The 57,671-nt window shown below is 39.5% G+C and carries 58 protein-coding genes (1 of these 58 running past the window's edge); 34 read left to right on the forward strand and 24 right to left on the reverse strand.

Annotated elements, in window-relative coordinates:
- Positions 1-70: 70 nt before the first annotated feature.
- The 3 genes from GO621_RS15630 to GO621_RS15640 form a co-directional block, all read right to left on the reverse strand.
- Positions 71-466 carry a plasmid mobilization protein gene (locus tag GO621_RS15630; protein ID WP_157568718.1) on the reverse strand — a complete coding sequence of 132 codons (396 nt, stop codon included), beginning with the start codon at positions 464-466 and terminating at the stop codon, positions 71-73.
- Between the two features lie 984 nt (positions 467-1,450).
- On the reverse strand, positions 1,451-2,407 hold the full coding sequence (locus GO621_RS15635; protein WP_198170279.1) for a helix-turn-helix transcriptional regulator: 957 nt from the start codon (positions 2,405-2,407) through the stop codon (positions 1,451-1,453).
- Positions 2,408-2,440: 33 nt separating this feature from the next.
- Positions 2,441-3,010, reverse strand: a complete 570-nt coding sequence (locus GO621_RS15640; RefSeq protein WP_157568722.1) for a GNAT family N-acetyltransferase — start codon at positions 3,008-3,010, stop codon at positions 2,441-2,443.
- A gap of 234 nt (positions 3,011-3,244) precedes the next feature.
- Here GO621_RS15640 and GO621_RS15645 point away from each other — a divergent pair, with 234 nt between their 5' ends.
- From GO621_RS15645 to GO621_RS15655, 3 genes are all read left to right on the forward strand, one after another.
- Entirely contained in the window at positions 3,245-3,658 is a 414-nt protein-coding gene (locus tag GO621_RS15645) for a helix-turn-helix transcriptional regulator (RefSeq protein ID WP_157568724.1), read from the forward strand.
- A 70-nt stretch (positions 3,659-3,728) separates the two neighbouring features.
- Complete coding sequence (locus GO621_RS15650) at positions 3,729-4,472, forward strand: ParA family protein (protein WP_157568726.1); 744 nt, start codon at positions 3,729-3,731, stop codon at positions 4,470-4,472.
- A 4-nt stretch (positions 4,473-4,476) separates the two neighbouring features.
- On the forward strand, positions 4,477-4,746 hold the full coding sequence (locus GO621_RS15655) for a hypothetical protein (protein WP_157568728.1): 270 nt from the start codon (positions 4,477-4,479) through the stop codon (positions 4,744-4,746).
- Positions 4,747-4,862: 116 nt separating this feature from the next.
- On the opposite strand, the gene GO621_RS15660 is transcribed toward GO621_RS15655, so the two are convergent.
- The gene (locus tag GO621_RS15660; RefSeq protein WP_198170280.1) at positions 4,863-5,507 is read right to left on the reverse strand and encodes a recombinase family protein; all 645 of its coding nucleotides are present in this window, start codon (positions 5,505-5,507) and stop codon (positions 4,863-4,865) included.
- 366 nt (positions 5,508-5,873) lie between these two features.
- Between GO621_RS15660 and GO621_RS15665 the strand changes: the two genes are divergently transcribed.
- From GO621_RS15665 to GO621_RS15685, 5 genes are all read left to right on the forward strand, one after another.
- Positions 5,874-7,067, forward strand: coding sequence for a PAS domain-containing sensor histidine kinase (locus GO621_RS15665; RefSeq protein ID WP_157568730.1), 1,194 nt, complete (start codon positions 5,874-5,876; stop codon positions 7,065-7,067).
- Positions 7,068-7,598: 531 nt separating this feature from the next.
- Positions 7,599-7,850 carry a response regulator gene (locus GO621_RS15670; protein WP_157568732.1) on the forward strand — a complete coding sequence of 84 codons (252 nt, stop codon included), beginning with the start codon at positions 7,599-7,601 and terminating at the stop codon, positions 7,848-7,850.
- Positions 7,851-7,992: 142 nt separating this feature from the next.
- Positions 7,993-8,793 carry an alpha/beta fold hydrolase gene (locus tag GO621_RS15675; protein WP_157568734.1) on the forward strand — a complete coding sequence of 267 codons (801 nt, stop codon included), beginning with the start codon at positions 7,993-7,995 and terminating at the stop codon, positions 8,791-8,793.
- An 18-nt stretch (positions 8,794-8,811) separates the two neighbouring features.
- Positions 8,812-10,281, forward strand: coding sequence for an ATP-binding protein (locus GO621_RS15680; RefSeq protein ID WP_157568736.1), 1,470 nt, complete (start codon positions 8,812-8,814; stop codon positions 10,279-10,281).
- Between the two features lie 371 nt (positions 10,282-10,652).
- Complete coding sequence (locus tag GO621_RS15685; protein WP_157568738.1) at positions 10,653-10,940, forward strand: hypothetical protein; 288 nt, start codon at positions 10,653-10,655, stop codon at positions 10,938-10,940.
- A 133-nt stretch (positions 10,941-11,073) separates the two neighbouring features.
- On the opposite strand, the gene GO621_RS15690 is transcribed toward GO621_RS15685, so the two are convergent.
- Positions 11,074-12,531 (reverse strand): capsule assembly Wzi family protein, encoded by a 1,458-nt coding sequence (locus tag GO621_RS15690; protein WP_198170281.1) that lies wholly within the window; start codon positions 12,529-12,531, stop codon positions 11,074-11,076.
- Positions 12,532-12,681: 150 nt separating this feature from the next.
- On the opposite strand from GO621_RS15690, the gene GO621_RS15695 reads away from it, so the two are divergent.
- A complete protein-coding gene (locus GO621_RS15695) occupies positions 12,682-13,062 on the forward strand; it encodes a nuclease A inhibitor family protein (RefSeq protein WP_157568742.1) in 381 nt (126 codons plus the stop codon).
- A 99-nt stretch (positions 13,063-13,161) separates the two neighbouring features.
- Here GO621_RS15695 and GO621_RS15700 read toward each other — a convergent pair whose 3' ends face one another.
- Complete coding sequence (locus GO621_RS15700; RefSeq protein ID WP_157568743.1) at positions 13,162-14,586, reverse strand: DNA/RNA non-specific endonuclease; 1,425 nt, start codon at positions 14,584-14,586, stop codon at positions 13,162-13,164.
- 244 nt (positions 14,587-14,830) lie between these two features.
- On the opposite strand from GO621_RS15700, the gene GO621_RS15705 reads away from it, so the two are divergent.
- On the forward strand, positions 14,831-15,154 hold the full coding sequence (locus GO621_RS15705) for a helix-turn-helix domain-containing protein (RefSeq protein WP_157568745.1): 324 nt from the start codon (positions 14,831-14,833) through the stop codon (positions 15,152-15,154).
- A gap of 118 nt (positions 15,155-15,272) precedes the next feature.
- A complete protein-coding gene (locus GO621_RS15710; RefSeq protein WP_157568747.1) occupies positions 15,273-15,530 on the forward strand; it encodes a hypothetical protein in 258 nt (85 codons plus the stop codon).
- Positions 15,531-15,780: 250 nt separating this feature from the next.
- Here GO621_RS15710 and GO621_RS15715 read toward each other — a convergent pair whose 3' ends face one another.
- From GO621_RS15715 to GO621_RS15725, 4 genes are all read right to left on the reverse strand, one after another.
- Positions 15,781-16,116: a single-stranded DNA-binding protein gene (locus GO621_RS15715; RefSeq protein ID WP_157568749.1), complete on the reverse strand. Its 336-nt coding sequence runs from the start codon at positions 16,114-16,116 to the stop codon at positions 15,781-15,783.
- A 35-nt stretch (positions 16,117-16,151) separates the two neighbouring features.
- Positions 16,152-16,370, reverse strand: a complete 219-nt coding sequence (locus tag GO621_RS15720) for a hypothetical protein (RefSeq protein WP_157568751.1) — start codon at positions 16,368-16,370, stop codon at positions 16,152-16,154.
- Positions 16,367-16,576, reverse strand: a complete 210-nt coding sequence (locus tag GO621_RS19430) for a DUF2748 family protein (RefSeq protein ID WP_394350188.1) — start codon at positions 16,574-16,576, stop codon at positions 16,367-16,369. The genes GO621_RS15720 and GO621_RS19430 overlap by 4 nt, the downstream gene beginning before the upstream one ends.
- Positions 16,577-16,879: 303 nt before the next feature.
- On the reverse strand, positions 16,880-17,209 hold the full coding sequence (locus tag GO621_RS15725; RefSeq protein ID WP_157568753.1) for a hypothetical protein: 330 nt from the start codon (positions 17,207-17,209) through the stop codon (positions 16,880-16,882).
- A 268-nt stretch (positions 17,210-17,477) separates the two neighbouring features.
- On the opposite strand from GO621_RS15725, the gene GO621_RS15730 reads away from it, so the two are divergent.
- The 3 genes from GO621_RS15730 (at position 17,478) to GO621_RS15740 (ending at position 20,423) form a co-directional block, all read left to right on the forward strand.
- On the forward strand, positions 17,478-18,632 hold the full coding sequence (locus GO621_RS15730; RefSeq protein WP_157568755.1) for a DUF3800 domain-containing protein: 1,155 nt from the start codon (positions 17,478-17,480) through the stop codon (positions 18,630-18,632).
- 223 nt (positions 18,633-18,855) lie between these two features.
- On the forward strand, positions 18,856-19,980 hold the full coding sequence (locus GO621_RS15735; protein ID WP_157568757.1) for a S1/P1 nuclease: 1,125 nt from the start codon (positions 18,856-18,858) through the stop codon (positions 19,978-19,980).
- 98 nt (positions 19,981-20,078) lie between these two features.
- Positions 20,079-20,423, forward strand: a complete 345-nt coding sequence (locus GO621_RS15740) for a helix-turn-helix domain-containing protein (RefSeq protein ID WP_157568759.1) — start codon at positions 20,079-20,081, stop codon at positions 20,421-20,423.
- A gap of 388 nt (positions 20,424-20,811) precedes the next feature.
- Here the strand turns inward: GO621_RS15740 and GO621_RS15745 are convergent, their stop codons facing one another.
- The 4 genes from GO621_RS15745 to GO621_RS15760 all read right to left on the reverse strand — a co-directional run bounded on the left by GO621_RS15745 (position 20,812) and on the right by GO621_RS15760 (position 24,518).
- Positions 20,812-21,084 carry a hypothetical protein gene (locus GO621_RS15745; RefSeq protein ID WP_157568761.1) on the reverse strand — a complete coding sequence of 91 codons (273 nt, stop codon included), beginning with the start codon at positions 21,082-21,084 and terminating at the stop codon, positions 20,812-20,814.
- Positions 21,085-21,196: 112 nt separating this feature from the next.
- Entirely contained in the window at positions 21,197-21,601 is a 405-nt protein-coding gene (locus GO621_RS15750) for a single-stranded DNA-binding protein (protein ID WP_157568763.1), read from the reverse strand.
- Between the two features lie 483 nt (positions 21,602-22,084).
- Positions 22,085-22,555 carry a JAB domain-containing protein gene (locus GO621_RS15755; RefSeq protein ID WP_157568765.1) on the reverse strand — a complete coding sequence of 157 codons (471 nt, stop codon included), beginning with the start codon at positions 22,553-22,555 and terminating at the stop codon, positions 22,085-22,087.
- 829 nt (positions 22,556-23,384) lie between these two features.
- Positions 23,385-24,518, reverse strand: a complete 1,134-nt coding sequence (locus GO621_RS15760) for a WYL domain-containing protein (RefSeq protein WP_198170283.1) — start codon at positions 24,516-24,518, stop codon at positions 23,385-23,387.
- 383 nt (positions 24,519-24,901) lie between these two features.
- On the opposite strand from GO621_RS15760, the gene GO621_RS15765 reads away from it, so the two are divergent.
- From GO621_RS15765 to GO621_RS15775, 3 genes are all read left to right on the forward strand, one after another.
- The gene (locus GO621_RS15765; protein WP_157568769.1) at positions 24,902-26,566 is read left to right on the forward strand and encodes a reverse transcriptase domain-containing protein; all 1,665 of its coding nucleotides are present in this window, start codon (positions 24,902-24,904) and stop codon (positions 26,564-26,566) included.
- 439 nt (positions 26,567-27,005) lie between these two features.
- On the forward strand, positions 27,006-27,761 hold the full coding sequence (locus GO621_RS15770) for a DUF6577 family protein (protein ID WP_157568771.1): 756 nt from the start codon (positions 27,006-27,008) through the stop codon (positions 27,759-27,761).
- The gene (locus GO621_RS15775) at positions 27,754-28,905 is read left to right on the forward strand and encodes a nucleotidyl transferase AbiEii/AbiGii toxin family protein (RefSeq protein WP_157568773.1); all 1,152 of its coding nucleotides are present in this window, start codon (positions 27,754-27,756) and stop codon (positions 28,903-28,905) included. The genes GO621_RS15770 and GO621_RS15775 overlap by 8 nt, the downstream gene beginning before the upstream one ends.
- A 288-nt stretch (positions 28,906-29,193) precedes the next feature.
- On the opposite strand, the gene GO621_RS15780 is transcribed toward GO621_RS15775, so the two are convergent.
- Together GO621_RS15780 and GO621_RS15785 are read right to left on the reverse strand one after the other, a co-directional pair.
- Complete coding sequence (locus GO621_RS15780; protein ID WP_157568775.1) at positions 29,194-29,925, reverse strand: hypothetical protein; 732 nt, start codon at positions 29,923-29,925, stop codon at positions 29,194-29,196.
- A complete protein-coding gene (locus GO621_RS15785; RefSeq protein WP_157568777.1) occupies positions 29,906-30,538 on the reverse strand; it encodes a hypothetical protein in 633 nt (210 codons plus the stop codon). Before GO621_RS15785 ends, GO621_RS15780 begins: the two co-directional genes overlap by 20 nt.
- A 130-nt stretch (positions 30,539-30,668) precedes the next feature.
- Between GO621_RS15785 and GO621_RS15790 the strand changes: the two genes are divergently transcribed.
- The 7 genes from GO621_RS15790 to GO621_RS15820 all read left to right on the forward strand — a co-directional run bounded on the left by GO621_RS15790 (position 30,669) and on the right by GO621_RS15820 (position 40,495).
- A complete protein-coding gene (locus GO621_RS15790; protein WP_157568779.1) occupies positions 30,669-31,625 on the forward strand; it encodes a nucleotidyltransferase family protein in 957 nt (318 codons plus the stop codon).
- The gene (locus tag GO621_RS15795; protein WP_157568781.1) at positions 31,626-33,266 is read left to right on the forward strand and encodes a ThiF family adenylyltransferase; all 1,641 of its coding nucleotides are present in this window, start codon (positions 31,626-31,628) and stop codon (positions 33,264-33,266) included.
- The gene (locus tag GO621_RS15800; protein WP_157568783.1) at positions 33,263-33,733 is read left to right on the forward strand and encodes a Mov34/MPN/PAD-1 family protein; all 471 of its coding nucleotides are present in this window, start codon (positions 33,263-33,265) and stop codon (positions 33,731-33,733) included. Before GO621_RS15795 ends, GO621_RS15800 begins: the two co-directional genes overlap by 4 nt.
- A complete protein-coding gene (locus GO621_RS15805; protein ID WP_157568785.1) occupies positions 33,720-34,502 on the forward strand; it encodes an NARF domain-containing protein in 783 nt (260 codons plus the stop codon). The genes GO621_RS15800 and GO621_RS15805 overlap by 14 nt, the downstream gene beginning before the upstream one ends.
- A 277-nt stretch (positions 34,503-34,779) precedes the next feature.
- A complete protein-coding gene (locus GO621_RS15810) occupies positions 34,780-36,360 on the forward strand; it encodes a type I restriction-modification system subunit M (RefSeq protein ID WP_157568787.1) in 1,581 nt (526 codons plus the stop codon).
- The gene (locus tag GO621_RS15815) at positions 36,357-37,595 is read left to right on the forward strand and encodes a restriction endonuclease subunit S (protein ID WP_157568789.1); all 1,239 of its coding nucleotides are present in this window, start codon (positions 36,357-36,359) and stop codon (positions 37,593-37,595) included. Before GO621_RS15810 ends, GO621_RS15815 begins: the two co-directional genes overlap by 4 nt.
- Positions 37,596-37,645: 50 nt before the next feature.
- Entirely contained in the window at positions 37,646-40,495 is a 2,850-nt protein-coding gene (locus GO621_RS15820; protein WP_157568791.1) for a type I restriction endonuclease subunit R, read from the forward strand.
- 125 nt (positions 40,496-40,620) lie between these two features.
- Here the strand turns inward: GO621_RS15820 and GO621_RS15825 are convergent, their stop codons facing one another.
- Complete coding sequence (locus tag GO621_RS15825; protein ID WP_232335679.1) at positions 40,621-41,205, reverse strand: GNAT family N-acetyltransferase; 585 nt, start codon at positions 41,203-41,205, stop codon at positions 40,621-40,623.
- Positions 41,206-41,572: 367 nt separating this feature from the next.
- Here GO621_RS15825 and GO621_RS15830 point away from each other — a divergent pair, with 367 nt between their 5' ends.
- The 10 genes from GO621_RS15830 (at position 41,573) to GO621_RS15875 (ending at position 47,910) form a co-directional block, all read left to right on the forward strand.
- Positions 41,573-42,148: a DoxX family protein gene (locus GO621_RS15830; RefSeq protein WP_198170284.1), complete on the forward strand. Its 576-nt coding sequence runs from the start codon at positions 41,573-41,575 to the stop codon at positions 42,146-42,148.
- Positions 42,149-42,261: 113 nt separating this feature from the next.
- Positions 42,262-42,609, forward strand: a complete 348-nt coding sequence (locus GO621_RS15835) for a hypothetical protein (protein ID WP_157568793.1) — start codon at positions 42,262-42,264, stop codon at positions 42,607-42,609.
- 141 nt (positions 42,610-42,750) lie between these two features.
- Entirely contained in the window at positions 42,751-43,350 is a 600-nt protein-coding gene (locus GO621_RS15840) for a DUF4142 domain-containing protein (protein ID WP_157568795.1), read from the forward strand.
- A 68-nt stretch (positions 43,351-43,418) separates the two neighbouring features.
- The gene (locus GO621_RS15845) at positions 43,419-44,222 is read left to right on the forward strand and encodes an alpha/beta hydrolase (protein ID WP_157568797.1); all 804 of its coding nucleotides are present in this window, start codon (positions 43,419-43,421) and stop codon (positions 44,220-44,222) included.
- A 333-nt stretch (positions 44,223-44,555) separates the two neighbouring features.
- Positions 44,556-44,759 carry a hypothetical protein gene (locus GO621_RS15850; RefSeq protein WP_157568799.1) on the forward strand — a complete coding sequence of 68 codons (204 nt, stop codon included), beginning with the start codon at positions 44,556-44,558 and terminating at the stop codon, positions 44,757-44,759.
- A gap of 35 nt (positions 44,760-44,794) precedes the next feature.
- Positions 44,795-46,258 (forward strand): exodeoxyribonuclease VII large subunit, encoded by a 1,464-nt coding sequence (gene xseA / locus GO621_RS15855; protein ID WP_157568801.1) that lies wholly within the window; start codon positions 44,795-44,797, stop codon positions 46,256-46,258.
- Complete coding sequence (xseB, locus tag GO621_RS15860; RefSeq protein ID WP_157568803.1) at positions 46,233-46,448, forward strand: exodeoxyribonuclease VII small subunit; 216 nt, start codon at positions 46,233-46,235, stop codon at positions 46,446-46,448. The genes xseA and xseB overlap by 26 nt, the downstream gene beginning before the upstream one ends.
- Before the next feature lie 167 nt (positions 46,449-46,615).
- Positions 46,616-46,840, forward strand: coding sequence for a hypothetical protein (locus GO621_RS15865; RefSeq protein ID WP_157568805.1), 225 nt, complete (start codon positions 46,616-46,618; stop codon positions 46,838-46,840).
- A 23-nt stretch (positions 46,841-46,863) separates the two neighbouring features.
- Entirely contained in the window at positions 46,864-47,097 is a 234-nt protein-coding gene (locus tag GO621_RS15870) for a hypothetical protein (protein ID WP_157568807.1), read from the forward strand.
- A gap of 3 nt (positions 47,098-47,100) precedes the next feature.
- Positions 47,101-47,910: an SOS response-associated peptidase gene (locus tag GO621_RS15875; protein ID WP_157568809.1), complete on the forward strand. Its 810-nt coding sequence runs from the start codon at positions 47,101-47,103 to the stop codon at positions 47,908-47,910.
- A gap of 14 nt (positions 47,911-47,924) precedes the next feature.
- Here the strand turns inward: GO621_RS15875 and GO621_RS15880 are convergent, their stop codons facing one another.
- The 7 genes from GO621_RS15880 to GO621_RS15910 form a co-directional block, all read right to left on the reverse strand.
- Positions 47,925-51,122, reverse strand: coding sequence for an error-prone DNA polymerase (locus GO621_RS15880; RefSeq protein ID WP_157568811.1), 3,198 nt, complete (start codon positions 51,120-51,122; stop codon positions 47,925-47,927).
- Between the two features lie 19 nt (positions 51,123-51,141).
- Positions 51,142-52,647, reverse strand: coding sequence for a Y-family DNA polymerase (locus GO621_RS15885; protein ID WP_157568813.1), 1,506 nt, complete (start codon positions 52,645-52,647; stop codon positions 51,142-51,144).
- A 1-nt stretch (position 52,648) separates the two neighbouring features.
- Positions 52,649-53,380, reverse strand: a complete 732-nt coding sequence (locus GO621_RS15890; RefSeq protein WP_157568815.1) for an ImuA family protein — start codon at positions 53,378-53,380, stop codon at positions 52,649-52,651.
- Positions 53,381-53,774: 394 nt separating this feature from the next.
- A complete protein-coding gene (locus tag GO621_RS15895) occupies positions 53,775-54,716 on the reverse strand; it encodes a CHC2 zinc finger domain-containing protein (RefSeq protein WP_157568817.1) in 942 nt (313 codons plus the stop codon).
- Between the two features lie 221 nt (positions 54,717-54,937).
- Positions 54,938-55,168 (reverse strand): hypothetical protein, encoded by a 231-nt coding sequence (locus tag GO621_RS15900; protein WP_157568819.1) that lies wholly within the window; start codon positions 55,166-55,168, stop codon positions 54,938-54,940.
- Positions 55,169-55,922: 754 nt separating this feature from the next.
- Positions 55,923-57,191 (reverse strand): hypothetical protein, encoded by a 1,269-nt coding sequence (locus GO621_RS15905; RefSeq protein ID WP_157568821.1) that lies wholly within the window; start codon positions 57,189-57,191, stop codon positions 55,923-55,925.
- 268 nt (positions 57,192-57,459) lie between these two features.
- Positions 57,460-57,671 carry the final stretch of a hypothetical protein gene (locus GO621_RS15910; RefSeq protein ID WP_157568824.1) on the reverse strand. It continues 1,273 nt past the right edge of the window, so 212 of the gene's 1,485 nt are visible here — the last part of the coding sequence; the start codon falls outside the window, past its right edge; its stop codon occupies positions 57,460-57,462.

Here is a 57,671-nt window from a genome sequence, read left to right on the forward strand (position 1 = left end):
CTCTGTTTTGTTGGTATTGTAGCTTACGCCGTTAAATGAACTTGAACTGTTTAGAATTTTCACTATCATGTTATTTTTTCATGACCCTGTACATGCTTTTGAATATTGCGTATATATTTGATTCAATTTGAAGGTGCTTTTCTAAAAGTTGCTCGAAATCCTGTATAACTTGCTGCGGTACCGGACCAGCTTTGAAAACTGTATTGGCGTGCCTGGCCAACTGATTAATATTGTTGCCTACCCTGCCCATTTCTGCACCGGCATTTGAAAGCTCTTGGATCACGTCTTTGGTAATCAGAAATTCTCTATTTTCTATCACACGCAAAACGAAAAGATTTGATCGTTTAATCCCTGTTTCTTTTTCCAGGAGAATAAGTTTTTCTTTCTCTTTCTCGGTTAATCGAACCACTACCCTTTCGGATTTCTTTGTTTCTTTTTTCGGCGCTCCTCCTTTGTTTCTACTCATATTAAACTGGTCTTATGTTGGTTTTTAAATGGCGAGTTGCAAGTCATTTTAGCTCCTATTTACCAAGTTTGAGAGTAGCGATGAAATTTGGAAATAGGTTTTTTAAGAGGTTTTGTGGCACACAAAAACACATCTTGCAGTACCCTAAACGACATTTGAATTTGTACTCATTAAGAATGCTGGTTGTAGTTAAAAAACAGGTATAGGTTCTGGGCTTGTTTTAATGCTAGAATTGACTGAATTGAGGGTTTGGTTTCTTCTTGGTTTGTTAATTAAACAGCAAAAGAAAAGAATATTACTAGTGGTACAGGCAGTGGATTTGACACCAAAAAGTTAACTCATTAACTCTGCCTGTATGTGGTTCGGGAATACTCACGTCGGTAATTACATACCTGCCAAAACTGGCTGCCTATGGTTCATTAAGGATAAACAATCTTCCATACGCGTATGGTTCAATGGTTATCTTAACTGCTCTTTAATTTTCAACCGTTAATTGAAAATGCTTCTTCCCCAGATGTCAAAGATCGTAACCTGTATTGTCAATAGTGATATATGTATATATACAGATATACAAATATACAGTTACGCTATAAAAAATAGTCGTTTTTTAATATTTTGCTATAATTTATAGATAAGCACCTGATATTTAAACTAATAAAATTATCAATTAATGCTTGTGTTTATGATTTAAAGGCCTTTTAGGAGTGTTTGCCGTTATGGATTTGCTTTTATAGAACGGATTTTCTTCCTTAAAAAGGAGGTTAAAAAAGTTTCTAAAAAGATTCGTTTTATTAACCTGTCCAAAGATGTGGTTTAAGAAAATCCGCTGAAATACTTAATAAGTAGTATTATGGTTGCGGCCTAAAGAGTATTTTGGGTAGTACGTATAAAGGAGTAGTGGCTTTGATTTTGGCATATATACAGATATTCATATAGTTATATATACGTATATCTGTATAAGCGTATAGAAGTATAGGTGTATATTTACATAGACGTATATCGCCTGAGTAAAACTTTGTCTGGTTCTTTATTAAGTTCTTTTATCAGCTCCGCTTTATTTTGTACTCCTGTTTTAAGAAAGATATTTTGCACATGTTTTGTAACTGTACTTTTTGCGATAAATAATTTTTGGGCAATGTCTTCATATCTTAATCCTTCGATGATAAGCAAAGCAACTTCTATTTCTCGTGGGCTTAATTTAAGGCGCTCAACGTTGTAGTCAAATCGGTTTGGGAATAGGGCTTCCATTTTCGGAAGCTGCTGTTCGGATTGCTTAATTAATGATTCCAGCCTCACGTTATCTTTTATAGATTCTTTGATCATTGTCCAGATGAATAAGCCGGATATAATTAAGAAGCCGCCGTTCATGACCAGAACCTCTATTAGCTGGCTTAAGTTGAAAAATGAAATTATTGGCATACTTACCCAGGGTACTACAGCGAAATAAGTTAAATACATTTCCGTACCCTGAGTGATATCTTCCTTGTACTTAATCCTTATTGAATTTAGTATGGCTGTAAGAGCAATGATGGCATAAAAGAACGGTATAATTACTCCATGCTCGACGGCCAAGTGAATGTTTCCTTCAATTAGATATTCTGCAACAATGAAGAGTAGAAACGGGGTAAATAAAAATAATAAAACGCCGTATGTCGCGTGGAACCTAAGCTTTGTTAAATCGAATGCTTTGTAAAAATAATATGGGAAGTAACAAGCCAGGACAAAGCCACTGCCGTAAGCAAGAATATTCTGTGTAACGATGGGGACTTTTAAACTTGGGTCTGGAAACAAACCTCCGCAGATATTATAAACGATGTAGAGCGTTAGTAGGATCACATAATAGTATCTCTTTTTGTCGTATGGTTTTTGTAAGTAAAAAAGGATTTGGTATAAGAGCATTACTATTTCCAGGATGATAAAGACAAATGTCTCTATGTCCATGTCTGTATTAAAGACTTTCATAAATTAGGAGAATTAACCTCGTTTTAACATATACAGCTTATAGCCAAAGGATAGTTCCTTATAGGTGTAAAAGCCGAACTTTTTATACCAGGGTAGGTTTTTTAAGGTGGATGTTTCTAAGTAGATCGCACGGTTTTTAGCAATGCTTTCCTGAATAATTTCTGTTAGTAGTTTAGTGCCAATCCCTTTATTTTGTTCGTCTGGTGAAACGCCAAGGAACCATAGGTAGTAAAACGGCTTTTGCGGGTAGTTACTCTTAATGGCCTTTTCTCTGCTCATTGCTTTGCTGGCGTTACTTAGGCCAATTGATTTTAGCAGCAGCTTTATATCAAGAATGGCTGATTGTAATGTAAATTTCTTTAGATCCGGATAAAGGACCAGCGCACATCCTTTTTTGTCATTCGAAAGGAAAACTTCACCGAACGTTAAGCAGATGTCGAATGAATAATCCATTAAAAACGTAATTCTATCTTTTCTTTTTTTGTCCTGCTTTACTATATAATTAACACTTTGATTCTCATTAAAAGAATCTGTAAGGATTTTGATCACAAGAGCTTTGTCTTCTTTTGTAGCTTTTAACATCGTAAAATTTTTATTTTTTAGTACTAGGCAATTACTTGGCAGCACATATGGGATGTACTTAGAGATGCTTTTTAAAATCCTATTGCCTTCTAAGGATTTAGCAGCGTTGTTATTCTTAAAGTAGTAGATGCCTGTTAGAACATTCTATTAAGATAATAACAAAAAAACTGCGTAAAAATTATAGTTTTGCTATATTAATAACCTAAAAAAATTAGAAACTGATTTAATATATTCATGGATCAAAGTGAAAATGAGCGCTTAAAGCTTATTAGAAAAACATTAGGTTATAATCAGGAGGATTTCGCACCAACGATAGGTTTAACCCAAGGCGGGTACTCTGATATAGAGCGGGGTAAAAACGGTTTGTCAGGCAAAGTAAAACTATTGCTTGTTAATGTTCATAAAGTGAACCTGAGCTATTTGGAAAAAAATCAAGGTGGAATGTTTTACATAGATACACCTCCGGATGAACCGGAAGTGGAAACATTAAACCTTGACCTGGGTGCTACACTAGACAAAAAAGACCGGACAATTGAGCTATTAAAAGCAGACATAAAACGGTTAAACGCCGAACGTCAACTTTATTTAGATCTACTAGCAACAAAGGATAAAGCTATTGCTGCACTTGAACGGAGCTTAAAGAAGTAGATTCCTTAGTTTATATGTTTATATATTTATATAAAAATATTTTTGTATAATTGTATAAATATATAGGGGCATGAAGATTATTTCTATTTTAAACCACAAAGGCGGTACAGGAAAAACGACTTCGGCTCTGAATATAGGTGCAGGACTTGCACGACTTCAAAAAAAAACCCTACTTGTTGACCTTGACCCACAAACAAATTTAACAGAAGGTTTAGGCATACATAAAACTAAAGTATCGATTTATAACAGTATAATGAATGGGAGCGATTTGCCCATACAGCATATATCTGAATATTTAGACCTTGTTCCTTCTTCAATCGATTTATTAGGTGCTGAGTTAGAATTAGTATCTAGATCAAACCGGGAAACTGTTTTAAAAGACATACTGGATAAAGTCAAAGATCAATATGAATATATTATTATTGATTGTCCACCAGCTTTAGGTATGCTGACAATGAATGCCCTCGTTTGCACTGATACACTACTGATACCTTTAGAAGCAGAGTTTTACTCATATCGAGGTATTGATCGTATGGTATTCTTTATTACAGAAGTAAGAACGCACTTCAATGAACACCTTACAATTGGTGGCGTATTTATTACAAGATATAATTCTAGACGACTTTTAACTGACCAGATAACTGGCAATGTTAAAAAGCACTTTAATGCGAAATTATTTGACACAAAGATCAGGGTAAATGTGTCATTGGCAGAAGCCCCGGCAAAAGGAAAAGACATTTTTGAATATGCACCTACTTCAAATGGTGCTATTGATTATGGGAATTTAGTAGATGAAATTTTAATTAAAATATAAGGTTATGGCAAAGAGGTTTGAAATGGAAGACAATAGTAGTCATCTTGAAGGAGTTGGGGCGTTATTTAAAGGTTCCGTTAAGAAAGATGAACAGCAAAAAGAAAAGAAAGAGGAAGCTTTGGCGGATCTGGATGACGATAAGGAATTAGTAAATTATTTGTTTTCAATGGAGAGGGGATTACAAAAAAAACTTAAAAATATGAGTACTAATTCTAGGAAATCAATTAAAGAAATTATTCTAATTGCTATAAAAAGTCATTATAAAATTGAATAGTCCTTTAGCTTAAATTCACTGTGATCGTGGTAGTGATCTATAGGTAGATCTGGCGTATATACACTCTCTACAACCACGGTCGAAATACTATAATGCTTTTGTTTAATCTATTTTGCCTATTTGCTTTTGTCAGTTCCCTTGTTGTTAGCAGCACCAGGTTTATAATTGATGTATTTGTAAACTGTTGCACTGCTGGCAATATCCAAAGTCTTTCTGATCTCCGAAATACTTATTCCGGAACCATAAAGCTTTTTAACGGCTTTCATCTTTCGCTCGCTTTCCTCCGTTAATCCCTTTGGCCTTCCGCCAACCCGGCCCCGTGCCCTGGCTGCCACAAGTCCTGCTCCGGATCTTTCCATCTGAACTGTCCTTTCGTTCTCCGCCATGATTGCATTCATGCTAAACCAAAGCTTTCCCATTGCTGTCGAAGTATCAATTCCTTCCGTAACCGATACAAAGCGTATTTTTCGTTCGCTCAGTTCTGCCATGAGTTTGATCAATTCCCAGGCAGTCCTCCCCAAACGGTCGATCCGCCAGACAATAACGGTGTCCCCGTCCCGGAGCTGCTCATAAAGCGCATTCCATTCTTCACGGTATTTTACCCCGCTTTCTTTTTCAAAAAACAGTTTATCACAATGCTGCTTTTTCATCGCATCTTCCTGCAGGTCGTAATTCTGAATTGTTTTTGATACCCGTATATAACCGAAAGTCATCCTATCTAAATTTCCTGTATTATTTCCTTTTGCAGTTTTGCTTTCCAAATATAGCCAACCGTTACATTTAAACCTCCAAGAAATTTGATTAGGTGTAATAAGATAGGTGTAATAGTTTAATGTAACGGTTTAGGAAGTTAAGAAAGACTTTTTAATGGATGAACCCTGATTACAGAAATACGTTCGTTTAAATGTAATAGCTAATTTAGCAGATACTAATAATTAGCCGAAATGATTAAGCAGATTCTCAAAAATGAATACTGCATTAGTAGATAGCTTTTATAGTCACTATACATTGGTAAACCGTACATAGAAAGCACGATCGTTTTCTAAATATAAGTTAAACAGGGTGTTAAAAGAAGGTAACTTTAAAGATTGAATTTCGTTATTTTGCCTGATATAGCCCCCAAATTAATGGAAAAGAAAAAACGACGTTTAAGCAATCCTATTGAAACTATTAATTGTCTTACAGGAGAAAATGCCGCATTAAAAGAGGAAATACGCAACCTTGTTTCGTCTGCAAATTCAGCACGTTTTAACCCGACAGAAGAACCCGATTGCAAGGAAAGTGAAAACCGTTTTCAAACTATATTTGAGTCTTCCAGGTTTGGCAATAAAATCATAACGGCTGACCTTAAAATTATACAAGTCAACCCGGCTTTAGTCGCGCTTTTAGGTTACAGTAATAAAGAAGATATCATCGGGACCAGGATATTAGATTATTCACCCGTTGATCAAAAGAAACACTGGCAAACACTTCAGGAAAAGTTGTGGAAAAAGGATAGTCCTTCTTTTAATTTAGAAACCGCTTTATTAAAAAAAGACGGTTCACTGGTTTGGTGCCATGTTACTTCAATTTTGTTTCAGGATAAGGGAGAAACTTTTGGCTATACAATTATAGAAGATATTACAGAACAGCGTGAACTGCGGGTGCAGAAGGAGGAATTTATTAATGTGGCAAGCCATGAGCTTAAAACCCCTCTAACCAGCTTAAAAGCAGGCTTACAATTACTAAACAGGAAGATTAAATCCGAAGCTGTAATAACAGCTTCACATATCCAATTAGCCCAAAGTGCAGAAAATAATACCACAAGGTTAAGCAACTTAGTAGTTGATCTTTTGAATTCGACCAAAATTGAACAAGGCCAATTAACTTTAAATAAAAGCAGGTTTAAGCTTTCAGATATATTAAATGAATGTTGTAACCATATTCTATTGGATAGAAAGTATTATTTAACAACTAAGGGGGACCTTTCTCTTGAAGTAATTGCCGATCAGCAGAAAATAGAGCAGGTACTGGTGAATTTGGTTAACAACGCAGCTAAATATGCACCAGATTCTGAAGAAATAGTAATCCAGGTAGAAGGGTTGGAAGACCGGGTTAAAGTATCTGTAACAGACCGGGGAAATGGCATTTCGGCTGAAAATAAATCCCATCTTTTTGACCGTTATTATCGCGTAAACAATGATGGAAACCTGAATTCGGGGTTGGGGTTAGGCCTTTATATCTCCTCAGAAATTATAAGAAGGCACGGCGGGGAAATAGGCGTAGAAAGCAAACTTGGGCAAGGTTCTACATTTTGGTTTACCATTCCTGTTAAAAATTAAACGACGATGCTAAACGCTACTTTTAGCAACAAAGCTTAAACTGTGTTGCAAGACCTATAGTGGCTTAAAAAGCAAGAGGTTCTGCTATCCCGGAAAATCGGAAAGGAAGGTGAAAGGTTGGTGATTGAAGTTAAGGAAGATCCCTCACTTGTCATTAAGGTTTATAATGATGCCTTGGAAAAGGATAAAGCGGATAAGTTATAACCTGTTCTAAGATAAGTCCCACTTTATAAGAAGTTTCAAGGACTTACGGCACTGAAGCCAGGGGGGAAGAAGCGGATGCCAGTCAGCCAAACCCGTGGCTGCACGTTTAGGTTACATTTATACAATTTTGGAAGACAGACGCCAGGTATATTTACTGGGGTTGGGCTAATTGAACTTTTACAAATAAAATAAACAGCCGGGCGTGAAATTAAAATAATACTACTGGCGAGTTTACTGCTGATTGTTGCCCTTAACGGAAAAGCGGAAAGTAATTCCTCGCTGAAAAAGACCATTGACAGCCTGTATCAATCGGATCAGACAGTACAATTGAAATTAAAGGCACTTCACGAAATGCCGGACGTTTTGTTGTTAGACTTGTGGATGCCGGTCCTGCCGGGAGACGAGTTGGCCATTGCCATCTGTGCCACACCGGAGCTTGCTCATCTGCTTATTATAATCTTTTCTGCGGCGGTGAATGTACGGGATCAAGCTATTCGGGCCGGTGCCGACTACTTTATCAGCAAGCCCTTTGATCCGGATGAACTGCTTCGAATAGTGGAGGCAGCGTTGGAAAAGTGAAAGGGTCACTTTGTACTACCTATAGTCTGATTGATCCGATACCTACTCCTAGCAGCAATGAGCGAGTAAGAGATAAAGTTTTTTAGACTGTTCAACACAAATAGTGTATATTTAATCCGTTTTTATCGCTCACGATCGTTTTATGGACCCGCTTGCTGTATTAAAAAGAAATAATGTAAAAACTATTGGCAAGGGTTCCAAAACACTCCTTTTTGCGCATGGTTTCGGCTGTGACCAGAACGTATGGCAGTTCGTACTTGGCGCATTTACAGACGAATATAGGATCGTGCTTTTTGATTATACCGGTTCAGGAAATTCTGAGAAGAGCCGGTACGATTCAGCTAAATACGCCTCGATTGACGGTTACGTACAAGACGTACTGGATATCTGCGAGGCACTTGAATTAAAAGAGACGATATTCATCGGGCACTCGGTAAGTAGCATGGTGGGCCTGCTTGCTGCAATCAAAAATCCCGAGTATTTTGAAAAGCTAATTTTTATCGGACCCTCACCGCGTTACCTGAACGCGGAAAATTATGAAGGCGGTTTTGAGAAAGAAGACCTGGATAGTTTGTTTGAATTCATGGACAGCAACTACCTGGGCTGGTCGAGCGCGATGGCACCAGCCATTATGGGTAATGCTGACCGGCCCGAGCTGGGAACGTTGTTAACAAGTAATTTCTGTGCCACTGATCCGCAAATAGCCCGGGACTTTGCACGTGTTACCTTCTTTTCTGATAACCGTACCGATTTGAAAAATTTGACAATCAAAAGCTTGACCCTGCAGTGCGCCCAGGATATTCTTGCTCCGCTCGAGGTTGGAAAATTCGTTCACGCCCACACGCCGGGAAACGAGATTGTGTTCTTAAAGGCAACAGGGCACTGCCCGCATATCTCTGCCCCGGATGAAACCATTAGGGCAATCAAAACATTTCTTAACTAATTTATAATAGATCAGCCTTTGCCTCAGCCCCCATATAAAGCAAGCCTCGACCCGCTTATTGACCTGGAGGCATTATATCAGCAGGCGCCCTGCGGCTACCTGTCCCTGTCTGCGGATGGAATCATTTTAAAAGTAAACCAAACGCTACAGCGCTGGCTTGGATTCAGCAATGACGGATTTATAGGGCAAAGTTTCATAACGCTTTTAACGAAAGGCGGTAAGATGCATTACGAGATGTTTTTCCGGCCTATCCTTTCGTTAAAAAGCGAAGTGAAGGAACTGAGCTACGAATTGCGGAAGCATAACGGGCAGGTTCTTCCTGTTCTGCTAAGTGCGATAGCCATTAGGAATCAACAGGGCGAGATCACTCTCATTAACGTTGTTTTACTGGACATTACCGAGAGAAAGGTTTATGAGCGAGAAATCTTCCTATCGAAAAAAAGGGCTGAGAATGAAAAAAGGCATTTTCAGTTCATGGCTGACCAAGTCCCGGAGATGATCTGGCGGGCCTCGACCCGGGGCGAGCCGGAATATGTTAATGCCCGGTTTTGCCATTACTTCGCCTGCGGGCAGAATCAGGCCAGTTTTGCTTTCTTTGTCTCCAAAGTCCACCCGGAAGAAAAACGAAATCTGCTCAGACAGGTAAGTAAAAGCTTCCGCTTGGGAAAAGAACTATCGATAGCGTTACGACTGCTGAATACTTCTGGCAGCTACGAGTGGCACCTGTTGAAAGGAACTCTTTTTTTAAAGGAGGAAAACGACGATCAGGGCTGGTTTGGGACATGCACCAACACCGATTCTCATGTATTGGCGTTGAAAGAAAAAGACGAATTTATCAATATTGCAAGTCATGAGTTAAAGACTCCTATTACAAGTCTGCTTGCGTCGATGCAGTTAATGGAGAAGCTTAAAGGTGATCCCCACTCGCCCATGCTACCCAGGTTAATTGGCCAGGTAGATAAAAACGTAAAACGGTTGAATGTTTTAGTGAGTGATCTGCTTAATGTTGGCCAGTTACGTGAAGGGCAGTTGGAACTCCATAAAGGCTTGTTTGATATTCGCAAACTGATCGAGGATTCTCTGGAACAGTTTCGCCTCAATGAAAAAGTCGAATTCATCGTACAGGGTGCCCAGGGGGCGTTAAAAGTGTTCGCCGACCCGGGGCGTACCGAGCAGGTCTTTGTGAATTTTGTCAATAATGCGCTCAAATATGCTTCCGGCAGTAAAACAATTATCATAAGTATAACGTACAGCTCAGCTGATGTCAAAGTTTCGGTATCAGATCATGGACCCGGTATCCCGGCTGATAAACTGGATCAGCTATTTGACCGTTATTACCGCGTCAACCAGCCGGGAAGCAAGTACAAAGGCCTCGGCCTTGGCCTTTATATCTGTTCAGAAATCATCAAAAGACATAAAGGGCAAATTGGCGTAGAAAGCGAACTGGGTAAAGGTAGCACGTTTTGGTTCAGCCTTCCTTTACGATAAAGACTGATCTCTCTATTATTAAGTACAGTATCATTTTGCTCATGCTACCTCTTATGAGATTGCGAAAAGATGCTCTAAATCTCCTACTTAACATAACCCTAATTATAAGGCTGGTAGAAATCACAGCACATTTTGAATTACATGAATTCCTTCGTTCTGATGCACGACTATATAATTTTTTAAAACGAATTACGCGAATAGGCACGGTGTCATGTAAAACAGAGTAGCTGTATATTGTCTAATTTGAGAAAAAAAGCACTAATAATATTAATGATTTATTCTTTTTGCTGTAACATCAATAGCAAACCTAAGTTATAATGTTTCCCTGTTTAACAATATTGCTGGATATATGTTGCTTTTGAGAAACATTCTTGCTTAAAGAAACATTATCGTTAAATGCACATTCTATTACAAAGGGGTTAATTAAAGTAAAAACTAAACGTATGAAAATGTCAGCTTTAAAGTTAATGATGATAGCAGGGGTAATGACGCTTGCTACCAGCTTCGCGGCAAACGCCATTCCCGTAAAAGCATTTCCTTTCCAGGAGAGCCGGGATACCTTGAGAAAAGGTAAAACGGACACCACTAAAAAAGGTAAAAGAATGAAAAGAGATACTACAGGTGAAAGAATAAAAACAGATACTGTAGCTAAAACCTAAGCTTTATTTGAAAATTGTAACCTTGTAAAATCAATTGTAAAAAGGCGAAAAGGTTTGAATTTAAACCGTTTGAATAGGTTTAGGCGTTTATAACAGCTGATAAAGAACGGTTTTTCAGGCACGCGCCCTGAATTTATCTTTTGTCCTTTTTAAACCTGTTGAACTGCCAATGCACGCTAAGTAACCCACCAACATTGTTTGTGAAATTACCTGCATCGAGCGCAAACCCGGCAGAAACATTCAAACTTTTAGAAACGCTATAATAGAGTTCTTGTAACGTATAATATTGCCCAAGAGACGGTCCGCTGTTTTGGAACTGGCCGTTTGTGTAAGTGAGCATGGTTTTGCCGGACAGCCTGTTTCCAAACCTGAGCAGAATGCCAATGTTTGCACCAACAATCTCATTATAAATGATATTGGAATTGCCGGGAAGGTTCGGACTGTTCCAGTTAAAGGGTTTAATCCCTCTTGCCTGGAAATACGGATAGAACTGCGCACGGTAGCGGTTGATAAATAGCGGCGTACCGATGATCCGGTTATCATATTCCCAGCCAGTTTTATAATAACCATTGTTATAATAAGCCTGCCTTGCTGAAGCAGGCGTGTAGTTCTCCGCCTGTTTGGTATAAATAAATTCAAGCAATACTTTCTTTAAAATAGCATTTGGATTTTTGGTAGCAATGCTGAAACCGGATAGGTTATCGATGTTTTTAATGTTTACGCCCCAGGTTCCATCGAATGGGGTTTGGTGATAGAAATGCAGCAGCAAGTTCTTTGTTTCCAGGTCAAAGCCCAGTTCAACCAGGCCGCGCTCGTCCCCGGCACGATAAGATGCGGTTTTTGCATTTGGGTCAATGCCAGAACCATCATCAGCATTGTTTGTGGCGAATAATACGTTCGTAAACCCTTTAAACGAGCGGTCGAGCTGGATGCCGTCCCGTCTGCCACCCCATTCGACGTAATGTTGCGCCCCGACAAAGAATTTGAACTTCCTTTTTCCCGCACGCAGGTAAAGGTTTTTCTCGTGATAATAGGAATCCAAATAACGGTCCCGGCCTAACCAACCGTGGCTCAATTCGCCTTTTACCTGTAACCATCCGTTCGTAAAAGGTACATCAACATAATCGGTAAGCGCAATACTGATTTGTGGGATCGGCAGGGCATTACCGCTTACACCCATTGACCCGGTAGATAAATCTTTATCAACTTCTCCTGGTATATCCTTGAAACGCCCGTACCTGATCTCCAGGTTTTTGTAACCCGCTTTAATATACCCTTCCTGAAATACGATATCCTGAAAATGGTTGTTGTTAATCAGGTTAAGCCCGTATTTTACGTAAAAAGGGGCAGGTTTCATCGAAGCCACCGAATCCGTAGAAGTTCTGCGCCTTTTTCCAATCCAATGAATATTCGTAAACCCTGCATAGGTAGAAGCATCATACTGCTGGTCAGTAACCGCACCCCATCGGTTTGATACCAGCCAAAGCGGTAGGTATCCTTGCTTCGCAGTTGTGCCGATAGAACCGGCGTTAAATTGTAGTGAGTCCAACAACTGACTGTAGCCAGGTATAGCAAAGAGGAACAGGATCAAAAAAAGTAGAAGTTTTCTCATATATCATTAAATAAAACCATCTTAAAAAATAACAGCATTCCCGGATTTTAGGAAGCACGGAAGCTTTAATCAATTCTTGCAACCAACAAATCCTGCTTTAAACGTTTAATAAAAAATCAACCATAAAAAATGAGCTTACAAAGTAATTTAGAACGAGCAGCAAACGGCCTTGTCATGATGAGCGAGTCGGAATACCCCTTTGATTACATTAGCAGTGAGGAAACGGCGCTCAGCCCTGCTTTGGCCTTAAAATTAACAGGTAAGCCCGAAGGGACGCTCATTACAACGACTACCCTGGATTACCTGCTGCGCAACCTGACTGATCCTTCCTCGGGTTCGGTATCATCCGCTGAAGCCGAACAATACCAGCAAATGGCAGCGGCGCTAAAAGACAGTTTAAAGGAGCTGACCGTTTACCGTGTAGGCGATGTACAAGTGGATGTACTGATCCTGGGACTTACTGCTGGAGGCAAAGTGGCTGGTATGCGTACTAAACTGATTGAAACATAAAAACTCATACACCTAATAAAAATCCTCCTGTTAAACCAGGAGGATTTTTTGTTTGAATAGGTGCAGGAAGAGTCCGCGGATAACCAAAGCTGAACGCTCTTAGTTGCCCGAATCTTTTTTGGTTTCAATCGCATCCTGTACCGCTTGTGGCAGTGCTGAGAGTAGATTGTAGCCTGTTGCCGTTTCGATGTCCCTTACAGTTACGATATACTGCTTCCAATCTGAATTTATGCTATTTATATTAGGGGTATTAACTGCAATAACACGCGTAGAAGATGTTACCCTTGATAAATCGCCGTTTCCAGTTGGCAAGATAACCGCCACTTTCCAAACATTGGACGGCACGTTTACCTTTCCGCCATTGATGGTTGTAACCACATTGCTACTTGCAGAACCGACACCACCAGAACCATAAGAACCCATAATGATATAGACCTCGTTACCGGACAGCACCTGTGTCCTGAGATAGCTTTCCAGGTTTTCCCAGGTCTGCTGGTTATTTTGAGGCGCCTGCGGGATCATATTGGTCATCAGGAAAGTTGCCGAATTGGCATCCGTTGAACTCGTCCGGTCGCCGGAAGGGCAATTATGGCCCCGGTCAAAGCCCGAACCAGTATAACTGTTGTTCTGCACTTGATACCAACCCGTAGGCAGGCCGTTAAAGGCAGCAAAGTTGTCCTGGCGGGTAACAGCACCCGTAAAGTTGCTTGCATCCAAGTGCCAGCTCACCCAGTTTGGTTCTGCCCTCGACATACTGTAGCTTTCGATATAATAATGCTGGTCGATGAGGTAATTCTCCGGCGTTACGACCGTAGCTTGTGCACCTGATGGGTTACCCATCAAAAGGTTACTGTTATCCCCGCTGACTGGAGGCGCATCAGCACCGGCAGTAGGTGTTCCCCTGCCTGGCGTTACACTGCCTGTACCGGTCGTATCTACCGGGTTGGTATCCGTCCCGCCGATAATGATGCCGGAATCCCCGGTCCCTTTAAACGTAATATCGTCCAGGTTGATCCGGGTAGTTCCGGTCTTTTTGATCTCGAAGCGGACTTTAGCCGTGGTGGTAACCTTAAAGGAATCGGTAACCAGTACCGTTCCTGTTTCGTTTATCGTTGAACCTAATTGCGTATAGGTTTTACCGCCATCCGTTGACATAAGCAGTTGCCAGGTAGAATTCGCATCGTTACCAAACTTGGCATGCTTGATATAAAGTGTATTGAGGTTCATGACATCGAAATCCATAGCCAGGTAGCCGGTACGCAAGCGTACTGATTTTGCGCCGTCTTTTGCATCTGTTGCCAGGTTACCAATCAGCGCGTCGTTAAACGTCCACTTACCAGTTGTCAGTTGTATGCTGTCAAGGGCATAAGCTGTTTTTGAACTGCTTTCAAAATCTTCAACAACAGAATAGGGCGTTGGGGGCGTTACTACCGGCGGGGGAGTAGGATCGGGAATGTCGTTTTGGATACACGAGGCAAGTGACAGGACAATTGCACTGTAAAAAAGTAAAAGTTTTGATTTCATAGAAAAAACCGGGGTAATGAACGTTTTTGCAAATAAAAGCATTATAGGTTAAGCCAGGGTTAACAAAGAAAGCCGGAGCGGAAAAATTTTCATACAAAAAGCAATCTATACAAAACATAGGCCTGTCTGCGATATTAAATCTAACCACAGATTCGTGAAATTACTTCGTATGAGTTAACAATATTTCTAAATAATTAAATATTGTTAATATATTTACTGCTCAAAAATAAGTTAGCGAGATAATATGGGCAATGTAAAGTTAAAGAAAAAGCTTAAAATGCTTCGCTATAACAATGGCTGGAGCCAGGAACAGGTCTCGACTGCCCTCGACATTTCAATACCGGCGTACTCTAAAATAGAAACAGGCATTACCGATATTAACCTTTCCCGATTAGAGCAGATCGCTGGGCTTTACAACCTGAACGTCGTGCAGTTACTGACTGAAGAAGACCCGCAAGACTTCAAAGAGGTTGTCAAACTCAAAAACCAGCTTCGTCAGCGGGACGAAGAAATCATGGCCTTACAGCGCGAACTGATCCGGTTTTATCGGTGGGAAAAGCAACTATAGCCAAAGTTGCTTTACAATAAAAACATTATCCGGTTATGAGAAAGGGTAGAAAACCTTTAATTAAACATAACTCTAATTATCAGACAAATTAATGAGGTAAATTAATGACAATTATCCAATGGAAAAAGAACCTGGAGAATTTACAAGTTCGCGATTTTTAAACGAGCCGGTTACACAACTACTTTTAAAGTACGATGTTAATTATACAACAATTATGTGTGTTAGGGCACAATCAGAAACACACAAAATAAGTATTGAAGAATATATAAAAACATATAAAGTTCGCGATATGCTTAAATGGAGGAATTTAGGCATGAAAAAAGTGTATGCAATAGCTGAGGCATTAGAAAAAGAAGGCTACTGTCTATTTTTTTAAATGCTTGATGGGCAACTTGTTTTCCTGCAAATTTCCGGTATTCACGATTTGATTATCATCGAGCCATTTTTCAAATAAAATAGGATCTGTAGGCGTATGATGTAATATTCTGCTATAATAAAGTAAAATAGTAAACAATGGCCGCCAGGACAGATCAAATAGGTAACCGCCGAAGGCGACAATTTTTGTTATATGCTAAAAATTTATTTTAAACAGGGTTAGCCATAATGGCTAACCCTGTTTAAATTGGTCAACTGTTTTCCGCCTTTTCTTTACCATCAGCCAAAACAACAAGCTTGTCGGCAACAATCTTATAATTGTAGCTTTTGGTCTCGGCTTTTTCATAGTTGTCATTTCTTAAACCGCCTTCGATTAAAACCAAACTGCCTTTTTTAATAAGGTTGCCTGCAATTGTGGCAAGGCCGTTCCAGGCCACAATGTTGTGCCAGTCTGTAACTTCTTTTTCCTTGCCCACTTTTTCAGTGGTTGCAATAGGGAAGTTGACTACCGAACCGTTGTCAAGTGCTTTAACTTCTAAATCCTGGCCTACACGGCCGATTAGGGTAACTTTGTTGTAAGATTTCATTTCTTTAAAAATTTAGCTATAAATAAACTGGTGGATTATGCGACTAATGACAGGGTAAGATTACCGGACTTTTTCTTGTTTAAGTGTGTGTTGTTTTTGTTTGAATAGCGTTCTACAAGATAAAAAACAGTAATATTTGAGTTTTGCACGATTGCCCATGCGGCCGTTAAAGCTTTGCGCCTGGTTATGTGTTTATCTTTTTGGATTTCATGGCTCAGTTTCATCAACCGGGTTTTGTTAGCTTGATTTTTCATGTTTTAAAGATTAAATGTTCCTTGTTTCTTTCGTTATGTAAATATACAAATTTGTATATTAATATACAAGTATGATTATCATTTATTTTGATATTTTTCATTTTATTTTTTAAAAAAAATTTGTCGGAAAAGGGGCATTCCCACCTAAGCAACTTCTTCATCGGGCGCAGCAGATAAGCAACGAATGAGCGGAGGGATGAAATAATGGATCAGTTAACGGGCTATATTACCTGTAGGCATTCTTTGATAAACAATGTTACTTCCAGGAAAAAGCAAGGGTTCAAACGTGCCAGGTTTAGCGGTAATTTATATCTTTTTTTTTGCTGTAACTATAGTTTAACTACAATCTTTTTTTAGCAAAGCAACTCCTAAGCAAGCAGAGCCGTCAAGGGAATATGAAATAAATAGGGACGGGGGAAACGATGGGGAATTTTTTTGTGAAAGCTTTTTACTGATGTAACAAAGCGGGGGAACATTGCTTTTAAAAAAGAATGCGATATGATCACATCTTAAAGGTGGCCAGGCAGGCCATTAGTAGGTTTTTCTGTGGAACTTTGTAATATTTTCCTCTTTTTATAGATTGAGTTTAGGAAAATATCAATAATCAGTTTTACATCGATGTCGAGCCATTCGGCCAGTTTAATTAATTCATCTAACTGAAAGGTCTCGGGATGATTGGATTTGGTGTTGCTAAACCGGGTTATGTTATGGCCTAAGCCACCGGCAATGGTTTTTTTTGATACACGGGAAAACAATTCAGTTAAGTCCTGAACTTCACCTTTTTCAATAATTGCTTTTATTTCCCCGGCACTTTTTACTTTAGGTAAATCCTCGTCCATTTTCTTTAATAAATTTAATATACAAATATGTATATTATTGGTCAAGATAGCAAGAGGCAGTGTCCCTGGATAAAGATAGTATTGGTTCACCTGCTAAACAGGCCTATAATTACAAGCTAATAAGATTATCGCTTTGTCCGATAATTGTTCTACCGGCCCGATTATAATTACTTAGTTCGGTTTTGTTCTAAGGACTATAGCTGCAAAAACATACTATTATTTCAGCTTAAATTAAAAAAGTACCCTATATTGGTTTTTAAAATAGCCAATGATTAAAGAACCTGCACTGATCCTGATAGACGAATTTGGTAATGCCCATACAGATCTTTCTAAAGAAGGGACTTTTTCTCATTTTATTTATTGCTCGCTCATTGTCCCCTTATCAAAAAAAGAGGAGGCCTATGCCATGAGGGAACAGCTAAGCAAGAACTACTTTTTCGGACAGGCATTAAAATCGAGAAACCTGGGGGCAAAATATTTTGAAAGAAGGCTTGCAGCTATCAAAGAACTTACCTCCGGCCTGGATTTTACCATAGACATTCTGGTTATTGACAAATCAAAAATTGAACATGCAGAAGGACTGAAATACAAAAGCGTTTTCTATAAGTATTTTCAGAGCCTGTTTGTAGGTAAATATAATCAGCGTTATCAATCTTTTGAAATTACCTGCGACGAGGTAGGAGAAAAGTTTCGTAATGAATTAGAACAGTACGTTCGTACGAACGGTATCCAGGCCGATCTGTTCAATCCCGACCGGACTTTTTACTTGAAAGAGGATGTCAAAGAAGAACCGCTCATTCAACTTGCTGATCTCGTATGCGGTTGTGCCGGTAAGATTTTTTGTTCCAGTCATGCAGATGTCAGGGCAAAAGAGCTGTTTAACGTATTACATGGCCGGATGTCCGTAAGTTACTTTCCCAACCACCTCAAAGGAATGTTCCTGCTTGCTGAAAAAGATAGTACAGTCGATGCTGAGATTGCAGAAGTTAATTTAAGCCTGATCCAAGACTTTTACCAGAATAATCATTTAAGGCATCAAAATGAATATTTAAGGCTGATTGATTACCTGGTGCTGTATAACCGGATCGACAATACTAAACTGATTTCTACCTACGAAATTGTGAACTACCTGCAACAGTTTTCACCAGATATGACGGAAGAAAAAGTAAGGTTACTGGTCAGAAATTTACGTTATGAAGGCCTGTTTATCGTTAGTCATTCCGGAAAAACCGGGTACAAGCTTGCAGTGAACTACCAGGACATTAAAGAGTATTTTAACCACTTTAGTAAATATGTGATCCCTATGCTTAGGAAAATCCAAATCTTCAATGAAACACTGTCTGCTAACACATTTAATAAAATCAATCCATTAGAAAAAGATTCTTCCCTTTTACAACTTAAAGAGTTGTTGAGTGCCTTATAGTTAAAATAGTGCGGTTTTATCGTGATTATCACCTGCAAAACTCTAATTACAGCAATGGACGAACTGATTTGTTCCTGTTATAAGCTGATTAAGGAGATCTAATCTTAAAATTGATTCGGGGAGTTTTTAAATAGGACAGACTTCCCGAAAAATATTTCAATGCGTACGTCTAATTTTATCCCGGTTAACAGCCTGTTAATTTTGGCCGCTTATCTTTGTTCCTATGATTAAAAAGAATTTCCTTGTTTTTCTAATTGGTGCATTTGCCCTTGCGCTTGTTTCCTGGGGCTATGTAGGGCACCAGACCGTTGCGCGAATTGCTGAAAACCACTTGTCGCCCCAGGCAAAGGTAGCAGTAAAAAGCTTACTTGGCAGCGAAGCGATCACGGACGTTGCCTCCTGGGCCGATGAAGTCAGGAACGACCCGGCGTATAAAAATACGGCCCCCTGGCATTTTCTGAACCTGCCTTTGGGTCTGGATTATGCAGCCTTTGAAAAAGCGGTCAAAGGACAAAGACAGGAAAACGTGTATAGCGCAATTTTGGCGCAGGAAAAAGTACTGAAAAACGAAAGCAGCACCAGGGAACAAAAAGTAATCTCCTTAAAGTTCCTGGTCCATTTTATAGGGGACGCCCATCAGCCCATGCACATTTCGCGGGCGGAAGACAAAGGCGGCAATACTATACAATTGCAATACGATAACAAGGGAACAAACCTGCATTCCCTTTGGGATTCAAGGCTCATAGACCAGGAAGGTTTGAGTTATCGTGAACTTGCTGGTAAGGTAGATCAGGCGACGCCTCAAATAGTGAAGCAAGCTGAAAATACAGACCCCATGGCCTGGGTTTGGGAAAGTTACCAGATCAGCTCCAAACTATATCCTGAAATAGAGAAAAACAATAAGCTGGGCGAAGATTATTATAAGGCGCATATCGAAATCGTAAACGAGCGGCTGGAACTGGCAGGGCTGCGCCTTGCTGCTGTATTGAATGCCTTATTTAAAAATGCGGTTATCCCAGCTGCTTCAACGGCTTCCGCGAGCACTATTGCAAAAGAAGAAACTGTTCCGGCAGTGGGAATCGACGCGAAAGATGCTGCCGGTTATACCGGGAAACTCGTTAAACTCACGAGCAAAGCTTATAGCCATAGCGATAAAGGCAGTTTTGTCCTGGTTAACCTGGGTGCGGAATTTCCCAATGCCCTGCTTACGCTTGTACTTCGCGGCCCCGCCAAAACGCTTGCCGAAAATATCGATGGAAAAATGGTCACCGTGACCGGAAAAGTGATAGACTATAAAGGACGTCCGGAAATTGAGGTCAGGGATACTGCCGGGATTAGCTTGAAGTAAAGAATGAGCATTCGTTTTCGAAATTGCTGCCTACTTCGCTGATCTGTCTTTTATTATTAATTTTAATTAATAATTAATAATATTATCTTTGGCGAGATATGCGAATTCAAGCCAAACTTAAACTGCTAAGGCACGACCGGGGCTACAACCAGGAGGATGTAGCCAGGCTCACAGGGATTTCCATCCCTGCTTATTCCAAAATAGAGACCGGCATTACCGACCTGAACTATTCACGGATCGAGCAGTTAGCAGCCTTGTACGAGTTGACGCCTGTGCAGTTACTCGACCCGGAGTATGACCCGCTCCAAAAAAACGATGCCTTGCTGCTGAAAATTCTTCAGGAACAGCTTGCTAAAAAAGAACAACAGGTGTCGGAAATGCAAAATAAAATGATTGCACTTTTTGAGCAGCTTAACGCGAATGTTATAAAGAAAACAGCCTGAAAAACTGCAGACCATCTTGCCGGGTATAAAATGAACAACAAAAAGAGAAAAATATCCCTGATCAGAAAGGCTGAAGTTTGATCATCAGTAATGTGAGGATGTTTAGTCTTACATCTTCCTTTCAAATTAAGACATACTGCGGCAGGCTATGGCCTGCCGCAGTCGCTATTTAACCGCTCCCACCTGCGCTGCTTTACAGCAGCAGCAGCTTTTCAAAAATGTCCTGCCAGTAGGCCTGCAGGTATTTGTCCCGGTTTTCATGCGCCGGGTCTTGGTGGCTTAACTGGCGGAAGTCATCCGCCTGGGTTATCGCCTTATTTAAATCAGTAATTTCTATCTGCTGTTTCTAATTTTTGTGTTTTGTTTCGGCGTGTTAATTCTGTCCCCGTTATTTTACCCTCCCGGCTTTCTTGCGGTAATAGTCCTGTAATATGCCCGCCTGCTCCCTGCTGCTCTGGGTATAAAGCATACATTGTTCTGCCATTTCCAGCAGCATCGCGTGCCAGATGATCTTGGCTAAGCGGTAGCCTTCCTCCGTGTCCCCTGCAATATCAAGTACCGGGCAGTCCAGGGCCTGCTCAAACAAAACAGTTATTTCGTTCAGCGGCTGGTTGTAAGCCATCAATTCTTTAAAACGCACTTTTAATTCTTCATTAGTCATAAGTTGGGGTTGGTTGATGTTTGAATAATTTTGCTCTGTAAGCAGGTGATTGATGTTTGTAAACCATCACCCGGTTGCTCTCCGGGTGATGATGGCTTTGTTTAAACGGGCTTTAGAACGGCAGGTCGTCGTCATCTACATTGCCCTGCTGAACTTCGATTTCTGTCTGCTTTAGGGCTTTAGGACTTGCTACATGTTCTTTGATGGGACTTGCAAGGATTTTCAGGTTAAAAACGGTGCAAGTAAGTGTGGCCACGGCCTTTCCTTCTTTGTTTGTCCAAGCACTTGCGCCTATCCTTCCGTTTAAGGTTACAACAGTCCCTTTTTTCAGGTATGGGGCTACTTTCTGGCTTCCCCAGTAACTGCACTGGTAAAAGGTGGAAAGCTGCACGCGCTCGTCCTGGCCTTTCGGGCGGTAGCTGTCATTAAGCACTACAGTAAATTCGGTTACTTTTTTTCCTGATTTGGTTTCTTTGGTTTTGGCCTCTCCGGTCAATCTTCCTGTGATGGTCTGCATGATGCTTTGTTTTTTTGGGGTGAACTTTTTGGTTTGTTTCCCTTTTTTTAGCCGTCTGCCCCGAAAAGCTAATTTTTAAAAGAAAAAACGGTAAAAAAGAAAGCCCTTAAAAGGTCGCCCGGTAACCGGTTGCCAAAAGGAAACGGAATAAGTGCCGCAGGCTGGAAAAGCTTGGAGGATACCAGCTTTTATCATTATGCCGTAGTCTTTTTGCTGCCGGTTTAGTCCCTTCCTCAAAAAGGGACTAAGGGTGCCACCTTCGCTGCCCTTTTTATCCGTTTCGTTAAAAAATTTGCGGCTGGTAATCATTCATGCCCTGGTACTCCTGCTCCCGAAGGAGAATTGTGGGGACACGCCACTGGGGGCATTATCCAAAATGAAATGCCTTGTTCCCGGTTCTGTTAATTCGGATATTTGGTTTCTTTGCAGTTCTTATGTACCAATCCGCAGGCAAATAAAAAACCCCGAAGGGTTTTTAAAGGGCTAAATAAGCCCTTCATCAGCAAACGACAGGTATGCTTCTTCCGTTAAGATTAGGTGGTCCAGTATTGCAATATCGAGTAGCAGCCCACCTTTTTTTAATTTCTCGGTCAGCTTTAAATCTGCATCACTTGGTTTTAAGTTTCCGGAAGGATGGTTGTGGGCTAGGATAATGGAACTGGCATTTGCTTTCAGTGCTGCCTGAAAAACCACTTTCGGATCGCATACGGTGCCTGCAAACCCGCCTACAGACACTAAGAAAATCCCGATAACTTTATTTCCCCTGTTTAGGAGCATGATCCGCATTTCCTCGCGGTGTTCGATGCTGCCTTCGTTCCAGTTATCGCGCATGATTTCGTAGGCATCCCGGCTGCTGGCAATTTTAGGTCTTTGTGAAGGTTTTACAATACTGGAATAACTGATGCTAATTTCTGCTACCTGCAATAAGGGTGTTGTTTGAATTGTGCTTTTCATGTTTTTAAGCTGTTTTTGAGGAAATGATTGATGAAAGCACTCATCACGCTATCCTCGGGCAATAAGGTCAAGGTGGAGGCACGGAAAAAATGCGGAGGCTCCCGTAACCAGAGTGGAGGGATACCCATTTTTTTCGGGTACTACCTTGCAGGGCGAACGCCACAGGAGGGTAAAGGCCACCGTTTGCCGGAGGATAGCGACCTTTGCTTGCCATCTGTCATGGCCTGCTCTCTCTGCTTTGTTTCTTTTTTTTGCAGGTTTTATTTCAAACAGTTTTCCCGAAATGGAAAACAAAAGATCAAAACGCGGAGATGGATCAGGGAAAACGATTAAAGTATTTTGGCCTATCGTTTCGCATTTTTATTTATGTATTTGCATGAATGATTTTACACCATCTATATATTTATATATTAATATATTTATATAAGATGATAGGCACTTGGTGTACGTTTATATCCACCTAAACATTGATGGCCTATACCGGCGTATCCCTAACTGGTTTGAGATAGACCTCTCAGGCGATAAGTAGGTATTGGGTAAGTCTCATAAACTTTAATTGTGGTTTAATAAGTTTGTATCACAAATACAAAGACAAAATCCTTTCTGAACCTAATTTTTGGACTACGTTTTTTAGAGGTATGATATCGTGAGGTTGAAAAACAGGTAAGCTCAAAAAGTTATGACTTAATGGACTATGCCTGTCACTCTTTGGGGCAACCCAGATTATTTTAATTTGATATTATATGTATTAAAAGAAATGGCCAAGTCTAATTAAATGACTTTGCTTTAGTTTTTAATTAGGAGGCACCAATTATTATGAATTCCGTTATTACCTATAAGTAAGAGCCAAACATTGTGCGTTTTGAATGCGATCAACACGAAAGTTTCTTTTGTCAGATCTCAATAAACAGAAACCAATCATATAAGCAACATCTTTAGCATCTTCCTTTATCGTTACCAATTGCATGTTTTTAATCGTTCTTTGAGTTAACTGGTTATTCTTGTTTAGATACTTGATCCTAATATAGGATTTTTGAGTAATTGCTTTATTAAGTAAAACTTGAATTTCATTCGTAATAAACTTCGATGTTGCAGCTTCTGGCTGCGTTAATATGTCGAATTTAGGTGCCTCTTCAGTAAACGGCGTAGTTACTGATCTGACACTGGTTGATGCTTTCAAATTATACTCTTCCATTCTATTTGTAAGATAATTGAAGCCTCTCAAGTAGTAGTAGCCACCTTTGTGTGAAATATTTTTTGGCTGAATTAGGGTCTTTTTAAGAGAATTTCCAACCATTAAATAACCTGACTTCTGAATTATTTTTTGAATTTCAACAAGTCTCTTATCTGGTATTTTTTCTATTAATTCAAGTACCTCTACTGGTAAAGGGTATTCTGAGATGCAGTTGTTAATAGTATCAAAATAATTGACCACTACAGCAGTTACTGGTATAAGTCGAATCACTTTACCCTTATCATTTAAAGGATGTTTTGATTTGTATGGCACATTTCCAACAAATTGAAGAACAGGTGGCAAAAAGGCAAGCAAAGTATTTATAGTAGTATTGGGCGCACCACCATTTACTGAATTATCATCATAGCTAAGTGTGGATTTCTTTTTTCCAAGTTCTAATGAAACTGTTTTAAAGTTAAGCCTTGCACCACGTTCTATACTTTTTGGATCAATCGCTAAAGCGGATTTTTTAATTAATTTTAACTGATCTTCATAAACATCAGCTGTCTCAAACTTGAAAGTTTTGGGAGAAAACCAGATACACTCATATCTGAAAGTATCAACCTTTTTTTCATCTGCCTTAAAGGTGGATTTAGATATTTCTGTAACGACCATCAGTGGAGGCAATGTTAAATGATCCCCACTAACGATAATAGAAGTGTTTTCGGAAACGTAAGGATGAGACTTTAATGTAACAATATCACCAATACTAAAAAATTTAGATTCCATGCCTAAACTTAGCATATTACTGCAACAACTTTTTTATATTTGTGAGCCTTGCAGCGAGAGGGGGATAAGACATTTAGTTAGGCCGTAAAGTTTTTCAAGAATAACTATTTTATCTGTGTTCTCGAAAGATTGACTGATTATCTATAGGATAACAGGTAAGCGATTGCCATGTACAGCGGCTATTTGAGCATTTATAGCCTTCACAGATTCAACGGCTCGTCCGAGCAATTGAATAAATGAGGTTACTATAAGGTGTTCTGTGGTGCTGATACAGCATATCACTAATATGTGAATAAAGATATTAATTATCAATAGCATTTCCATTGTTGTTGAATTATATGTCAGTTTATGTATAACATTGAATTAATAGTGTGACTCATTAGATGGGTACTGGCCTTATATCGCAAGAGAAGTTATGTTTATCAATCAACCCGTTACACCCGTTGCAAGGCTTTTTTATGATTCCGCCATTTGACAAACGTCCAGAATGGTTTAAAGGCCGCGGCTACCTACATATCACCCCTAAAATTGATATTCGAGAAAGGTATATTGAACTCTACGCTTTAATTAACAATCCTGATTTCGTAGCTAAGCACGCTTTCTTTCCACTTATTCATTCTATAATTAAAGAAAGAAAATACAAAAAGAAACCTGATGGAACCGGAAGGGCACATTCTTTTATTAAAGAAGGTAAGCTTACCCGAACTGAAAAAAAACGTCCACTCCACTATGCAACGCATATAGACGCTTTGATTTTTGGTTGCTATGCTACAAAATTATCCAAATTATATGAGGAAAACTTACAAGCTGATAAAGAACTAAACGACTGTGTCATTGCTTACCGGAAGATTCCTATTGAAGACCCTGATGGCGATAACAAAGAAGTCATAGGCAAAAGCACTATTCATTTTGCACGTGAAGCATTTAATGAAATTAAAGAAAGAGGGAAGGCAGGGTGTACAGTTTTAATGTTTGACATTAAAAGCTTTTTTAGTGAGCTTAATCATCAAAAATTGAAAGAAGCATGGTGTAGCTTACTAAACGTAGAAAGACTAGATCCTGCAAATTTTAATGTGTTTAAAGCTGCAACGGAATTCAGATATATTTTAAAGGACGATTTAAGATTAAACCCTAAAAAGCATGGTAAACGAAGCGGATTTGATGAGAGAAAACTTTCGGTTATTCGTAAGTATCACGGGATTGAATCTTTCTTTTCATCTATTGAAGAATTTAAAGAGGCAATTAAACACAAAAGAATTAGGGTGTACAAGCATCCATTTGTAAAAGATAAAAAAGCTGTTGGGATTCCACAAGGTCTTCCTGTTAGCGCAGTCCTTGCAAACCTATATCTATTAAGTTTTGATAAAAAGGTACTAGAAGTGGTGGTAGATGGGTACAAAGGATTTTATCGAAGGTACTCGGATGACATTATGATTATTTGCGAGCCGGAGCATACAAACGAAATAGAAAAGTTCATGCTTGCTGAAATACAGAAAAGCAAGGTAAAAATTAGCCCTGATAAGACTGAAAAGTATCTATTTCAGTATGAACAAATTAGCTCGCGCATAAACAGACTAACATCAACACTTATCAGTGGTGAGAAAAAAATTATAGGAAAACCATTGACTTATCTCGGTTTTGAGTTTTATGGTTATAAAACACTAATTAAGTCAGCGAATATTGCCAAATATTATCGTAGGATGATAAGTGCTGTTAGGAGGCATGCTCACCGGGCGGGTAACAATCACCATCTTATAGGTTCAAGACCCGCGATTTTTCCACGCCAGTTAAGAAAGCTTTATAATGATATCGATCTAAGTAGAGATAAAGAACGTCCAGAACGAAAAGTATTAATAAAAAACGATAAAGGTTATTTCCATTTTGTAAAAGTTAAGGCTACACCAAGGCCTAAAAGTAATTACTTTGCTTACTCCAGGCGATCTGGTGATATTATGAGCGAGCCTAAGGTCAAAGATCAATTAAATAAACATCGTAGTATATTTCATGCAGCAATGTCTCGACATCTAAAAAAAATCAAAAATCAATAATGTAACCGTTTGATGTAATCACTTTTTAAGGAAACATATTGATAAAAACACTATAGACAAAAATTGGCAATAACTTAATAGAAAAAATAACTACTTTCCTTTGATTTATTAATTATTTTCAATATTGTCCTATGCTCTTTTTGTTTAATTTAACTTATCCCGCATTTAATATTTTTAACATTAAATATATATTTTAGTGCAAAGTATATGTAGTCATACGTCCCGGAGTTTCAATCAACTGTCAATTTATTTCTAATAGTTTTTTCTTCGAAATCATCTAAATTTAAAAGAAATATTAATGATTTTGCAACCAGTTAGATTTTCAAACAAAGTCTACTAATTTGTCATTGCTGTCTTTTGTTGGATCACAAACAAAGTCCAATAGTTTGCGTTTGCTGTCTTTTGTTGGAAAGTGTACTTTTGTAAAAAACAAGAAAAAGTGGCTAAGGATTTAATTGTCGAACAGTTAAAGAGGAAATTTGAAGGAAAGGAAACTTTTTCCAGAAAGGAACTATTTGATTTTTATTTGCGCTTCGATCCTGATTTAAAGGAAACGACTTTCAGGTGGCGGATATATGATCTTCGTGAAAAAAAAATTATTAATCCGATCTCGAGAGAATTATTTTCATTTACTTACAAGCCCACTTTCAAACCAGAATTTAACGATTCCGAAAAAAAGATAATTACTAAAATAATTAAGCAATTTCCAGAAATGAAGTTATGTATCTGGTCAACGCGGATATTAAATGAATTCATGCTACATCAGGTGGTAAAATTCATTACCATTATAGAAGTGGAAAAAGATGCTCTTGTACCAGTATTTCATTTTCTAAAGGACATCAACGTAAGGGATGTTTATTTGCAACCTGAAGAAAAGGAGTTAGAATGGTACGTATATGAAGGTGGCTCAGCACTTATTATCGAATCCCTTGTTTCTAAAGCTCCTGTCCAAAAATTTAGAAACATACCGGTACCTACTATTGAAAAGATTATTGTAGACATTTTTACAGATCAGAGATTATTTAATACATATCAGGGAAGTGAGTTGGGTCAAATTATAAATACAGTTTATAGCAGGTATCAGCTTGATTTTACCAAACTATTTAGTTACGCAAAAAGGAGAAGAAAAGAAAGTGATTTGATGGAATACCTATCACATTATACTGATATACCTCAAACCATTTTATATGATTGACCTGAAGTCGTTATCACCAGAATGGATTGATGAGAAAAGGGAAAAATACAATAAAGATCCTGGGCTAATAGAAAACATGATCTATGCTTTGCATTTGCTGGAACACTTAAAACTATCAGGTTTAGATTTCATATTTAAAGGCGGTACGAGCCTAATATTAATGTTGGAAGAACCACAACGTTTTTCCGTAGATATCGATATTATTGTTCGACCCGATATGACAAGGGGCAAGTTAGAATCTCACATATCAAAAATTTTAGAATCAAGCAATTTTACCGGCATACGGCTGGATGAGCGTAGAAGCTACAAGGAGGGAGTACCCAAAGCACATTATGCCTTTTCGTTTCAATCGAATGTTTCAACTAAAAATCAGAAGGGCGAAGTAATAGCGAAGCCACAAAAAGAAATTTTGCTTGACATATTATTTGCAGATAGCCATTATGCAGTCATTATAGAAAAACCGGTAGAAACAGAGTGGTTAACGACAGAAGGTGAAATTGTTACAGTCAAAATGCCGGACATTTGCTCTATTGCAGGTGATAAATTAACCGCGTTTGCTCCAAATACAACAGGGGTGCCTTATCATAGGGAAGGTATCAACAACAAAGGTGAGACCATCAGGTCAGAAATGTTCATGGAAATAATGAAACAGGCATTTGACGTGGGTTGCTTGTTCAACCTTATCGAAGACTTGGACACGTTCAAACAGTCTTATAGAGCTACTGCAAGGGCTGAAATCGAATACCGGTCCGAACGCGGGATTATTTCGGTCGATGAAGTCGCTAAAGATACAATTGCTACGGCCTTAGTGTTAGCAAGGAACAATACACAAATCAATGCTGATGATAGAGTTATATATAGTTATCTCCAAAAAGGTATAGGGCAATTTGGTCATTATGTTTATGCAGCAAATTTTCGAATCGAACAGGCCCAGGTCGCCGTTGCAAAAGCAGCATATCTGGCGGCAATTGTATTAACTAACGCGGATGTTTTAGAAAGATTTGATAGTAAAATACCAGTAAAAGAATATATAATCAACCATCCAGACCACAATTTTTTAAATAAACAATTGAAGTTTGTAGCTAAAGGAGAAGCCCTTTTTTATTGGAAGCGAACAGTAGCATTGCTATTTGATGGTGAGTAAATGATGAAAAAATCTCTCAAAATGAGTCTTAAATAAATAATAGCAGCCTTTTTTTAAGCTGATTGAAATAATAAACGACATTGTATTGTAACCCTGCCTTAGTTTGAATATTTTATTTAATGGAAATGGGTATTTGGCTTTTGGAAGTTAGAATACAATTGTTTTTTTAATCTATCTTAAGTTTCATATGGTCTGTTGGATTTAAAGACTTTTCGCTTTTTAAGCAGGGCCGAATTTCGCGAGGGGTTATCAGTGGAAGAAAGAGGTAGTTGATACCGACTATTACAGTTAAATCAAGTTTGTATGCTTTATCAATCCATTTTTACGCAGCCATTCGAAGGAGTTCAGAATTTCTTGTTCAGAAAATTTCCGTTTGCTTTCCGCCCAGTTATAGAACAAGTCAATCATCGATGATTGATTTATGATCCTATTTTGATTCTTCAATTCGAGAAAACAAGCGAAAACAGTAGTCGCAAGTTCAGTAAATTCAGTTTTTTGCTTTCTAAATAACTCGATGATAAACTGTATTCTGTCATTAAGGTCTCCAAAATAACTATTATAATAACCTTTATAATTTTCATGTTTTTCAAGAGGCACAAATTTATAACGAGTATAATTATCCACCTTTGATTGTTCTATCGCAAACCATTTTTGTTTACGGAATTCTTTACCGATAGAATACATAAATTTGTTATCGAAGGGACCAGCAGCCTGTTTATCGTAACGGTTGGTAATTCGCATTTCTGCCATATGTTCACATATATAGACCAGTTTCTGAAATTTTACCCTGCCTAATGAAGGCTCATTGTGCAAACGTTCAACGATTTCAGCAGCTAAAACAACCCTTTTAAAATAGGTTTGGCGGTCCTTTTCTTTTAATGATTTTTCATATGCCTGCACGCTTGCAAGTTCCTGATATTCTTGTAGCGACGAGGGCGTAACAAGACCCGCTAGCATCAAGCCTTTTTCAAAATCTTCGAGGGAAAAATTTTTATTCATTTCAGTTGGCATTGAACTCATTGATAGCATTTTTTACCTTCTCTATCGCGCGTTCACGAATCTTACGTATAGTATCTTTCTTAACATTCAATTGCTCGCATAGTTGTTCAGTTATATCATCCGGTAAGTATTTTTGAAATCTTTTATGTTCAATATCCATCAGGATCACCGCCTGTTCCTTTTTATTCAATTTGTTAAATATAAAAATCGCAAAATCCTTCTTGTCTTTAAGGTTGATAACGCTAGTGTTTTTCCCTGCTGACTCAAGGATTTCATCAAAATAGGTCTTATGTGCAACGGATTTCTTTTTATTATTGTTATGATGATTGTTAAATAAGCTAAACGAAATGCGTTTAAGGTAAACCAGGACCGCTGTGTGCTGATCCGGTATCTTAATTTCATCGGTTTTAAATGATTTATACTGGCGAACCTTCGCACAGGTTTCGTGGGCGATTTGCTTTCCAATATGTGGGTCGAGATTTCTTTTTTTGCAAACATCAGTACAATGTGTTGTAAGCTCAGTGATAAACCGATTAACGAATTCCTTATAGAGTTCGCTGTCATCCTCAATTGAGCATAATTGCTCAAGCAGAGCCACATCAGTTAAGTGAATCAGTGTAGGTTTAAGGTTCAACAGCTCTATATTACTTACTATCAAGCGTGACAAATATTCTAAAAATATAATGTCACGCTTCGAAGTATATGGGTTAGCACTAACAGTGTAAATATATTATTTCGCTTTCATATTAAACAAAAATCATATCATGGCAACAGATAGAAATAAACATCTTAATGATGTGCTTACTTCCCACAAGGTAAGCAAAGAACAAGACCTGCTAGATAAACATAAACGTAAACGAGACGAGATATTTGACGCTTTAGTAGCAAAATATAGTGGCGATATTTACTCCCCTTTCAACTCGGGTTCATTTGCAAAAAATACGGCCGTTAACAAAAAATTTGATTTCGATTTAATGATTCCATTTAAAAGAAATTCTTTTAGCACACTGGAAGAGATGTTTACAGATTTGTATAATTACTTATTAGAGAAATACGGCAGCATTGCGCATGTCCGTAAACAAAAAGTGTCAATAGGAACTGAATTCTTTGCTGATGATAATGGGGATGTGGTGAAGATTGATGTGGTGCCCGGCAGGGAATTAAATCAAAATCAGTATAAAGAAGATGATAAACTGAATTTATATGTGTATTCGCAGTTTGGTAAACTGCAAGGTGGTAGCGACTATATCCGCAGTAATATAAAGGCACAGGTGCAAAATATTAGAGACAATGCAGATAAAGTTAATTTAAGGCAGAATGTAAGATTATTGAAAGTTTGGAAGATTTATAATAGCAAAACACCGAAATCTTTTTTTTTGGAACTAATAACTATTAAAGCATTTGATAAAGTAGAAATAACAGGCGGTATGTGGGATAGGCTGAAATCTGTTATGGAATATATACGTGATAATGTAAAAACTGTATCATTACCAGATCCGGGTAATAGCAATAACGAGGTTGCAGATTCTATGTCGGATTATGAAAAATCTGCACTAAGCGATGATATGAAAAACATGATAAACCGGATAGAAGAAAACAGCGATTATATTAAGGTATATTTTCCTCTTAATGAAAAATTTCCGATTGAGGATACGAGTAGCAATAAGTACGACGAGCGTAAATCTGGACCATCTATTCCACCACCAACACGCTTTGGTTAAATGAAAAGTAGAACAGATTATATTACCGATGCAATGGAGAAAGTTGAGTGCGTAAAAATTACTCAACCTTTTGTGCCGGATAATTTGATTGTGAAAGGTGCTATCGAGATAACTGTTAATTTGTTAACTCTGAATTTTGAGGTTGAGGTATATTCTCCGTACCCTTTTCAATATCACGATCTTGAGACTATACGATTTGTCAATAAAGCTTTGATCAAATATGATCATGTCAATGGAGATGGTTCTATCTGTGTTCACACATTACACAGCCCCGATCTTGCTACTAAAATTGCTCTTGATTTAAACTCGCTGAAACACTGGATCAATAAATACTTCATCAATAGACAGAAGGATGTTCATTATGAACACATCGTCGTTTCTCCTTCTGGAACAGGCAAGAGCCAGGCGCTTTGGTTTACCGACGTTAACTACCTGTTTAGTAAGGGTGAATTTGGCCAGTTTCATTTTTCAATGTTGAGTACGGGAAATGTCAACAATGAAGTAGTTCAAACTTTTATATTGCAGGAATTTAGGTTTAAAAATCAAGAGGTAAAATCTTTATGGAATAAAAACTATAAACAGTTAAATCAGTCCACTGGAATATTTCTATTTATAGGAAATCCACCGGTTACAAACCGTCGGTTTGCTGTTTCTAACTGGCAAGACCTTGAACCGTTTGTAGGGCAAGACTTCTTTAAATATCTACATCACTTTGAAGTAAACCTAAAGAAAAATTCTTCGAAAACTTCTGAACTAAAGTTAATTCTAGGTTACCACATCGAAAAAAACGAAATCCACTGGCAATGCATTAATCTCCCAGTGGGTAATTTTCCAAATTATGCCGAAAAAACAGGCCCTAAAACCTATCAAGGCCGTTTTAAGGACAAGTTGATCGATTGGATGCACACCAAGAACTGTTCGCCTAAGTATTTTTTTGGACGTGGAACATTATCAAAAAAGCTTACAGATAGCAGAATTTTAGTAATTGGTATAGGAGCAATTGGCAGTATGTTATGTACCACGCTCATCCGCGGTGGTTGTCTTAATTTATTTCTAAATGATCATGACGTTAAAGAAGCAGACAACGTTTGCCGATCAGAATATCAGTTTTCAAGCGGTATGGTTTCGAAGGTATATGAACTTCGAAATCAGCTTTTGCTCATTTCGCCATTTGCAGAAATCAACGGTAACGAAGAACTCACTGATATTATCAAAAGGTACAGCAAAGAGGACAACTGGCAGGCAGCCTTGCAGGAAGCACTTAATAATTTCGATTATATTTTTGACTGTACCACGGATAATGATCTGGCATATATATTTAGTCAATTAACTATCAAGCCGGAGGTTATAAATATTTCAATTACCAATCATGCAAAGGAATTGGTTTGTGTATTTAAACAAAATCAATATGACTGGTTAATGGAGATATTTAAAAGTCTTAATAACGATATTATGGACTTATATAATCCTACAGGTTGCTGGAGTCCGACTTTTAAAGCTAGCTATAACGATATTTCCGTATTGATACAGTTTGCACTTAAGCAAATAAACCAAGCGTTGACCAAAGAACGACCTTTAAAGAATTTTTACCTTTCTACGTCTGAAGAAGATGGCTTTGAAATTAAATTAAACCAGTTTTGAAACTAAAAAATGAAGAAATAGGGCTGTATCTGGAAATAACGGACGGCCTGCTTAACATCATTAAAGATTTAGGATTAAAACATTACCCCAAAGAATTTGGGGGAGTACTCGTAGGTTATTATTCAATAGACAAGAAAACAGTTAACATAATTGATACCCTATTGCCTGTTTCTTATAAATCTTCCAAGATTCATTTTGAAAGAGGATCTGAAGGATTGAAAGAACAACTGATAGAACTCTTTAATGCCGAGCAGCCTCTTATTTATCTTGGCGAATGGCACATTCATCCAGATGCACGACCCTTGCCAAGCGGGACCGACGTTGAAGGAATAACAGAAATTGCAAAACATAAGGATGTCAATATTACCAGTCCAATACTTTTGATAGTTGGTCTAACCACAACCGAGATGGAGCTAGGATTTTACGTTTATTTTAAAAATAAAATTTATAAATATGAAACCTACTAACAAAATATTTACCGTAGTCTTAATTATGCTTTTTCCTATTATTGGAATCAGTAAGCCAATTCAAAATCAAAAGTCCAAATCTGATGCACGTATTGAAACATTAGAAAAACGAGTTCAGCAACTGGAAAATTATAAGGGTAATATAGATAACTTATCAAAAATTCAGAGTGAGAATTTAAGAAAGTATGTCGATGACGAAATAAAGAAGGGCATGGGTAAGATCGACGATGCTAAAACTATGATCACATGGATACTTTGGTTCGGTTTACCTGTGACACTAATTTCAATAGCAGTAGGATATTTTTCAGCTATTAAAAAAGCTAAAAAATTTGTGCTTGATAAAATCGAAACAGTTGTGGAGGGAAATCGGGATGAAATAATCCGATTGATTGAGACTGAAGCTTTTGACACAAGATTGAGAAATACTAAACATTTATTGGTAGTTAGTGGTGATGAAGAGTCAGAGGAAAGTTTAAAAAAGTTTATGACAAAGCTTAACTTCAAAAATGTTAAATATAGGAGAGCAGAATCAGTTGACAATATTCCTGATCACGATCTAATGATTTTTAACACACCGAAAGGCAATCTTAGTCAAGAAACAATAGATCTATTTATGCAGAATACTGAAGATGAAGATATTTGCTATGTCGCATATACAACTATGCAACTTAATCGTGACCCAAGATTAAATTTTTCTAATTCTAGATTTACGTTATATCACAGTATATTATCAACTTTAAAATTTTCTGAAAGTGCACGGTTAAATTGAATGATAAAGCCTTGACATTCTTTGTAAATTTTATGAATTCATGCTCCCTAGAACGTTATTTTGTCTTATAATAAGATTTTGTATAGATAAATCTGTACACCATAAACAACTCTAAAACACCGGGTCGGTAGGCCACAAATGTCGGTAGGACTAATCTATTAGCTGATTAAGTAATTCTATGCCGGTAACGGAGGTTTTAGTCACTAAAAATATTTCAGGAAAGAACTATTTAATCTTACATTATCCGTCAATTATAAAATTACCCTTATACTGTTAAATGTCTGAAGATCAGAAAAAACAATTGGAGCAGCAACTCTGGAATGTAGCTAATACATTGCGCGGCAAGATGAATGCAGATGAATTTCGAGATTATATATTAGGATTCATCTTTTACAAATACCTCTCTGAGCGGATGGAAATCTACGCCAATGAAATTCTTGAAACTGATGGAATCAAATACAAAGAAATTAATGAAAACGCCGAAGATGGCAAAGCTTATTTAGAGGCGATAAAAGAAGCATCTGTAGAAAAATTGGGTTACTTTCTAAAGCCTTCCGAACTGTTTAGCGAGGTGGCCAAACGTGGTAATGGTGATAAAGACGAAGATGAAAGCAATTTCATTTTGGAAGACCTGCAAAAGATCCTGACCAACATTCAGCAAAGTACAATGGGCACGGAAAGTGAAGAGGATTTTGACCATTTGTTTGAAGATATGGATTTAAACAGCACTAAGCTGGGCAAAACGCCGGAAGCGAGGAATAGCATCATTGCGAAAGTGTTAGCCCACCTGGATAAGATCGATTTTAAACTAGAACAAAGCGAACTGGATGTGTTGGGTGATGCTTACGAATATCTGATCGGTCAGTTTGCCAGTGGCGCAGGAAAAAAAGCAGGTGAGTTCTACACACCACAACAAGTAAGTACGATTTTGGCAAAACTGGTAACTACCGGCAAGAAAAAACTAAAGTATGCTTATGACCCAACCTTTGGTTCTGGTTCGCTAATACTACGCGTGGCAAAAGAAGTAGAGGTAACACAGTTTTTTGGACAGGAGTTAAATCGTACCACTTATAACTTGGCGCGGATGAACATGATCTTACATGGTATCAATTATCGTCGGTTCAATATCAAGCAAGAAGACACGCTGGAGCATCCACAGCATTTGGGAATGGAATTTGAAGCTATTGTAGCCAATCCACCCTTTTCTGCCCAGTGGAGCGCAAACCCTTTATTTACGAGCGATGACCGATTTAGTCAATATGGTAAACTGGCACCAAGCAGCAAAGCTGATTTTGCTTTTGTACAGCACATGATTCATCATCTGGCAGAAAATGGAACAATGGCTATTGTACTTCCGCACGGCGCGCTGTTTCGTGGCGGTGCAGAGCAGCATATCCGCCGGTATCTCATCGAAAATCGGAATTACCTGGATGCAGTAATAGGTTTACCGGCTAACATTTTTTATGGTACCAGTATTCCTACCTGTATTATGGTGTTTAAAAAATGCCGGGAACAGCCGGACGATATTCTGTTTATTGATGCCAGCAAAGGTTACGAAAAAGTAAAAACGCAGAATGTTTTACGAACAGAACATATAGAAAAGATTGTAAATACTTACCGAAACCGGCAGGAAATACCGAAATTTAGTAAAAGAAGTACGCTAAAAGAAGTAGCGGAAAACGATTACAATCTGAATATTCCGCGCTATGTAGATACGTTTGAAGCAGACGACCAACTGGATATCAACGCCATTGCGCTGGAACTGCAAACTTTGGAGAAGGATATGAAAAATACGGATACTGAACTGGCTACTTTTTGTACAGCATTAGGTATTGAAACACCTTTTTCATTAATATGATGGTTACAGAAAATACAGATTTAGCACTTGAGCCGGTTTTGCGGTTTCCTGAATTTGAAGGAGAATGGGAGCAGAAGAAGTTGGGAGAAATTACACAATACGTAGATTATAGAGGAAAAACTCCTCAGAAAAGCGAACAAGGTGTATTTTTGGTTACGGCAAAAAATATAAAGCAAGGATACATTGATTATGAAGTTTCAAGAGAATTTATTCTTTTGAAAGATTATGAAAATGTCATGAGAAGAGGTAAGCCTCTTATTGGTGATGTTCTTATTACAACAGAAGCACCATTAGGTAATGTTGCATCTATTGACATTGAAGGAATTGCTTTAGCTCAACGAGTTATTAAGTTAAGAGGAAAAGAAAATATTTTACAAAATGGTTTCCTTAAATTTAGACTTATTAGTCCTCAATTTCAAAAACCTTTAGATGATAAATCAAGTGGAACAACAGCTAAAGGTATAAAAGGAAGTGAATTGCATAAAATGGCAATTTCTTTCCCCACACTTCCCGAACAAAAACGCATTGCATCTTTCTTCACTGTTTTAGATCAAAAGCTAAACCAACTCAAACAAAAGAAAAACCTGTTGGCGCAATATAAAAAAGGTGTTAGGCAGCAGCTCTTTTCGCAGAAATTGCGGTTTAAGGACGATGAAGGAAATGAGTTTCCGGATTGGGAGGAGAAAAAGTTGAATCAAATTACAGAAATTTTTGACGGAACACACCAAACGCCGACGTATTTACCAATTGGTATTCCTTTTTATAGTGTTGAACACGTTACTGCAAATAATTTTGAAAATACCAAATTCATATCTATTGATGTTTTTGAAAAAGAAAACAAAAGAGTAAAATTAGAAAAGGGCGATATTTTAATGACTCGTATTGGTGATATAGGTACAGCAAGACTTATTGATTGGGATGTTAAAGCTTCATTTTATGTTAGTTTAGCCTTAATCAAACAATCATCAGAATTTTATTCAGCCTACCTAAATCATTATATTTCTACCAAAGATTTTCAAAATGAATTATGGCAGAGAACCATTCACGTAGCATTTCCTAAGAAAATAAATTTAGGTGAAATTGGTAATTGTATTGTTATGCTTCCTGTAATTGCAGAACAAACCAAAATCGCCAACTTCCTTTCAGCAATTGATGAAAAAATAAATCAAACGCAAATCCAGATAAAAAAAACCGAACAATACAAAAAAGGGCTGATGCAAAAAATGTTCTGCTAAAAGAAGTATTCAAATTAAAGCCTTCATCATTCAAAGCTTCTACCAAACCAATGAGTAAACAGCCCGAACAAATACTGGAAGAACAACTGGTAGCACAATTGCAAAAGCTGGGTTACGCTTTTGTTCAACTGAAAGATGAACAGGATTTGTTAGCCAACTTAAAAGCACAGTTAGAGCAGCACAACAACATTCATTTTACAGAAAAAGAATTTGAACGGGTTCTTAATCTGCTAAGCAAAGGTTCTGTATTTGAGAAGGCCAAAATGCTGCGCGAAATGCAGCATCTGGTTAGAGATAATGGCGATAACCTGTATTTCGAGTTTCTACAAACCGAGCACTGGTGCCAGAACCGTTTCCAGGTAACCCAGCAGGTAAGCATGGAAGGCAAATACAAAAACCGATACGATGTTACGCTGCTAATAAATGGTTTGCCTTTGGTACAGATAGAACTGAAACGGCGCGGACTGGAACTGAAAGAAGCTTTTAACCAGATTAACCGTTACCAACGCCACTCGTTTGGTGCAGGTGCGGCACTGTTTCAATATGTGCAGGTATTTGTCATCAGCAACGGTGTAAATACCAAGTATTACGCCAACAACAAAACGCAGACCTTTAAGCAAACCTTTTACTGGACTGACCGGGAAAACCAGCGTTTAACCAATATCCTCAACGGTTTTACAACAGATTTTTTAGAGCCTTGCCATATCAGTAAAATGATATGTAAATATATCGTGCTAAACGAAGCATACAAGGTCTTAATGGTGTTGCGCCCGTACCAGTATTATGCGGTAGAAGCTTTAATAGACCGGGTTAAAAACAGCAACAAAAACGGTTACATCTGGCATACTACCGGTTCGGGCAAAACTTTGACTGCTTTTAAAGCCAGTCAGATTTTAACTGGCTTGCCGCAGATTAAAAAGGTAGTTTTTGTAGTTGACCGGAAAGATTTGGATTATCAAACCACTAAAGAGTTTAACAGCTTTAGCAAAGGCAGCATAGACGGAACAGACAATACAAAAGCATTGGTTAAACAGTTTACAGACGATACCAAACTGATTGTAACGACCATCCAAAAACTAAATACAGCTATCAGCAAAAAGCAGTATCTGGATCAGATGGAAAAGCTAAAGGATGAACGCATCGTTTTTATTTTTGACGAATGCCACCGCAGTCAGTTCGGCGAAACACATAACCGGATTAAAGCTTTTTTTAACAATATTCAGCTGTTCGGTTTTACCGGTACGCCCATTTTTGCTGATAATGCTGTAAAAAACGAACTGGGCAAAAGAACCACTAAAGAACTGTTTGGTGAATGCTTGCACAAATACGTGATCACGGACGCCATCAGGGACGAAAACGTATTGAAGTTTGCGGTTGAATATGTAGGCAGGTACAAACGGAAAGATACTGCGACCGAAGTAGATATTGAAGTAGAAGACATTGACACCAAAGAGTTAATGGATTCGCCATTGCGATTGGAAAAAATAGCAGATTATATTATTGCCAATCATCACCGTAAAACGCATAGTCAGGCATTTACGGCCATGTTCTGCATTAACAGCGTTGATACGCTGATTAAATATTACGACATCTTCCAGCGTAAAAAAGAAGCAGGCGAACACAGTTTAAAAGTTGCAACCATTTTTAGTTATGCAGCAAATGAAGACGATGCCGATGCGAATGGCTTTATTCCCGAAGAACTTTCGGTTGCAGAAGAACCAAAGGTTTTATACGGACTGAACGTACACACCCGCGAAAAGCTGGATGAGTTTATTACTCATTATAATCAGTTGTTTGACACCAAGTTTTCGACGAGAGATAGCGAAACTTTCTACAACTATTACAACGATATTTCCAAGAAGGTAAAGGAAAAGAAGATCGATATCCTGTTTGTGGTCAACATGTTTTTAACAGGCTTTGATAGCCCTGGTTTAAATACGCTTTATGTAGATAAGAACTTGCAGTACCATGGTTTGATTCAGGCCTATTCGCGCACCAATCGTATTCTGGATGAAAAGAAATCTCAGGGCAACATTGTGGTTTTTCGGAACTTGAAAGATGCTACGGATGAAGCGATCACTTTATTTTCTAATAAAGAAGCGATTGAAGAAATCATCATGGCTCCTTTTGAAGACTACGTAGAGAAATTCAATACTGCTTATAATGAACTGCTGAAAATAACACCTACCGTAAACAGTGTTAATGATTTGCAAAGCGAAGATGAGGAACTGGCCTTTGTTAAAGCATTCCGCGAATTGATGCGTATCAAAAATATTCTGTCTGCTTTTGCCGATTTTGACATGGATAGCGTGGAAATGCCCGAACAGCTTTTTGAGGACTACAAAAGCAAGTATTTGGATTTATACGACAAGGCAAAAAGCAATGACCAGAAAGAAAAGGTTTCTATTTTAGAAGATGTGGACTTTGAACTGGAGCTGATTCATCGTGATGAAATTAACGTTAATTACATTATCCAGCTGCTTATCAAGCTCAAAGCAAACTCCAAAAAAGATACAACCCAGGTTGAAAAGGAAATATTTAACTTGTTAAATACAGAAGCACCTTTAAGAAGCAAACGAGAACTGATCGAAAAGTTTATTCAGGATAATTTACCTGTTTTGCAAAACACCGACGATATACCGGAAGCATTTGAAAAGTTTTGGAACAAGGAACAACAAAAAGCTTTTGAGCAACTAGTAGAAGAAGAAAACCTTTCCGCAGATAGAACCGAAAAAATAATTGAAGATTATCTTTATGCAGAACGGGAACCTTTGCGTGATGAAGTGCTGGAGCTGCTGAAAGGAGATAAACCTTCAATTTTACTGCGCAAAAAAACCGGAGACCGGATTTTAGGAAAGGTCATAAGTTTCGTGGAAAAGTTTATTAATGGAATGAGATGAGATTATGAACACGGTATTATTATGCAATTTGTCACTTTTGAAAAAAGACGTCTAAATTTCTCCTACTTAACATAAGATAAATTATAAGGCAGGTAGAAAAAGGCATCAGTTGCCCTCTAAGCAATTCATTTTCCAAGTATCTTTAGACTTCTTTCTTGTCCATCGAGAATAGCTACGTTAGGAAGTGTTGCCCAATCTTCAAAGCCAAAATGTTTAAACAGCTTTAAACTTGGTTCGTTATGTGAAAAAATAGATCCAAGCAATGTTTTGATACCAAGCAGGGTTGAATTCTCAATACAATATCGAAGGATTTCTTTACCTAAGCCCCTGCCTCGCTCGGTTGCTTCCAGATAAATGCTTATTTCAACAGTTGAATCATATGCAGGTCTTCCGTAAAACGATTGAAAACTTACCCAACCTATAATTTGATTAAACGTGTTTTCCATAACCCAAAGAGGTCTTTTCTCGGAACTATGTTCGTCAAACCATTTTTGCCTGCTGCCAACAGTTACAGGTTCTGTGTCGGCCGTCACCATCCGTGATGGTATTGTTGAATTATAAATCTCAACAATCTTTATTAGTTCAGCCTGTGTAGCATTTCGATAATTCAACTTTGCCATCATTTTTTTACTGTTAAACGTCCTGAATTTACCGCCAACAAACAGATATTGAAGTCGGCCTGATAATACTATCTTATCAACCGATACCAAAGCTAAGTTAATGATGGATTGCTGATAATTATATTACTGCCCGATAATGTTCAATCACGCTGGAACTGAAGCTGAGTAGATTTACAACTGCTGATGCTGCGTGCTGTCTGCCCACTTGCAGCAATGCTTTTGTTGTAGGCTGTATTTCTAAAATTTGCAACGCTAAGCTTTTTTCATGTAGGCTCCTGTTGAAAAGTGAAAAGCTTTGAACAGCAGAACTTGAAAATAGTACCTTCCGGAAATAAGCAAGTATCCTTATCGTCTGATGTAAATAATTTACCTCTACTTAAAACCGAGAACAAGTTATACGCGTAACTCATGCATCTGTTTACATGCCCCTTGGCATATTACTTAAACCGCTACTGACGTGTCTATTGCAAAAAAGTTAAGTTTACTCGAACTGAGAATGGTTTCCTGGAAAGTCAGGAATGGGCTGACCATTCTGCGCATTGCCCTTGGCATCATTTTCTTCTGGTTCGGTATCCTGAAATTTTTTCACGGGTTAAGCCCAGCAGAAGAACTCGCGTCGCGGACGATTTATAAACTTACTTTCGGGCTTGTTCCCCCCGGTATTTCTGTTTATGTTCTGGCCACTTGGGAAACACTGATCGGCATCGGCCTGCTTACCGGCTGGCTGCTGGATACCACCCTGCTGCTGCTTTACTTCCAAATGGCAGGCACATTTTTACCCATGCTGTTCTTTCCTAATGAAATATTTGCGCATTCCGTTTTTATACCTACGATGGAAGGACAATACATTATCAAAAACCTGGTGCTGATCAGCGCAGGGATCGTGATTGGTTCTACCGTAAAAGGCGCAGGCATTATTGCAGGACCGGATGCGAGGAACCTGGCCGAAAAGTACAACTCAAGGTTTTTTACCAAACAGCAGCTTGCTGAATCTACGCCATTGGAACTTATACCGGAGAACGGATTAGAATGACTAGCAATATTGTTTTCTGTTATTTGTGTTGGCCCTGTTCTGACACGGGGATTAAAAAAACCAGAAACTTTCAATTAATATTTGTAACCGGGTGTTTTTGTTTCCGTATCCAGTTGATAGCCTATTTATCTGTCCCATTAGTGCGTACCGAAACTATTTCCCTATCTGACACCGAAATAATAAGCCTGCTGGAAGCGGATTCTATCGCCGGAACGATGGCGCTTTATGACCGGTACGTTGCCCCGCTGATACTTGCCATTTTCCGTATTGTTCGGGAAAAGGAACGGGCAGATGAAATACTGGTTAAAACGCTCGTCATTGTCAGTAAAACCTATAGCACGAACTTAAAGCAAAAAGAAAACCTTTTACCCTGGGTCATGGCTATTGCCCGAGAGCAGGCGAACCTTTTTAGGTTGGAAAAGACTGCGGCAATCATAGATGCAGCGGGCGTAGCTAGCTAACTGCTGGTTTTGATAAAAGGTCGAGCAAATTTGCATCAAATCTATAAATATGAATTTCAAGAGAGAAGATACTAATATTCCTTCTATCAAACATTCTCCCGGGAAACCTATTGTAACTATACAAATTATTAAACCGATAAAATGAACAAAAACTCAACTTCGTCTCAAAGACGTGATTTCGTCAAAAAATCCCTAACCGGTACCTTGGCCTTGACAGCAGGCCTGTCTGGTGTCACCAGCTTGTTATCTTCTTTTAGCACAGATAACGATAACGGACCAATGCTATTGACTGAGGTTCCTACAGCAGCAAATGAAAAGGAATTTCGGATGAAGGTGCTCGGCCCTGCTGAACTTTCACTCGCTACCAGCCAGATTGCAGTAAGTAAAGCTGCCCAGAAAAACGCCAAAGAATTTGCCGGATTTGAACTGACAGAAGCAATCGCTGTAACGGGTGTTTTAAAGGATTTGGGCACGCCGGTACCACCAATGGACGCCAAAGCAAAAGCCACACTCGCTAAAATTAAAGCAGCTCCGGCAGGGTCAGCTTTTGATAAAGCCTATATAGGCGCACAGCTGGAAAACCATGAATTTTTACGTGACCTTGCCCAGGATTACTTAGGTAAAGGGAAAATGGCAGGCGCAGCAGAGGCTCAGACAAGGCACCTGGCAACACTTGCATTAGCTGTTTTTAAAGAGCATGTGGCTATAACAACGAGGATCCTTCATGAGTTAGGAGCTTAACAAAAGCCAAGTTGAAAAATGATGTGCCTTAAAATACAATATTCTTAATTTTCCAAAAACTGATACCAATGAATAGCACAATTGTATTTATCCACGGTATGTTTCAGAATCCAAAAAGCTGGGCAAAATGGATCACTTATTTCGAAGCAAAGGAGTACAACTGCCTGGCACCGGCCTGGCCGTTGCACGAAGGAGAGCCAGCTGACCTGCGCGCCAACCCGCCGGCAGGACTGGGGGACCTGGAACTGAACGACATTATCGTAAAGATTGAAGAAATGATTTTGAAGCTGGACGACAAGCCAATCGTGGTAGGACATTCCGTTGGCGGACTAATCGTACAACTACTGGTGAACCGGAAAATGGTCAAAGCCGGTGTTGCGATCGATTCTGTTGCACCCAATGCGATGCTAGATTTTGACTGGGGCTTTTTTAAAAATAGTGCAGCTATTGCCAATCCTTTTAAAGGCAATGAGCCGTTTGAAATGGACGGGCAAACCTTTCAGGAAACCTTCTGCAATACCATGGACCCAGAAGAAACCAAATTGGCTTACCAGGAGTTTGCTACACATGACAGCAGGAATGTATTGCGCGATTGCATGGGAGAAGCGGGACAACTTGATGTAGAACTGGCGCATGCTCCATTGCTTCTGATCGCCGGAGAAAAGGACCAGATCATTCCGGCCTCACTGACAGAGAAAAATGCCAAGGCTTATACGGACGAGGGCAGCATAACCAGCTTCAAAGAATTTCCAAACCGAGGACACTATATCTGCGGAGAGCCTGGATGGGAGGAAGTCGCCGCGTACGCTTATAACTGGCTGGAAGATAACAAGACGGCTTTTCAAGAAGAACAAAAAGGGTTTTTTAAATAGTATTTTAAGAGAAATCTGAAACAGTAAAAAGGGAAAGCAATATGCTTTCCCTTTTTTATTTCTTAAATTTTATGTGGTAAAAAGGTGTAATCTTAGCTTTAACTAGAATATCAGCTTACTTAACATAAAGGTAATTATAAGTCTATTTGTCGTTTTGCTGTTTGATACTATTCTAAATATCCATTATACTTACCAGGTTACTTCAATTAAGAACTAAAATATAAAGGTTCGCATTCATGCTTTAGTCCTCAATTAATTTTTCGTTTCTACCTTCGTTGTATGATTTCAACCTTTGTCAAGGAAATAAACGGCGTAACGTTTACCTTTAATACCATGAACTCAGAAAGGCTTCAGCTTTACCAGGTATATGTAATGTATGAGGGGGTTAAAAAGCGTTTCCATATGCAGGTAAACGAGGAAAACAGATTCAAAATCATGGACAGAGCTGCCTGTCCTGAATTCTGCCTTCCTTTGGAAAATGCCCTGCATGATGCCATTCTTGAAAATCATAACCGGAGCCTTAATACAGCTGGTTAGCAGCAAAAAGAAAAATAAACAACGTCGTCCTTAATTTGGAAGCAAGCAACCGTTACCCTGTAGCCACGCCTGGCAGCATCCGCCTTTCCGAACTATCGGCAAGGGTAAGCCGTGCGATAGAAGAAGCTTTTAGCTATACTTCCTTCTGGGTGATTGCAGATGTCACTAACCATACTTATAAATCCCAGAAAGACTACCACTACTTTGAGCTGGTTGAAAAAGCGGAAGGAACAAGCGTGCTCCTGGCCAAGTTTTCGGGCAGCGCCTGGGGAACCGGATCACAAAAGATCGCCGAATTTGAAAAGGCAACCGGGCAGCGGTTTACCGGCGGGTTAAACGTGCTGGTTAAAGTAACGGTCAAATATCAGGCAGCTTACGGCCTACAGCTTACTTTGCAGGATATTGATATTAACTTTACACTCGGTGTGCTCGAACAGCAAAGGCAGGCAACCCTGCTTCGCCTGGTCAGGGACAACCCGGAGCACATCAGGATCGAGGACGGCAGGTTAAAAACCAGCAACCAGGGCCTTGTTTTAAACCGCGTTATTCAGCGAATTGCAGTTATATCTTCCAGCACTTCTGCCGGTTTTCAGGACTTTCAGCATACGCTGGAAAATAATGGGTGGGGGTACCGCTTTAGTGTAGATCCTTACTTTGCACTCATCCAGGGAGATCATAATGCCGGGCAATTAGTAGATAAAATTGTTGCTGTGTACCAGTCAGGCGTAGCTTATGATGCTTTGGTTATTATCAGAGGTGGAGGTGCGCAAACAGACTTTCTGATTTTTGACCATTATGCTATAGCAAGGGCTATTGCTCGTTTCCCCATTCCGGTGATTACCGGTATTGGCCACCAAAAGAACGAAACTCTGACAGATTTGGCGGCCCACACGGCTACCAAAACGCCGACTAAAGCTGCTGAATTTATTATTGCCCATAACCGGGGGTTTGAACAGGAGCTGCTGCAACTGCAAAAAAACATGGTGATTAAATCCCAGCAGCTGCTTTCAGCCGAAAACAGGAAGCTCAGCATGATCCGGACAAGCCTGGTAAATAACACGCGAAGCATGATCACTGGCCACAAGGATGCACTGGTCAGAAATAACCAAATTACGATCAATACCACGAAAAGCATTTTATACAGGCACAGGACTGGATTGAACAATCTATATAGCAAACTTTCCATTCAGCCCAAAGGAATGCTTTACAAGCATCAGGCAGAGCTATCCATAATTTGCCGGAACTTAAAGACTTTTAGCAATTTATACTCAAAAAGCCAGGAGAACAAGCTTTCGCACTACGCCTCACTGATTAAACTGATGTCTCCTGAAAACATCCTATCAAAAGGCTTTGCCATCGTAAAGGCTAAAGGAAAAATCAGGGGTAATGCGGACGGGATTAACTTAGGAGAAGAAATAACTGTTATCCTTGCAAAGCAGCAACTGGTTGCAACAGTAACCTCAAAAGAAAACCATGACGGAACTGAATTTAACATATGAAGCAGCTTTCGAGGAACTCTCGCAAATAGCAAAAGAAATAGAAACGGAATCAGTCAGCGTAGATGTGCTGGCGGAAAAAGTAAAACGAGCAGCAGAGCTGGTTTCTTTCTGCCAGTCAAAGCTGAAAGCCACTGAAACAGAGGTGGGTAAGATCATTTCCCAGATGGAACAGAAAACGGGGGAAGGTTAAAAGAATTAGCTATGGAAAAATTTAAGAAGCAGCCGTGTTTAGAGGTAAAAGCTGTTGTTTTTGAATTTGATTTGTGAGGGAAACCGGTTCAAGAAAACTTGTTTGCTGATTGAGCTGTATAAAGGTAAAAATTCAACTAATCATAAACGGCAGAATATGATCCTTCAATGATGACTACTGATTCTTTAGGCTTTATTTTAGAATACCAGGACAGGAACATTTACTGCGAAGTGTTTGATGATGATGGGCACTATATGGTGCTGTTTGATAGTAAGTACGAATGCGAGGTGGAAATGGACGAATCCACTTTTTGGATACAGGCAGACGGCAATCATCTTCCTGAAGCTATAATTTTGGAGATCGGGTTTCATATTGAAAAAAAATACAACTAATTTCACAAGGATAATTTGGTTGTATGCAAAAAGGTGAAGCTTTTAAAATTGAGGTTAATGAACTTGCGCTGGAAGTTACCAGCCATATCGTTAATTCGAGTGAAATTTTTAGAATTGTATTCTCCGATACACGGCCACCTCTTGTGGTTATAGAATCATTAACGAACGGCCGCCCGTTTTGGACCTCTGTTCCCCAAGGAAGACAAAAAGAAGCCGAATTTTTTGGAAAGCTTATTGAGGAGAAATTAAAAAAGTAAATTATGTGCTACTACAACGGACAAAAGGTATCGAAGACAGAGTTTTTAAAGCTGCTGCAACTGGAAAAAGCGCTCAAGGATTTTGACTTTTTAAACAAGGAGCTAAGTACGGGATTTGACTACAGCCTGAATGCCGTAGTGAGACCAAAAGAGGGCGAAATAGATTTCGATATTGTGCAGATGGAATGGGGCTTTGTTCCTGCTTATATCCGGAACCGGGAGCAGCTTGGTAAAATGCGGCTCGGTTATAAAGACAGCGCAGGGAAATTTCATCCGCCCCTCACCACGCTTAACTCAACAGCAGAAGAAATGCTCAAGCCAGGTAAAATATACCGGGAAGCAGCCTTGAAAAGGCGTTGCCTGGTGCTTTCTTCCGGCTTTTTTGAGTGGCGCCATGTGAACCCTTTAAGCAAGAAAACGGGCCTGCCTTTAAAAGCGACCATTAACTACCCTTACCACATCACGATTAAGGAACACGAATACTTTTACATGGCGGGCATCTGGCAACCCTTCATAGATACCCAAACAGGGGAAACAGTAGATACTTTCGCTATCGTAACAACCAAGGCGAACCCATTGATGGAACAGATCCACAATAGCAAAAAGCGGATGCCAACCATCCTGCCGGACGAGCTTGCCTACGAGTGGATTTTTGGCGAGCTAAGCGAAGAGCGTATTCAGCAGATCGGGTCTTACCAGTACGATTACCGGGAAATGGATGCCTGTACGATTTCTAAAGAATTCAGGGCCTCCCTTGATCCGACCGCGCCTTTTGCCTATGAAGACCTGCCCGCCTTCGAGCTAAGTTTGTAATTGGTCGTAAGGGGCTACTTAAAGTTCCGGGCGGTAGGATAGCTTTCTTTGCTCAACTCTTTGGGCAGGCTTTCCTTGTTTACCTCTATATCTGCTGTAAATAGTGATGGCTCCTCTTTCAGCGGAAGCTTAATTCCTTTGAAAAGCTTCGCCAGGTTAAAACAGCGGGTAACAATGACATGGGTAACGCCGCTTTCGCGCTGCAGCTTGCCTTCTACCAGAAGCACAGGCGAACCATTAATTTCTTTGCGGTATTTCTCGAACAGGTTTGCAAAAACAACCAGGTTCGAGACCCCTGTTTCGTCCTCTAAAGTAATAAAACACACACCCTTGGCTGTCCCCGGACGCTGCCGGACGGTTACTAACCCCGCCGTTTTGATGAGCGTGCCTTCTTTGATTTCGGTGATCTCTTTGCTGGACAGCGCATGAAGCAGTCTTAACTTTTCCCGCATAAAGCTGAGCGGATGGGCTTTGAGCGATAGCGCGGTACTGGCATAATCCTGCGCCACATGTTCGCCCAAAGTCATCAGCGGTAAGGACACCTGGGTTTCCAGCACACTTTCTGAGGGTTGTCCGGTAAAGGCCCCGGTCGGCCTGTCCTGCAATGCCGATACTTCCCATAAAGCCTGTCTGCGGTCAAGGCCCAGGGACCTGAAAGCATCTGCATCAGCTAATTTTTCCAGCGCCGCGAGCGAAACACCAGCCTCGCAAAGTGCCGAAATACTCGGGTAACCTTTTAACCTGCCAGCAACCAGTGTTTCCATGTCTTCCTCCCTGATACCCGAGATCTGGCGAAAGCCCAAGCGGATGGCCCTGGTTTTTCCTGGTTTCTCTTCCAGCAGGTTGTCCCAGTGGGAATGGTTGATGTCTATGGCCCTGACTTCAACTTCGTGATTCCGGGCATCAATAATGAGCTGTGCAGGCTGATAAAAACCCATGGGCATACTGTTTAAAAGGGCAGTTGTGAAAACATCCGGGTGATAGCATTTCAGCCAGCACGAAACGTAAACCAATAATGCGAAACTGGCCGCATGAGATTCCGGAAAACCATAACTACCGAAGCCTTCGAGCTGCTTGAATATCCTTCTTGCAAAGTCCTCCTCGTAGCCTTTTGCAACCATGCCATCCACTAACTTTTGCTCAAAGCGGTTGACCATGCCCTTGAACTTAAAGGTGGCCATGCTCCTGCGCAGTTCGTCAGCTTCAGCGGGCGTAAACCCTGCGGCAACAATGGCGATTTTCATCACCTGCTCCTGAAAAAGAGGAATGCCTAATGTTCTACCCAGGATTTCTTCCAGCTCTTTAGAAGGATACACTACTGGCTCTTCTCCATTACGCCTGCGCAAATAAGGATGCACCATGTTTCCTACAATCGGCCCCGGTCGGACAATCGCCACTTCAATCGTGAGGTCATAAAAGCATTTGGGTTTCATTCGTGGCAGCATGGACTGCTGCGCCCTGCTTTCGATTTGGAAAACGCCGATGGTATCAGCAGCAGTGACCATTACGTAAACTTTTGGGTCATCCTGCGGGATATTCGCAAGGGTAAGGTCAAGCCCGTAATGCTGTTTGCATAAATCAAAAGCTTTCCGGATACAGGTCAACATTCCAAGCGCCAGCACATCCACTTTCAAAAAGCCAAGTGCATCTATATCGTCCTTGTTCCACTCGATATTCGTCCGGTTTTCCATCCTGGCATTCATGACCGGGCATAAATCAGAGAGCTTACCTTCCGTGACAACAAAACCTCCGGTATGTTGCCCTAACTGTCTTGGGAAACCCAGCATTTGCGCTGTTAGTTCCAGCGTTTTCCGTAACAAGGGATCGTCCGGGTTCAGCCCTTGCTCCAGAAGCCGCTCTGGTGAAAACCACTCGTCCGTAAAATGTCCCAGGGAAGCAGAAAGACGGCTAATGGTATCCAGTGATAGCCCCATTACTTTACCCACGTCCCTGATTGCGCCTTTCTGGTGCTGGGTGGTAACGGTCGCAACGATGGCAGCGCGGTCCCGGCCGTATTTTTCGTAAACATATTGCATGATTTCTTCCCTGCGCGAATGTTCGAAATCTATGTCAATGTCCGGCGGTTCGTTACGGGCAGAGGAAATAAAACGCTCAAAAAGCAAATCAAATTTGGTAGGATCAACCGAAGTGATGCCCAGGCAATAACAAACGGCAGAATTCGCCGCTGATCCACGTCCCTGGCAAAGGATTCCCCTGATTCTTGCTTCCCTGACAATATCATGCACAAACAAAAAGTAATTGGCATAGTCCATTTCTGCAATGAATTTTAGCTCATGCTTTAGGGTCGCGACTATTTTCTCGGGCGTATTTCCGCCAAAAGCAGTTTTTGCGCCTTCCCAGGTAAGATGGATAAGTTCTTCCATTGGAGTTCGGCCATTACCGTATATTTCCTCAGGATAAACGTATTTCAGCTCATCCAGGGAAAATGTACAGGCATCAGCAATTTCCTGGGTATTATCCGTTGCTTCCGGGTATTGCTGGAACAAGCGGAGCATCTCCTCTATTGGTTTCAGGTGCCGCTCCGCGTTTTGGTGGAGCAGAAAGCCGGCTTCGTAGATGGTGCATTTTTCCCTTACGCAGGTCAGTACGTCCTGCAACTCCCTTCGGTCATGCTGATGGTAATGCACATCGTTCAAGGCAACCAGGGGGACATGAAACCGCCTACTCAACTGCGCAGAACGGTGCAGTTTTTTATGGTCGTTTCCCTGGTAGCCGCGCGTAGTACCCAAATATAGGTCTGTCCCTAAATGATCATGGTACTCTTTGACGGCCAGTTTGAACGAATCGTCAAAATCAAACCGGGAACCAAGTTCATCGGGCGGCAGGACAATAAATTTGATACCTGCCGCATGTTCGTAAACGTCCGCTTTATACAGTTCACATTTCCCTTTTTCTGTCCGGAGGTTTCCTTTGGTCAGCAGGGCCGATAACCTGCTGTAAGCATCTTTATTTGTTGGATAAGCAAGCAGGCTAACCCCGTCCACGAGGTCAAGCCTGCAACCCGGGATAAGGGTAATCCCTTTTGCTTTTGCTGCAACATGTGCCCGGACAATTCCGGATAATGTATTTCGGTCTGTTATGGCAATTTTCTGATATCCAAGTGCTGCTGCCTGTTCTACCAGTTCCTCCGGATGTGAAGCGCCCCTGAGAAAGCTAAAGTTGGATGTTACCTGTAATTCTGTATAACCCATGGCTTACCCCCCTCTCCTATTAAGCAAAAAAACCATGTAAAAACCAGTCATTCGTTTTATCTCCTGAATAATGTCCTAAGCGGAAAAGCCAGAAGCGTTGCCCGTCCTCGTCCTCCACGATGTAATAGTCCCGATGCTCGCCTTCGTCCATCCACCATTCCCGTTCGATCCGCTCTGGGCCGTCCGTTTTTTTGATGGCGTGAACCTTATCTTTATACCGGAACACGATAGGCGGGTAATCGGGAATCGGCGCGGCTACAAAAACAGGTTCCGGACGGGGCAATAGCTGCACAGGACGTGGCTTGGACGTTTGCCAGCTAATTGCTGTTTTCGCTTGCAAGGATGTTTCGTGCTTAACGCTTCGTTCCGGCCAAAAGTGCTTATCGGGTAGATACCGATGAATACTTTTTGCTCCTAGTTTACCTGCTAACCGGTCGAGTAGCTCGGTCAGTTCCTGATCGTCGAGGCCAGGGCTTCCTGCCCACAAGGCCTCCTGTACCGGTTCCGAATCTTCTACCTCCGGCGCTTCCAGGACAAACAGTTCGATTCCCAGGGCAGGCGTAATAGAAGCTATTTTCAGTTCAAACAGTTTAAAAAGGTGTTCGATTTGATTTGCTGCCTTGTTCGTTCCGATCTCTACCTGCTCTATATGGCCATCCATCCGATAACCGGTCAATTTTGCTGTCCGCAGACCTTTTCCTTCTTTGCATAGACGCTGGCAGAGTGCTTCCAGCAGCCTTCTAATCGCAATTTCGATCCCTTTCTTTGTCCGTATGGGTTCCAGGCAGGGCAGGCGTTCCTGAAAAGGTACGGCAATTTGCAAGGGTTTGATGACCTCCTCTTCCTGGCCCATGGCCTGGCTCAAGCGAAGCAGGAAGGCTTCTCCAAAACGCCTGCGCAGTGCTGAACGGGAAATCTTTATAAAATCTTTAATCTGGTAAAACCCCAGCTTTTTAAGACGCTGCAAAACGGGTTCTTCCAGACGCAGGGCAGCAGGCGGCAAAGGGAGCAAGGCCGAAATATGGGCACTGGTATCAATGATTGTTATTTGCTGCCGTCCAAAATGCGAAACGCCCCAGGCGGCACCTATCGTATCTGCTATGGCGGCGCGGGTTTCATAACCTTTACCTTTTAGCCTGCTTACCAAATCTTTCAGGTAATCGTGCTCTGTGCCCCACAAATGGGTACACCCGGTTATATCCAAAATAAGGCCATCCGGAAGGTGGGTTGCAACGATGGGTGAATACCGGATGCACCACTCGCCAAGTCCTTTTAATAATTTTGCCGCACGTTCCGGTTTGTCATCAAATACCTGTAGACCGGTACAAATAGCTTTAGCATCTGCCGCACCCATTCCTAACGCTATCCCCTCTGCTGCTGCTACTTTGCTTACCGCTGTTACGCTCATCCGCCCGCGATCCGGCAAGGCAAAGACAAAAGGCACGGCCTTTAGTTCAGGTTTACGGATCACCATCCAGTCAGTGGTTAAATGAGAAAACCATATTGCAGCAAATCGTCTGGCCATCTTATCCGAACTTTAATATTTGTTCCTCTGTTATGGCTTCAGCTGCCGGCAAAACGTTAAACCCTTCTTCCGACCATTCCACCGTCCAGGTGCCAGGGTTTCCGTTTCGTACTTTGAGCAGCTCTACCTGCCAGCGCGGGTAGCCCACGCCTGGCAAATCGTCCTCGGTTTCGCTCGGCAGGGGCTTTACCTGCCATCGGGCAACGCAGGCGGTCGGACTAATTTTGAGTGGGTCATGGCGCAAAATAAAACCTGTTACGCGGCTTTCTTCTACTGCTAACTGCAAACGCCTGGACTGGGTAAAGCTGAGTTCCCGGAGTTCGGCTACAACGGCTGCAAGTCCCTTGTACTTTAAAGCTTCTTCCACCGCCCACAAAACATCTTTTTCCCTATCTATGTCAATAAAAATAATGCGCTCCGGTTCTACGCCAAAAGCTTTTAATGCAGGAGGAAAAAGCTTCCGGCAGGTACTGATCCACAGGCAGGGGCCGCCCGAACGCATCAGGACGCTTAGCAACCCTGCAATAAACCCACCTGTTGCCCCGGTATGTTCCGCTTCCAGGTTTAATACTTCGTGGACCGAACCTGCAGGGAAAACGCCGTTTGGAAAAGCGGCTTCAATAGGGCCAAGGCCAAAGGCACTTGTAGCGCCTTCCGTAGCTGGCTTAAAGCCTTCCATCAGTAAAATGTCCTTCCGGAGTTGGGCAATAATATCCCTTTTTGCCTGTTCCATAGCCTTATAATTACTAATAATATTAGCAATTATACTAACTATTTTATCAAAAGGTTTGAAATGTGGAAAAAAAGTATTTGGGGTAAGGGAGCGTAATTCAGCGACGGGAGGGTAAAACGATCAGTATGAGCAGGAGAAAAAGATGAGTAATGGGCTGTTAGAAGAGATGCTTACTTGCTTTTCCTCCAACTTCTTTTTACATACTTTTGCGGCAACCACCTTTACATTAAACTCAAGCCGGTATTGATTTCAATAAGATGACTAAACACCTTACTATAAATTACGGCCGAATACAATCAATGTTAAACTGGGTCGGTTAAGTTATACTGCTCTTTATTGTTGTAGGAATCTGTCAAAAAAAATGTACTTTTTTGACAGGGATTTTAAATCAAGATCATATTTTTCTCTTATCGCCGCTGCCTTGCTGGAAAAGTAAAAAGTCGTTCACATCGTTAAGCCCTTTTTCTGCGTAGAAAGCACTTTTATCTTCTGCTCCTTTTATTAGTTGAAGGCCTCTTTTCGTGGCATGTTTCCCTCCTACTCCTTCACGTCCACAATCGAAATATAAATGAACTGGAAGATTTTCAGAAATAGATTTTACATCTATCTTTTTGCAAAGTTTTTCTGTTAGGTTACCAGTACCATTTAAAATTACAACGTAAAAACTTTCTTCTGGTTTAATATGCCTATAGCTTGCAAAGTCCATAGATCCCTCAAATAGCTTTATGCTTTCTGGCTTACCTCCAATTGTGTAGGCGCAAATCCCTCCTGCCTTTAAATTACCTTTATACACCTTTGACCTTACTGCATAACCACCGTTTAGATTATTAAAGCCTATTGCAAAAAAAACGTCTTTGCCATTTGACCAATGTACTTCTTTAGCGGTGTCTATTATATCAGCAATATCTAATCCTCGGCTTTTTAAATAAGTAATAAGTGCTGGATGTTGAACCTTATTTTTTACCTCAATGATTTCGATTTCAAGATTTGTTTCACCGTTCTTCTTTAGGAAAGATTTGTAAGCATCAATTACAATATCCGAGTTAATACTTAATCTTTGGACTGCTTCAACAAAAGATTTGTTCTCGAATTTTTGAACAGCTTTTATAATATCACCTCCATCACCTATGGCATGATCATACCATAAATTTGTTGTCTCTCTTATGCTAATGGAGCCGGTCTTTTGGTTATCAAAACCAAAGAAATGTTCTTTACCTTTCTTCCCTTCATACCGCAAGGCCCCTTTACTTTCAAGCTGAAAAAAATAATCCAAAATCGGAATTTCTTCTTTTATCCTGCTTGCCTCAGCTATCAGTTTTGAATAGTTGTTTCCCATTGTCAAGAGTACATTCAAATGCTATCGATAATAAAAAGTGTAACGTGTTTTGTATAAAGGCAAAAAGAAAATAAACCAGAATAAACCTCTAATTCCAGACATCAGGTTTTAACGAGCTTATTAATGTAATAACTATAAACCTACCGTGCTCAAAAACATATTAAACAACTCTTATTTATACAAATATATAAATATATGTTTATATAAACATATAAATTTAGTTATTTTATTGATTTTTTCTTTTTCAAAATATTGTTCATAATATCCATGTCAGTTTGATCTTCGTTTTTATTTTTATGAATTGGTTTTTTATGGAATTTCGGAGTATCTGTTTTCTTGATGGAATCAGCAATGGTTAATGAATTTGGCTTTTTAATTATTCCTGTGGATGTACCATTGCAGGAGCACAAAAAACACAGCACTATTAAAGCGCCAATTGTAAATTCTTTCATGTAGCAAATTTTTGATTGTTTAAATGGATACCTGTTCATAACGAGGAATGATTAGTTTGATAAAAAACCTATAATAAGCAATATATATAATTATATAATTATATATTTATATTTTCATATAATTGTATAATAGTTGAAATAACGCAATAGATTATTAATAGGTGTCGTTTAGTACTAAATTTATAATCACTACTAAAGAAGTAAAATATGACAGGCTTTGGAAAATTCTTATTAGCTGTAACGGTAAGTTTCTTCTTAATGATCGGTGCATTAGGATCCAAACATCCGACGTTTTTAATTGCTCTCGCAATTGGGATATGGATTTTGTTTGTTTCAATAATTTCTCCTGGGCTTTCAAAAAAGAAACGGTAAAAACATCAGTTTTAATCCTTAATAACTGAGTGTAATAAAATATTTTAACCAGGGAACTACCGGTATATAAATACCCATGTATCAGATAAGACTAAAACTTTAGTTATTTTTTTCTTTTTGCTGTTTGTTGAATTTTCATAGAAGCTTGCTATATATAGATTATGTTATTAATATATAGTAATATGGTCGAAATACTATTAGGGTCCTCAAAAAAAAGAACCTTTTTAGCTGTAAAAAAGGCTCTTTCATATTAGTTGCAGTCGGAATACTATTAAGGTTGCAAGATCGGTCGAAATAATATTAAGGTAGGTCGAAAAGTTATAATGGTTTTTGGGCTGCGGTCGAAATATTATTAAGGTAAGTCGAAAAGAAATTAGGCTTTTTACTTCGCGGTCGGCATACCATTAAGGTGGGTCGAAATACTATTATCGTCAGTCGAAATACTATTAGGGTGTATGCCAATAAAGCCCTCATGAATCATTCTCAATGCTTCACTATCTTTTAACTGGTTTTTTTTGTCCCATCCATTGGCTTTAAAATAGATATTTTTAATGATTTCTACTTTCTTTTCTACATCGGCCTTACTGTTGTTAAGCCATCTTTGGAAGCTATCTTTCTCATTCTCCAAGTCGGTAATTTTACTTAACCGTTCAATAGGATAGGTGAAATCAAAGAAGTTTCGTAGCTCCCTTAAAAGAAGAATTTTTAAGTTATGGTTAGTTTTCAGCTGCTTTACAATTGAAGGATGCAGGTTTGTTTTAAAATCAAATTCAACAAAGTAATCTTCCAGATATTTATTGTCAGAATGACCGCTAACAAATTTGTAATCAAATGAGAAGTGAACTTTACTTTTATCAGCATTAATGTTTTTATGGATGGATTTAAGAATATTACTTACAGCCTCTTTTTTATGTTTAGGTTCTTTTTCAATAGGCATCCCCTTTTTATCAGGCTCTTTCATAAACCTAACGCCGGCTAGATCTGCTAAAAAATCTACAGAATACAATGGGATTTCTTCTTTGCCACCCTGGGAAGAAAACACATGGAAAATTTTATTGAGCCAAACATAAACCTTCTTCCTGCTATGGCCACCTTTCCCTTTAGCTATCTGCGGTAGTTTAGCGGTGTCAAGGTTGTAGTATCGGCCCACAAAGCCATCAATAATAACATCTGAAAGCCTTACTTCATATACTTTTTTTGTCCCAAGAATATTACCACTCTGCAGATAGATGTCTTTTAAAATTGGAAAGTTTTCGAGTTTAAGAATATTACCATCATCCCTGTAACTAATAACCTTTGAAAAAATAATATTTTCTTTAAGCATCCTGAATAATGTATAATCCAAAACACTTTCAAATTTATGTCCTTCGTAAACTGGAGCTTTAGCTAAGCCATTTGCTATATCCGGATGCATACAACAAAGGTTAGCCGGATTCATTCCTGTGAAGTCGCAATACTCCTTAATCGTGAATTTAGTGTATCCGAACAGGTTACTATTAAGCTTTTTACTAATGAAAAGTATGAAATCTAAAACGTTTTGAGCATCACCTCCAAAGCTTTTGTCAATATCCATTAGGTTATCAGCAATACTTCTGTCAACTCTGGATAGATTGTAACTAAGGTCTTCTTTATGAACTGTGGTATTATTCATATACTTGTTTTATATAAACATATAATTATATAAAGATATAATTATATGTTAAGAAAAGTAAATCTAAAAACTAAAACTAAAAATTAAATGTACGTTTTTTCTTTTTGCTGATCTGGAATGATAAAAATGGGTTCAAACGCTTATAGATTAAGCCTAATAAACCTTAATAGTATTTCGACCGGGAAGTGTATTTTCTTAAAAGGAGGGCGAATGGTGTACGTCTCGTCCTGGTTTTAAAACAGCAAAAAGAAAAAAGGAGTGAACCTTATTAACGGCTTTTTTGAAAGTTTTCGTTGGCTTGATCTCCTGCCTTTTTTTCTGCTGGCTTTTCAATTATGGGTTTTAAATCCTTGTCAAAAAGGCTTAAATTTTTGTATTGGGGATTGGCAGCTACAAATACTTTTTCTTCGGCACCGTTCCTCTCAATCGTTACGGATTGAAGGTTTCCTCTTCGTAAAGAAGATAGTAACCTGTCTTTTT

It is taken from the genome of Mucilaginibacter arboris, from assembly GCF_009754915.1.
In the GTDB taxonomy this organism is placed as follows: Bacteria; Bacteroidota; Bacteroidia; order Sphingobacteriales; family Sphingobacteriaceae; genus Mucilaginibacter_A; species Mucilaginibacter_A arboris.

Coding starts and splice junctions, on each gene's coding strand:
- GO621_RS15705 (WP_157568745.1), top strand. CDS start 14,831: ATGGGCAATGTAAAGTTAAAGAAAAAGCTTAAAATGCTTCGCTATAAC.
- GO621_RS15880 (WP_157568811.1), bottom strand. CDS start 51,122: ATGGGTTATACAGAATTACAGGTAACATCCAACTTTAGCTTTCTCAGG.
- GO621_RS15790 (WP_157568779.1), top strand. CDS start 30,669: ATGGCAACAGATAGAAATAAACATCTTAATGATGTGCTTACTTCCCAC.
- GO621_RS15890 (WP_157568815.1), bottom strand. CDS start 53,380: ATGGAACAGGCAAAAAGGGATATTATTGCCCAACTCCGGAAGGACATT.
- GO621_RS15665 (WP_157568730.1), top strand. CDS start 5,874: ATGGAAAAGAAAAAACGACGTTTAAGCAATCCTATTGAAACTATTAAT.
- GO621_RS15905 (WP_157568821.1), bottom strand. CDS start 57,191: ATGAATAATACCACAGTTCATAAAGAAGACCTTAGTTACAATCTATCC.
- GO621_RS15630 (WP_157568718.1), bottom strand. CDS start 466: ATGAGTAGAAACAAAGGAGGAGCGCCGAAAAAAGAAACAAAGAAATCC.
- GO621_RS15730 (WP_157568755.1), top strand. CDS start 17,478: ATGATTAAAGAACCTGCACTGATCCTGATAGACGAATTTGGTAATGCC.
- GO621_RS15710 (WP_157568747.1), top strand. CDS start 15,273: ATGGAAAAAGAACCTGGAGAATTTACAAGTTCGCGATTTTTAAACGAG.
- GO621_RS15900 (WP_157568819.1), bottom strand. CDS start 55,168: ATGAAAGAATTTACAATTGGCGCTTTAATAGTGCTGTGTTTTTTGTGC.
- GO621_RS15740 (WP_157568759.1), top strand. CDS start 20,079: ATGCGAATTCAAGCCAAACTTAAACTGCTAAGGCACGACCGGGGCTAC.
- GO621_RS15745 (WP_157568761.1), bottom strand. CDS start 21,084: ATGACTAATGAAGAATTAAAAGTGCGTTTTAAAGAATTGATGGCTTAC.
- GO621_RS15720 (WP_157568751.1), bottom strand. CDS start 16,370: ATGAAAAATCAAGCTAACAAAACCCGGTTGATGAAACTGAGCCATGAA.
- GO621_RS15750 (WP_157568763.1), bottom strand. CDS start 21,601: ATGCAGACCATCACAGGAAGATTGACCGGAGAGGCCAAAACCAAAGAA.
- GO621_RS15885 (WP_157568813.1), bottom strand. CDS start 52,647: ATGGCCAGACGATTTGCTGCAATATGGTTTTCTCATTTAACCACTGAC.
- xseB (WP_157568803.1), top strand. CDS start 46,233: ATGACGGAACTGAATTTAACATATGAAGCAGCTTTCGAGGAACTCTCG.
- GO621_RS15865 (WP_157568805.1), top strand. CDS start 46,616: ATGATGACTACTGATTCTTTAGGCTTTATTTTAGAATACCAGGACAGG.
- GO621_RS15695 (WP_157568742.1), top strand. CDS start 12,682: ATGAGCTTACAAAGTAATTTAGAACGAGCAGCAAACGGCCTTGTCATG.
- GO621_RS15820 (WP_157568791.1), top strand. CDS start 37,646: ATGAGTAAACAGCCCGAACAAATACTGGAAGAACAACTGGTAGCACAA.
- GO621_RS15725 (WP_157568753.1), bottom strand. CDS start 17,209: ATGGACGAGGATTTACCTAAAGTAAAAAGTGCCGGGGAAATAAAAGCA.
- GO621_RS15675 (WP_157568734.1), top strand. CDS start 7,993: ATGGACCCGCTTGCTGTATTAAAAAGAAATAATGTAAAAACTATTGGC.
- GO621_RS15810 (WP_157568787.1), top strand. CDS start 34,780: ATGTCTGAAGATCAGAAAAAACAATTGGAGCAGCAACTCTGGAATGTA.
- GO621_RS15755 (WP_157568765.1), bottom strand. CDS start 22,555: ATGAAAAGCACAATTCAAACAACACCCTTATTGCAGGTAGCAGAAATT.
- GO621_RS15780 (WP_157568775.1), bottom strand. CDS start 29,925: ATGAGTTCAATGCCAACTGAAATGAATAAAAATTTTTCCCTCGAAGAT.
- GO621_RS15735 (WP_157568757.1), top strand. CDS start 18,856: ATGATTAAAAAGAATTTCCTTGTTTTTCTAATTGGTGCATTTGCCCTT.
- GO621_RS15715 (WP_157568749.1), bottom strand. CDS start 16,116: ATGAAATCTTACAACAAAGTTACCCTAATCGGCCGTGTAGGCCAGGAT.
- GO621_RS15850 (WP_157568799.1), top strand. CDS start 44,556: ATGAACTCAGAAAGGCTTCAGCTTTACCAGGTATATGTAATGTATGAG.
- GO621_RS15815 (WP_157568789.1), top strand. CDS start 36,357: ATGATGGTTACAGAAAATACAGATTTAGCACTTGAGCCGGTTTTGCGG.
- GO621_RS15870 (WP_157568807.1), top strand. CDS start 46,864: ATGCAAAAAGGTGAAGCTTTTAAAATTGAGGTTAATGAACTTGCGCTG.
- GO621_RS15655 (WP_157568728.1), top strand. CDS start 4,477: ATGGCAAAGAGGTTTGAAATGGAAGACAATAGTAGTCATCTTGAAGGA.
- GO621_RS15845 (WP_157568797.1), top strand. CDS start 43,419: ATGAATAGCACAATTGTATTTATCCACGGTATGTTTCAGAATCCAAAA.
- GO621_RS15635 (WP_198170279.1), bottom strand. CDS start 2,407: ATGGACATAGAGACATTTGTCTTTATCATCCTGGAAATAGTAATGCTC.
- GO621_RS15840 (WP_157568795.1), top strand. CDS start 42,751: ATGAACAAAAACTCAACTTCGTCTCAAAGACGTGATTTCGTCAAAAAA.
- GO621_RS15875 (WP_157568809.1), top strand. CDS start 47,101: ATGTGCTACTACAACGGACAAAAGGTATCGAAGACAGAGTTTTTAAAG.
- GO621_RS15795 (WP_157568781.1), top strand. CDS start 31,626: ATGAAAAGTAGAACAGATTATATTACCGATGCAATGGAGAAAGTTGAG.
- GO621_RS15765 (WP_157568769.1), top strand. CDS start 24,902: ATGGGTACTGGCCTTATATCGCAAGAGAAGTTATGTTTATCAATCAAC.
- GO621_RS15645 (WP_157568724.1), top strand. CDS start 3,245: ATGGATCAAAGTGAAAATGAGCGCTTAAAGCTTATTAGAAAAACATTA.
- GO621_RS15805 (WP_157568785.1), top strand. CDS start 33,720: ATGAAACCTACTAACAAAATATTTACCGTAGTCTTAATTATGCTTTTT.
- GO621_RS15700 (WP_157568743.1), bottom strand. CDS start 14,586: ATGAAATCAAAACTTTTACTTTTTTACAGTGCAATTGTCCTGTCACTT.
- GO621_RS15640 (WP_157568722.1), bottom strand. CDS start 3,010: ATGTTAAAAGCTACAAAAGAAGACAAAGCTCTTGTGATCAAAATCCTT.
- GO621_RS15650 (WP_157568726.1), top strand. CDS start 3,729: ATGAAGATTATTTCTATTTTAAACCACAAAGGCGGTACAGGAAAAACG.
- GO621_RS15895 (WP_157568817.1), bottom strand. CDS start 54,716: ATGGGAAACAACTATTCAAAACTGATAGCTGAGGCAAGCAGGATAAAA.
- GO621_RS15775 (WP_157568773.1), top strand. CDS start 27,754: ATGATTGACCTGAAGTCGTTATCACCAGAATGGATTGATGAGAAAAGG.
- GO621_RS15760 (WP_198170283.1), bottom strand. CDS start 24,518: ATGGAATCTAAATTTTTTAGTATTGGTGATATTGTTACATTAAAGTCT.